Genomic DNA, 57,020 nt, shown 5'->3' with positions numbered 1-57,020 from the left:
CCGGGACGCTGAAGGTGCCTTTCGATCCATGCGCCTGATGTCCCTACTCAGACCGGAGTGGAAGCGTCCGGCGTAGCGGATCGGCTCCGGTTCTTGACGTCATCCACGCCATCTTCACGCGGCGCCGGCAATCACGCCTTGCGCGCGCGTCGGATCTCTCGCCGCCCGCCGATGCCGCGCGGGGCCTTGGAGGAGACCGCGCGCGGCCCGGCAGACACTCTCCGTTTGCGCGCTCTGAAGGTGACGGATACCTCGATATCTTCGTCGAGCTTACCGAGAATCGCGATCATTCGGTCGAGCGTGAAGCGACCGAGCTGGGTATTGCGGATGCGGGAAAACTCCGAATAGGGGACGCCCGTCAGTTTTTCCGCGTCTCGCATCGAGAGCTTGCGTTCGTCGATAATACGGATGATCTTCGCGGCAGTAACCGCCCTAGCCTGCTCGAGACCGGCGTTGGGTCTTCCAAAATCGCGATACACGTTGCCGCTGCCGCGCACCAGTTCCAGATCGTCTTTTTTCATTTCAGCGCCTCCTTCAGGCGTTTTAGCCGATCGTGAATAAGGTCAACCTCCATCCGCGGAGTCTTGATTCCAGATTTCGACTTTTTCTGGAAGGCGTGAAGCACCCAGATATCGGCGTCAATCTTGACAGCATAGAGTACACGAAAAGCATCGCCGCGATATCGCGCGGCAATTTCGAAGACACCGCCGTCGATGCCATGGAACGGCTATGCCTTCTCCGATTTTCTGCCCTCAGCGGCAACGGTGAGCGCGTCGAGCATGTCACTCTGGACGTCCTTCGGGAATTCCTCGAAGTCCCTGCGCGCAGCCTTGATCCAGGAGATTTTCCTCGTATCTCGCATTCCGCATAATGTTAGCAAATTTGCTAACACCTCGCAAGGTGCGAGCGAAGCGACCTCAAGGATGTGCGGCCCGTGATCGTCGCCCTTCGAAGGCCCTGCTGCGCACGGCCACCCCATGGAGACGGATCACCTCATTCAAGCTTGCTTCACGATGCATTAGGCGGATTTCTGCCTTGCACTATCCGAGCTTCGCAAAAGCGGCGGCATGTTCAATGATGCCCGCATCTGTCGGAAGTTCGTTTCCTCCAAGCGGCAGCGCCATCAGATGCGATCCGGCATAGGGCGAGACAAAACCGCTCGCCTTGTCGACATCGAATCCAAAACGCTGATAGAAGGCGGGATCGCCGAGGACGAAAATTCCGAGCCAGCCGGCGGCTTCGCCGCGCGCGATTCCCTGGCGGGTCAGCCGGCTGCCAAAACCCGTCCGCTGGTATTCATGCAGTACCGCGACAGGACCGAGCGCCAGCGCAGGAAACGGCGCTTTCATCCTTGAGAACAGGACATGGCCAACGACCGTGTTGTCATCAACGGCGACCAGCGAGAAAACTGAGTCGCCTGCAGCACGCAGATCATCGACCAATCGGGCTTCGGCCGACCGGCCAAACGCTACTTCTTCAACAATGCGGATGGCCGCAACGTCGCCGGGCGCTTCAGGTCGGATAATCATCCCGTTACACCAGCATCGACTTGACCGAGGCGGCCGCCTCGCGCAATCGCGGCAGGAAGCGTTCGACCATCTCGGCTGACGACACGCGGTCGACATGCGCGCCCATATTGATGGCGGCGACGATTCCGCCGTCATAGCGGCGGACCGGCACCGAGATGGAGCGGAATCCCGGCTCGGCTTCGCGATCGACCAGCGAATAGCCCTGGGCGCGATCCGCGATAACAGTCTTTTGCAGCAGCTTCTTGTCGGTGACGGTGAACGGCGTCAGCGGCGCGAGGTCCATTTTGTCGAGCGCCGCGGCCAGTTCGTCGTCGGGCAGCCGCGACAGCAGCACGCGGCCGACCGAGGTGCAGAAGGCCGGCAGGCGGTAGCCGATATCGATGCCTGCGGAAAATATCCGCGTCGGGCTGGCGCGGGCGATAAAGACGACGTCGTTGCCGTCGAGGATCGCCATCGACGAAATTTCCTGCGCCTCGCCTGAGAGCTTATCGAGTGCAGGCTGCAGCACCGAGACAACATGGTTGGAAGCGAGATAGCTTGAAGCCAGCACCAGCACGCGCGGCATCAGCCGGAACAGCTTGCCGTCGGTGGCGACGAAGCCGGCGCGTTCGAGCGTGAAGAGAATCCGCCGCGCGGTCGCGCGCGGCAGGTCGGCGGCCTTGGCGAGGTCGCTCAACGTCATGGGCTGCCGGCTCCCGCCGAACACCTCCAGCACGCGCAGGCCGCGATCGAGGCTTTCGATGAAATCGGTCGCGCCGCGGTTGTCTGCGTCCCCCACGCGCTTAAGCTTCGGCATCGCTGCCTCCATAATCCGCTTGCCTAACGCCAAGTCTACGTTAAAATCGCACAGAAGTTCAATAGTCGAACAAATCTGATACGCGGAGATCCTCGCCATGATGAGCCAGGAAGCGAACGACCTGATTACCCGCACCGGGCGCAAGGACCCCTGCGGCAAGCTGATGCGGATGTACTGGCAGCCGGCGGCGCTGGTGGATGAGTTGCAGGGACCGCGGCCGGTCAGGGCCATCAAACTGCTCGGCGAGAACCTCGTTCTGTTTCGCGACGAGGAAGGCCGCTACGGCCTGATCGATCGTCACTGCGCCCATCGCGGCGCCGACCTCGCATTCGGCCGGCTTGAGAACGGCGGGCTGCGTTGCGCCTTCCATGGCTGGCTGTTCGATTTATCAGGCCAATGTCTGGAAACGCCCGCCGAGCCGAAGGACTCCAAGCTGTGTCAGGGCATCAAGCAGCGCTCGTATCCCGTGGTCGAAAAGAGCGGCATCCTCTGGGCCTATCTGGGCGAAGGTGAACCGCCGGCGTTTCCGGAGATCGACTGTTTCGTCGCGCCGGACAGCCATACCTTTGCGTTCAAGGGCCACATCAATTGCAACTGGCTGCAGGCGCTGGAAGTCGGCATCGATCCGGCGCACGCCTCGTTCCTGCATCGCTTCTTCGAGGACGAAGATACTTCCACTGCCTACGGCAAGCAGTTCCGTGGCGCTTCCGCCGGAAGCGATATGCCGATGACCAAGATTTTGCGCGAATACGACAACCCGATCATCAATGTCGAGCATACCGAATACGGGCTGCGCCTGATCGCGCTGCGTGAGATCGACGAGGAACGCACGCATGTGCGCGTCACCAATCAGCTTTTCCCGCACGGCTTCGTGATTCCGATGAGCCAGGAGATGACGATCACGCAGTGGCATGTGCCTGTTGATGACGAGAACTGCTACTGGTACGCGATCTTCACCAGCTACACGGCGCCGGTCGACAAGAAGAAGATGCGCGACCAGCGGCTCGAATTGTACGAGCTGCCGGATTACAAGTCGCGCAAGAACAAGAGCAACGATTACGGTTTCGATCCGCACGAACAGGCGACCGAGACCTATACCGGCATGGGAGCCGACATCAACGTCCACGACCAGTGGGCGGTAGAATCGATGGGCGCGATCCAGGATCGCACCAACGAGCATCTCGGCACGTCAGACAAGGCGATCGTGCAGTATCGCCGCCTGCTGCGGCAGGAGATCGAAAAGGTTGCCGGCGGCGAGAAACCATTCATGTTCCTGGACGCCGCGCGTGCCCGCAGCATCCAGGGCCCGGCGACGATGGACGGCATCGGGCCGACGCGCGGCTGGGAAATCTACTGGATGGAAGTCGACGTAAAACGCCGCCGCGGCGCGCCGTGGGCGGCGCCGGTGCCGACGGAGATCGCCGGCAAGATCCGGCATTTGTCGGCGGCGGAGTGAGATTTGTGGCACCGTCATTCCGGGATGGTCCGAAGGACCAGACCCGGAATCTCGAGATTCCGGGTTCGATGCTGCGCATCGCCCCGGAATGACGGAAGATGGGGGATTGGCGTTGAGTTTCGTGGAACGTCACGGGCTGTGGTCTGGAGAACAGCAGGAAGCGGCCAGCCGCCTGCGCAAGATCGTCGAGGAGCAGAAGCTCGAAGTCGTCAGGCTATCGTTTCCCGACCAGCACGGTATCTTGCGCGGCAAGACGCTGGTCGCATCCGAAGCGATTGCGTCGCTGGAAAGCGGCTGCTCCATCACCACTACGATGCTGGCCAAGGACACCTCGCACAAAACGGTGTTCCCGGTGTTCACGGCCGGCGGCGGTTTTGGCATGAAGGAGATGGAAGGCGCCGCCGATGTGTTGATGGTAGCTGACCCAACAACGTTTCGCATGCTGCCATGGGCACCGACCACCGGCTGGCTGCTGTGCGACCTCTATTTCAGCGACGGCCGCCCGGTGCCGTTCGCCACGCGGCACCTCTATCGCAAGGTGCTCGATCAACTGGAAAGCCGTGGTTACGATTTCGTCGCGGGGCTCGAAGTCGAATTCCATCTCTTCAAGCTCGACGACGCGCATATGGCCCCTGAAGATGCCGGCCAGCCGGGGCGGCCTCCTTCAGTGAGCCTGCTGTCGCACGGCTATCAATATCTGACCGAGCAGCGCTACGACCAGATGGAGCCGGCGCTGGAAATCATCCGCCGCGACGTGCTGGCGCTCGGCCTGCCCTTGCGGTCGGTCGAGGTCGAGTTCGGCCCGAGCCAGTGCGAATTCACCTTCCAGCCGACCAAAGGGCTGACGCCCGCCGATAACATGGTGCTGTTTCGATCCGCCGTGAAGCAGATCGCCCGCCGCCACGGCTATCACGCTACGTTCATGTGCCGGCCGAAACTGCCGAACGTATTCGCGTCCGGCTGGCACCTGCATCAATCGCTGGTCTCGCGCGCGAACGGCGAGAATGCGTTCATGGCCAGCGACAACGGAGAGGCGCTGAGCGAATTCGGCCGCGCCTATCTCGCAGGCCTGCTGGAGCATGCGCGTGCGTCAACCGTGTTCACGACACCCACCGTCAACGGCTACAAGCGCTACCGTTCCTACTCGCTGGCGCCGGACCGCGCGATCTGGGGCCGCGACAACCGCGGCGTCATGATCCGCGTGCTCGGCGGCCCGAGCGACGCTGCTACGCGGCTGGAAAACCGCATCGGCGAGCCGGCGGCCAATCCCTATCTCTACATGGCCTCGCAGATTCTATCCGGCCTCGACGGCGTCGACCGCAAACTAGATCCGGGACCGTCGGCGGATACGCCATATGAGACCAAGGCCGCGCTGCTGCCGAAGAGTCTTCGCGAGGCAGTGTTCGCGCTGCAGGACGATCCGTTTTTCCGGCAGGCGCTGGGGGCGGAGTTCGTGGACTACTACGTCCACATCAAGAACGCAGAGATCGAGCGGTTTCAGGCCGAGGTCTCGGACTGGGAGCACCGCGAATATTTCGAGATGTTTTGAGCGGGTACGAAGCTTCTCCCCGTCATTGCGAGGAGCGAAGCGACGAAGCAATCCATCTCTCCCCGTGAGGATAGATGGATTGCTTCGCTGCGCTCGCAATGACGTGGTGAGGTTTCCCGCGCCCTCGCCACTCGTCATGCCCGGGGCTTGACCCGGGCATCCACGCTCTTGGCGTGGTGACGAAATTCTATCGGCCTTTCGATTGATGGAGCAATTCAAGGAGGCCCAACTCGTCGGAGCCGGAACCCTCCCACTCCGTATAAGCCAATATCAATTCCTCGGTTTCGGCTCGAATCCCGTGCTTGTTAATGATCTCAATGACGGCCCCGCCCATGTGGACTTCATGCCCGGGATCCCACAAACGCAATAGTCGTGTATAATAAGGCACGAATTCAACGTCGAAAAGCGCCATATGAGTTGCCAGCGGCTCGCCAAATTGAGTTTCATCATGCTCCCAGAGACTAGCCGTTGAGCGGGAATGGGTTTCTGCCAATTTTAATGTCTTCTCAAGACGCACGATCCAATCCTTCACGCGCTGACGCAAATGTGGAACGGCGCTGGCTTTCGTCCAAAACGGTGGACAAAAAACTTCCCAGGGACTGCGAGGACCTAAACCATACTCTCCCGGTTCGTAAGGAACGCCCTCGCCTGGACCTGAGGGCACACCTTCTGCCTCGATGTTTATAAGAAAAAAGAATATTGGCGACGACTTGTTGAGGTCGTCGTCGAGGTTTTCCTCAATTTTGCCCAGCGCCGTATCGAGATCGCCAAAAGTATTTTCGATTTCTCTATCAGACGATAGATCTTTGCAAAAAACATGCACGACCAATTGACAGGCGCTTTCATCGTACTCGACTCGGACTGTCATTATTTCTCCCCAAGTCTCGGTCAAAACTTGTCCGGCCATGACGACGGTCTATCAACGTCATTGCGAGCCAACGGGTTGCAATGACGGCTGAGAGAGCGCGGCCTAAATCCCCAAATACTTGTGCTGCAGATCCGGCTCCGCAATCAACTGCTCGCTCGTCCCGCTCCACACCGTGCGCCCGCGCTCGATGATGTAGTGGCGGTCGGCGATGCGGGAGAGGTTGGCGACGTTCTTGTCGATCACCAGCACCGACTGCCCGCGGCCTTTCAGCATCGACAGGCAGTTCCAGATTTCTTCGCGGATCAGGGGCGCGAGGCCTTCGGTGGCCTCGTCGAGGATCAGAAGCTTCGGATTGGTCATCAGCGCGCGGCCGATCGCCAGCATCTGCTGCTCGCCGCCGGACAGGGTCACGCCCATGTTGCTGCTGCGCTCGGCGAGCCGCGGAAACAGCGCGTGGATTTTGTCGATGGTCCAGGGATCGGGATTGCCCTGACGGTTGCCCGAGGCCGCGACCAGATTTTCGTACACCGTCAGATTCGGAAAAATCTGACGGCCTTCCGGCACCAGGCCGATGCCGAGCTTTGCGATTCTGTACGACGGCAGGCTGCGAACCTTCTCGCCCGCGAAGCGGATGGTGCCTGATCGGGCCGGCGTCATGCCCATGATGGAACGGATGGTCGTGGTCTTGCCCATGCCGTTGCGGCCCATCAGGGCGACCATCTCGCCGGATTGAACCTTCAGCGACAGGCCGAACAGCACCTGGCTGAGGCCGTAGCAGGTCTCGATGCCATCGATTTCCAGCAAGGTTTCAGCCATGACCGACCACCACATGCTGGTCGCCGAGATAGGCGCGCTTCACTTCCTCATTGCTTCTGATCGCATCGGGATCGCCTGAGGCGATCACGCGGCCATAGACCAGCACCGTGATGCGGTCGGCGAGCGCGAACACCGCTTCCATATCGTGTTCGACCAGCACGATCGTCACTTCCTTCCGCAATTCCTTCAGCAACGCCACCATGCGCGCGGATTCGGTGACGCCGAGGCCGGCCATCGGCTCGTCGAGCAGCAGCAGTTGCGGTTTGGTGGCGAGCGCCACTGCCAGCTCCAGCTCGCGCTGTTCGCCGTGGCTCAATTCGGACACCGGCACATCGGCGCGTTTCGCAAGCCCTACCCGCGTTAGCGCCGCCTGCGCCGCGTCGCGGAGATGCCTCTCCTTGCGCGCGTTGCCCCAGAATCGGAACGAGTGCCCGTCATGCGCCTGGGCTGCGAGCGCAACATTGTCGGCGGCCGTGAAATCCGGCAGCAGCGAGGTGATCTGGAACGAGCGCGCCAGGCCGAGCCGACTACGTTGATAGGACGGCAGCCGGGTGACGTCGCGGCCGGCAAAATGAACCGTGCCGGAATTCGGCATCAACTGCCCGGTCAACTGGCTGATCAGCGTGGTCTTGCCGGCGCCGTTGGGACCGATGATGGCGTGGAGTTCGCCCGGCACGACGTCAAGCGACAGATTGTCGGTGGCGAGGATGCCGCCGAAGCGGCGGACCAGGTTTTCGACGCGAAGCAAGGGATCAGCCAAAGAATCAGCCACGGCTAAACCTCCCGAGCACGCCCATGATGCCGCCGCGCGCGAACAGCACGATCAGCAGCAACAGCGGGCCCATGATCAACGCCCAGTATTCGGTGAATTGCGACAGGACTTCTTCCAGCAGGAGGAACACGATGGTGCCCAGGACGGGACCGAACAGCGAGCCCATGCCGCCGAAGACCACCATCACCATGAGTTCGCCGGAGCGGGTCCAATACATCCCGGCCGGGCTGATGAAGTCGGTATTGTTGGCCAGAAGTGCGCCGGCGAGGCCGCAGATCGTGCCTGAGATGACGAAGCAAACCAGCCGGTAGCGGTTGGCATGAAAGCCGATCGCCTGCATGCGCTGCTCGTTGGAACGAACGCCCTGCACCACCATGCCGAAGCGCGAATTGATGATGCGCCAGATCAGATAGACGCCGCCGAACAGGCAGCCGAGGCAGAGGTAATAGAACTGCACGCGGTTCGACAGGTCGATCAGGCCGCCGAAAGTGCTGCGCTTGTAGATGGTGAGGCCGTCGTCGCCGCCATAGCGCGAAAGACCCGAGGCGATGTAATAGGCCATCTGCGCGAAGGCGAGCGTGATCATGATGAAATAGACGCCGCGGGTGCGCAAGGACAGCGCGCCGATCACGAGCGCATAAAGCGCCGACAGCGCCAGCGCGACCGGCCACTGGATGAAGCCGGAGCCGATGCCTTCATGGGCGAGGATGCCCACCGCATAACCGCCGATGCCAAGATAGGCGGCGTGGCCAAAGCTCATCATGCCGCCATAGCCCATGATGAGGTTGAGGCTGGCGGCGGCGAGCGCGAAGATGACGATGCGGGTGAACAGCGTCAGGATGAAGATGTTGCCGGTCAGCGCGGAATAGACCGGCAGCAGCGTGAGGCCAAGCACGACGAGCGCCACGACGACGTTGCGGACGTTGATGTGAGATTTCATCGCTTGGCGGCCGGAAACAGCCCCTCCGGCCGCACCACCAGGACGATGGCCATCAGCAGATAGATCAGCATCGAGGACAATGCGGGCGCCGCGGTGGAGGCTGCAGCAGAACTCAGCACCATGCGCAGCAGATCCGGCAGGAAGGCGCGGCCGAGCGTATCGATCATGCCGACGAAGATCGCGGCCAGGAAGGCGCCGCGGATCGAGCCGATGCCGCCAATCACGATGATGACGAAGGCAAGAATCAGGATGTTCTCGCCCATGCCGATCTGCACCGTGAGGATTGGCGCCTGCATCAGCCCGGCAAGGCCGGCGAGCGCGGCGCCAAGCCCGAACACCAGCGTGAACAACAGTTTGATGTTGATGCCGAGCGCGCCGATCATTTCGCGGTTCGAGGCGCCGGCGCGGATCAGCATGCCGATGCGGGTCCGCATGACCACGACATAAAGCAGGGCTGCGACCGCCAGCGCGACCACGATGATCGACAGCCGGTAGGCCGGATAGAACACGCCGGGGACGATCTGCACCGGCACGGTCAGCCAGGCCGGCAGCGGCAGCGACAGGCCGGCCGGTCCCCAGATCAGCCGCACCGCATCGTTGAAGAAAAGAATCAGCCCGAAGGTCGCCAGCACCTGATCGAGGTGGTCGCGGCCGTAGAGATGCCGGAGCGCGATGAATTCGAGCGCGATGCCGAGCAGCAACGTGGCGCCGAGCGCGAGCAAGATGCCGAGCACAAAACTGTTCGTCCACGCCACGAAGGTGGCCGCGAAGTACGCGCCCATCATGTAGAGCGAGCCGTGCGCCAGATTGACGAAATCCATGATGCCGAACACCAGCGTCAAGCCGGCTGCCAGCAAGAACAGCAGGAGGCCGAACTGCAGGCCGTTCAGCGATTGTTCTACGAGGACGAGCATGAATCCCTATACTCAAGACCTAACAAAACAGCGGCAGCACATCTGCGCCGCCGCCATTTTTCTTGTTGGGCGGATGATCTGTCGCAAACCGCCCCCGGGTCAAGCCCGAGGGCGTATCCGCGAGATCATGCACCGGCCATGCCAACCATCACTTCTTCATCGGACATTTGTCGGCGAAGCGGTCCTGGTCGTCCTTGACGATGGTGGCCACCGTCTTGAGGGCGAGCTGACCGTCGGCGTCCTTGACCACGTCCTGCAGGTAGAAATTCTGGATCGGGATGTGGTTGTTGCCGTACTTGAACGGACCGCGCACCGATTTGAAGTTGGCCTTCTCCATCTCGGCCTTCATCTCGTCCTTCTTCGAGGTATCGCCCTTTACGGCGATAACCGCGCTGTTGATCAGGTTCGCGGCATCATAGGACTGCGCGCCGTAGAAGGTCGGACGCAGGCCGGTGTACTTCTTGCGATAGTCCTCCACGAACTTCTTGTTCTCGGCATTCGGCAAGTCGTTGACCCACTGCTGGGCGCCGGGAACGCCGAGCGCATTTTCCTTCTGCAAGGGCAGCGACAATTCGTCGATGGTGAAGGCGGTATAGAGCGGGATCTGCGCCTTGATGCCGGCCTGCGCATATTGATTGAGGAACTGGACGCCGGCCGCGCCGGGATAGAACACGAAGATCGATTCGGCCTTGGAATTCTTGGCCTTGGTGAGTTCGGCGGAGAAGTCGAGCTGGCTCGGCCACACCGTATATTCCTCGCCGACGACCTGGCCCTTGAACGTGCTCTTCACGCCGGCCAGCATGTCCTTGCCCGCCGCATAGTTCGGGCCGATCAGGAACACCGACTTGACGCCCTTCTGGTTCATGTAGGTGCCGACCGCCTGCGGGGTCTGATCGTTCTGCCAGGAGGTCGAGAACACGTAAGGCGAACAGAGTTCGCCGGCGAGCTGCGAGGGCCCGGCATTGGCCGAGATCAGGAAGGTTTTTGAATCGACCGCGGTCTTGAGCGAGGCCAGTAGCACGTTCGACCAGATATAGCCGGCGATGAAATCGACCTTGTCGGACTGGATCAGCTTTTCGGTCTTCTGCTTGCCCACATCAGGCTTCTGGCCGTCGTCCTCATAAATCACTTCGACCGGCTTGCCGCCCATCTTGCGGCCGAGATGGTCCAGCGCCAGCTCGAACGAGTTGCGCATGTCGTTGCCGATTACAGCGGTCGGGCCACTGAAGGTCGAGACAAAGCCGATTTTGATAGTGTCGCCTGCGGATGCGGGCTGTGCCAGCGCCAGAATCGCCGCGCCCGCCAGCCAGAATGCCTTTTTCATAATCACTCCCCTCCTCGTTATCGTACCAGACCCGGTCGACCGGGCGACCGGGCTTGTCCCGCACGCCTCATTATCAGGTGAGGTATTTTGTGCGCGAAATCGTCGGTCTGCGGCAAGCATGAACCGCTGGCCCCGCTTTGGACCTTCGGCTCATACCCCAATGGCCTGCACCATAATTCGTAGATGGCGGGGATGGCAAGAACTATAGTGCCGGTTGCCAAGGCAACAATTGTCGCACCCGCCCGGCAATCCATTCGGATTTTAGGGATTCCCTAAAACGGTGGGAAACCGACCTCCGCTTGTACCCTGCGCGGTTCACAGCTCGGAAAGCTATCTGTGGCCAAGTGCACCCGAAAAGGGGTGGGTGCGATGCTGGGTTTCCTGTTCGGCTTCAATGCGCGTCTCGGCCGATTGCATTTTTTCCTCGCCACGATAGCGGTCGCGGTCCTGATGACAGCGATCTGCTTCGCCATCGCCGGACATGCGTTCCAAAACGCCTCGAAGGGAATGATCCCAAGCCTGAGCTCGTGGCAGGCCATCGCCGCCGCGATCCTGTTCATCTGGCTGAGCTTTACGCTGCAGTCGATGCGGATCAGGGATATCGGATGGGATCCGGTTTGCGTGATTCCGGGATGGATCGCGGTTACGATCATCGATGGGCTCCTTGCCGGCAAGATCCCGGCTATTTCGCTCGGAGCTGGGCAGCACGGAACGATCGTCGGCGCGCTCGTCAACCTCGCGCTCTTTCTCGCCTTGCTGTTTTGGCCGAGCAGCGGGCAGGACAATTCAGCGCCGACATCAGGCGACCCGTTTCGGATGCCCGATCTGCCGTCGCGCAGTCCTGCCGCGACCGCGTCACGTGTTGCGCGGGTTGCCAATGGCGAATTCGGCCGCCGCGCGGTTTAGGCACGTTGCCACTCAGACCAGATATTCCGCGCCATCGATGACATAAGGCGCGTGGCGGAAATCCCGGATGGTTGCGACCTTGCCGGACGACCAGCCCAGCAGCACGAAATATTTCGGGCCCTTATCAGGTTCGTTCGGATCGAACACCAGGATGGCGGGATGTCCCTCCACCAGGCCCGGGACCAGGCGCCAGTCGCTGACCTTCGAATAGTTGCCGAAATAGCTGAAAACTTCGGCCTTGCCACGCATGCGGGTCCTGCTGACGAGATCGAGCCGCACGTCGTCCGAAATCATGGCACGGATCGCGTCGAAGTCGCGCGCGTTGAAGTGGGCGACATAGGCGCTGAGGCGCTCGCGATCGGCATCCGATAATCGCTGTTGCGGCGTGTCCTCCGGCTCATCGGCGATTTCCCGCAACTGCGTGCGCCCGCGATGCAGCGCGGCCTTGGCCGCCGGCAGGCTGCACTCCATGACTTCGCAGATTTCCTTGAGCGAACAGCCGAGCACATCCATCAGGATCACGGTTGAGCGCTGCGCCACCGGCAGGCGCATGAAGGTGCGCAACGAGGTGGCGGCGATCTGGCGGCTCTCCACGGCATCGAGCTGGTCGACCATCATGTCCACCTCCGCTAGTCCCCGGAGCGCCTCCTGCCGGTTGCGCCGGCGCAGGAAATCCAGCGCGGTGTTGTGCGCGATCCGGAACAGCCAGCCTTCGGGATTGCCGATTGCGCCGGCGGCGGCCTGCGCCTCCACCGCCTTGATCAGCGCGTCCTGCAGCACGTCCTCGCCGTCGATGACCGAGCCGACCATGCGCGCGCAATAGCGATGCAGCCTTGGCCGCATCGCGACCAGCAGGCGTTCGATGTCGAAGGCGGCGGACGTCTCGGACACCACGCTCATTCTGCCTCCAGCAAGCGGGTTCAGTTCTCTTCCAGCATGCGATAGTTGCCGACGACGGCAGCGCCTTTAGGTAGCGGCGGCTCGACGCAACGCTCCCGAATGCCGTTCTGGAACGCAGCGAACGTCGGCAGCTTCGGCAACGGGCTCGAGCCGTCATCAGCCGCGGTCTCGACGAAGTGGATGAAGATGTCGTCCTCCAGCCGCAGCGACATATAACGCAGGCCCTCCGGCTTCACTGCCTTCAGTTCCGCAAACACCGCCGCGACCAGTTCGGCATTCCTGTCGGCCATATCAGGCTTTGTCCTGTACCTTATCACGGTCCGTCGCATTGGCTTCTCCTCGTTGGCGGCTGCGAAGGCAGCGCGCGTCGATCCCAAGGACGTTTGGAACCAGCCAAAGGATGCGGTGTTGCAGAAAAATATTTTTCCCGTCGTCCCTGCCTGGTGCGCAATTGCGCACGGGCGCAGGGACCCATAACCACAGGACGTTGTTGCTGCGCCGTGCTGCGGCTCCAGCCTTCTCAACAACAAGCTCCTGTGGTTATGGGTCCCGGCGCAAGGCCGGGACGACAGCACCATACGCATTCGCTATCGACCGATTAGCAATCGCGCCTTGGACCGGAGAGAAAAATGGCTACATAATCCAATGTGTTGAAATCCAATGTGTTGAATGATCTGAAACCGGGGTTGCATGCCCATGACGACAACGCCGAAACAGCCCCATCACGTGGTGATCGTCGGCGCCGGTTTTGGCGGCCTGGAGACCGCCTTCGGCCTCGCCGGTGCGCCGGTCAGGATCACGCTGATCGACCGCCGCAACCATCATCTGTTCCAGCCGCTGCTCTACCAGGTCGCAACCGCTTCGCTGGCGACGTCGGAAATTGCCTGGCCGATCCGCTACCTGCTGCGCGGACGCAAGGAGGTAACAACGCTCTTCGCAAATGTCAGCGGCGTCGATGCTGCTGAAAAGCGCGTGCTGCTCGAAGACGGCGAGGCGCTGCCTTATGACACGCTGGTGCTTGCCACCGGCGCCCGCCACGCCTATTTCGGCCACGATGAATGGGAGCCGTTCGCGCCGGGCCTGAAGACGCTGGAGGACGCCACCACGCTTAGACGTCGCATTCTCGTCGCCTTCGAGCGCGCCGAACGCGAGACCGATCCAGTGCGGCGCGCGGCGCTGCTGACCTTTGTCATCATCGGCGCCGGCCCCACCGGCGTCGAAATGGCCGGAACCATCGCCGACCTTGCCAAGGACACGCTGCCGCCGGATTTTCGCAACATCGACACCCACAAGACCCGCGTCGTCCTGGTCGAGGCCGGCCCGCGCGTGCTGGCAGGTTTTCCCGAGGACCTCTCCGCCTACGCGCAGCGCTCGCTGGAGGAGATCGGCGTCGAGGTGGTTCTGGGGCAGCCCGTCACCGAATGTGCCATCGATGGCGTCGTCTATGGCGGCAACAGACTGGAGGCCCGAACCATCGTCTGGGCCGCCGGCGTGCGCGCCTCGCGCGCGGCGGAATGGCTGAACGCGCCCGCCGACCGCGCCTACCGTTTGAAGGTCGAGCAAGACCTTACCGTGCCCGGCCATCCCGACATCTTTGCCGTTGGCGATACCGTGACGATTGCCGGCCCCGACGGCAATCCCGTGCCGGGCATCGCGCCGGCGGCCAAACAGCAGGGGCGCTACGTGGCCGCGCTCATCAAGGCGCGCCTCGGCGGCGGCACGCTGCCGCCGTTCCGCTACAAGCATGCCGGCAGCCTCGCGCAGATCGGCAAGAAAAAGGCGGTGATCGATTTCGGCCGGATCAAGCTGCGCGGCAATCTCGCCTGGTGGATCTGGGGCATCGCCCACATCTACTTCCTGATCGGCCTGCGCAACCGGCTCAGCGTCGCGCTGAGCTGGCTGTGGATCCACGCCCGCGACCAGCGCGCCGCGCGGCTGATCACGCAGGGCTCGAGCAAGGTCACGGGATAAACTCTTCCATCGAGCCGCGGGGCAGTCAGGCTGGCGTCCCACCGCTCATTTGGGTTGACGTCCGTGCCGTACCCGCCATTCTAGCATGACCGCGAGATCAACGCGGGCACAGGGCGGGGGGAAGACGATGCGAGAGCTCAAGATCAATTTGCGCGCGGGCACTTGCCTGGCTTCGCTGATCGCTGCGATTTCATTAAGCGCAGTCGAGGCGATGGCTGCAAAAATGACCGGCGATCCGGCCGCGACCTGCAGCGATCTTATCCGCCCCACCGATAATGCCGTCCGAATCGACGCCGCCTCCATGATCGCGCCTACCCCACTCGCAGTCGCCGAAAGGGGACCGACGCCGGCGGCACGCGTCACGCCGGCCAATCCGGAATTCTGCAAGGTGCTCGGCCAGATCGCGCCATCAGATCCCAATGCGCCGCCGATCAAATTTCAGGTGAACCTCCCGGTCGAGTGGAACGGCCGCTCGCTGCAATATGGCGGCGGCGGCTTCAACGGCGTGCTGATCACCGGTCTCGCTTTGCCGACGGCCTCTCCCTTCGGCACGCCTTCGCCGCTGGCGCGGGGATTCGTCACCTATGGCACGGATTCCGGCCACGAGACCAAGCCGGGCGAGCCGCCGCAGGTCTTTGCACTCAACGACGAAGCCTTCGAGAATTTTGCGCATCGATCCTACAAGCGCGTGCGCGACGCCGCCGTCGCCCTGATCGTGCGCGCCTACGGCAACCCGCCGTCCAAGCTGTATTTCATGGGATCATCGGAAGGCGGCCGCGAAGGCCTGACGATGGCGCAGCGTTACCCGGAAGATTTTGACGGCATCTTCGCGCGCGTGCCCGTCATCAACTGGGTCGGACTACAGCACGCCGGAACGCGAGCGGGCCTGGCGACAATGGGCGAAGGCTGGATCCGTCCCGCTCAAGTCGAACTCGTCGCGAAAGCGGTCCTGCACGCTTGCGACAAGGCCGACGGTTCCGAAGATTCGCTGGTTCAGGACCCGGTCGGCTGCAAGGCGAAATTCCAGCCGGAATCGCTGCGTTGCGCAGCAGAACAAAACGGCGACCAGTGTCTGAGCGATGCACAGATCACGGCGATCAAGACGCTTCATTCGACCTACAAATTTCCCTTTGCCCTGGAGAACGGGCTCGATGACTATCCGGGCTGGGGTGTGTCCGGCGAAAACACCCCTGCCTTCGGTCCGACCGGCGGCTGGATCTCGTGGTGGCTCGGCAAGGCGGCCCCGGCGCAGCCGCCGGTGCCGGCCAACGGCATTGCCTGGATCTATGGCGCAGGTGGCATTCAATACGTCTTCGCGCGCAACCCGAAGCTCGATGTCACCACGTACAAGCCCGAAGACCACAAGGAGCGCCTGCTTCAGGTATCCAAGCTGATGGACTCGACCAATCCCGACTTGAGCCGCTTTGGCGCACGCGGCGGCAAGCTCGTCATCCTCGAGCACATGGCCGACTACGCCCAGAGCCCCTATGCGGGAATCCGCTACTTCGAAAACGTGCAGCGCACGCTCGGCAAGGAGAAGACCTCGGAATTCGCTCGCCTCTACACCGCGCCCGGCGTCGATCATGTCGGCTCAGGCGCGCCCGCCAATGTCGATATGCTGGGCGTGCTCGTCGACTGGGTCGAGAACGGCAAGGCGCCGCATGATCTCGAGGTGACCGAGCAGAAGGTCGAGGCACCGGCGTTCGAGACGACACGCTCACTGCCGTTGTGCCAGTGGCCGGCATGGCCGCACTACAAGTCGGGATCGACCAATCTTGCGGCGAGCTTTTACTGCGCGCCGTGATATAGGGCGCTGACTCACCAGCACGCAGCCAATGCGGATGGATGCGAGCTTGACGAAGGCTAGATGGTCGGCTGCGAGCTTGTCATATCGGGTCGCGACACGACGGCACTGCTTGACCTTGTCGAAGAACCGTTCGATCAAGTTGCGCGCGCGATGCAGATACGGGCTGAAGCAGAGAAGAAACGACCTGATGGCAGCCCATTCAAAGTCCGTGAGTTCACACCGCATGCTTCGGGGTCCCGCTTTGGGCGCTTGAATCACGTCCAAACCGATGCCTTCAATCGGCAAAACGGACAATCGGCATTTCCGAGATTAATCCCTAACCGGACATGCTGGGACATGCCAAAATCGACGAGAATGACCCCGAGCCGCCATTCAGAGGCGGGCGGCCGGCTAGATCCACACGCGACTTGGCCTGCCATGTTCGTATGCAGAATCAACTGCGGGCATTTGGGATCGGGTTCTTCGGCTCGATGCCGGCAGTGGTCTCTCGAAGTATTGCGCTGGCAGCCTGTAGATCCGGTGTCCCAAAGCCCTCGGTAAACTGGCTATAGAGCGGGGTGAGCAGGTCGTGAGCCTCGCCGCGCCGACCCTGTTCTCTCCACAATCGTGCAAGGCGCGTCGCCGAGCGCAACTCCCACAGCTTGGCGCCCTGCTGGCGCGCCGTTGCAGCCGCATGCCCGAACTGTGCTTCCGCGGCAGTTGGGTCGGACCCCGGCAGCCGCAGCATCAGCTCGCCCATCATCCGATGGAGTTCGGCCTCAAACCACCGCTCGCCGGTTTCTTCCACTCGGTCCAGCGCCTTTGCAACCAGATCCAAACCTTCCTCCACAGCGCCAGAACGGCCGAGCGCCTCGGCCTGGAGACCGAGGAAATACGGCTCATAGAGCCTGGCCCCGGTGGCGCGCCAGGCCGGAAGCCCTTGCCGAAGCTGCGCGAGCCCTGTCTCCAGCTCAGCCGACTCAGTCAGAGCCCATCCCCGGATCATCGTCGCCGCCGCGAGGAAATGCGGAAAATCCTGCTCGGTCGAGAGCTCAACCAGTGCCCCGGTTCGGTTCTGGGCTTCGTGCCCCGCCCCACGGAACTGTTCGAAGAAACATGCGAACAACAGGCCGTAGGCGAGCGTGTTGGGGTGAGCCAGTTCGCGGGCTGCGTCGAGTGCCTCGCGGCTCCGCGCCCGAGCCTGCTCCGGATAGCCCAGCGCAAATAACGTCCATGATAACGCCGACAGCGCCGCGACCCGCGGATCCTGCACATAGAGAAAGGCGAGTGAGCGATGCCGCTCCGGGTCATAGAGGGCGAGCGTCGGCTCCAGATGGGTACGGGCGACAGCCACCTCACCGCGCCAGAAGGCACCAGTGCCACTGATGCGCTGAGCCACCACGGTTGCGGAAGCCTCCTGATGTTCCTGCGCCCGGCGCAGAAACTCGTCTGCCACTTCGCGCGCCGCGTTGTGCTCGGCGCGCACGCCGTGGAACACCCATTGACCGTAGAGCACGGGCCACAGCTGGGCGGTGGCCCCGATCTGCTCGCAAAGTTCGCGGGCGCGGGCGTTGGCCCTCCCCGCTTCCGGCGCCGCCCAGCCTTGCGTGGCCATCAGTGCCACGCCCAACGCCACCTGGAGGTCGAGTTCTCGCCGCCTCCGATCGGCCTCCGGCAGGCCCGCGAGCAGGTCCAACCCGTTCCGCAACTGCGCAAGCGCTTCGGCCATAGCCGAGCGGGCGATGGCTCGCTGTCCAGCCCTCAGCCAATAGTCGATCGCCGGTTCGGCCAGCGCCGCCTCCCTGTAATGGTGGGCGAGAAGTTCGGGCTGCACCTGCACTGTCTCCGGAGAATGCTGCTCGATCGCGGCGGCGATCCGGGCGTGCAAGCGCTGCCGCTTTGCGCGCACCAGGGTCGCATAGGCCGCGTCCTGCACGAGCGCATGCTTGAAGCTGTAGGTCGCCTGAGGCGGTGTCCCGCGCCGAAACACCAGGCCCGCGCCGACGAGATCGTCCAACGCCGCCTGCAGTTCGCTCTCCGGCACCGCCGTCGTCATCGCGAGCAACTCGTGAGAGAATTCCCGGCCAATCGCGGCCGCGACCTGGGCTACCTCACGGGCCGGGGCCAGCCGGTCGAGCCGGGCCAGCAGCGACTCCTGGAGCGTGGTTGGGATTCCCATGGGCGGCAGCGGTCCCGCGAGCGCGTACTGGTCGCCCTCATCCCGGAGCAGATTGGTCTCGAGCACGGCCCGTGTCAGCTCCTCGACGAACAGGGGTACGCCGTCCGTCTTGGCGACGATCTGGTCGAGCACCGCAGGAGGTAGCGCCTTGCCGCCGCTGAGCCGCGCCACCATGGCCGCACCCTGCCGGCGGCTCAACCGGCTGAGGGTCAGCGCGGTGACATGGGCAGAGCGCGTCCAGGGCGGCTCGAACTCGGGCCGGAAGGTGATGAGGACGAGCGCGGGGGCGCCCTGCACCCGGTCGACCATGAGATCGAGCAGCTCCAGCGAGGTCGGATCCGCCCAGTGCATGTCCTCGTACAAGGCAAGGACGGGCCGGCGCGTTGCGAGGCCCAAGACTTGATCGACCAGCACCTCAAGCGTCCGCTCCTTCTGCCGATGCGGGCTCATGTCGAGCGGCGGGTAGCGCGCGTCCGTTTCCAGCGACAACAATGCCGCGAGCAGCGGGGCCACCGCGCTGACATCATCGGTCGATAGCGCAAGCAGCGCCTCGAGCTTGTCGAGTCTCGTTGCGGCGGGATCGTCCGCGGCGAAGCCCGCCGCCCGCTTCAGCAGGCCGATCACCGGATGAAGCGGGCTGGTCTGATGGTGCGGCGAGCAGTAGTGGCTTAGGGCCGTATGCGGCTCATTCTCAAGTCGCTCGCGCAGTGCCCGCACGAGGCGCGACTTGCCGATGCCAGGCTCGCCTGCCAGCAGCACCACCTGGCCCTCACCCTCCTTGGCTCGCTCCCAGTGCTCGAGCAGCAGGCCGATCTCATTCTCGCGACCGACGAGCGGCGTCAGGCCTGCCCCGTGCAATGCCTCGAACCGGCTCTCGGCGGCGCCTTCGCCGATCACGCGCCAAGCCCGCACCGGTACGGGAAATCCCTTCAAGATCTGCAGGCCGAGCTCGGCGAGCTCGAACAGTCCGCCAATGAGCTCCCGTGTGCGAGCGGAGATCACCACCGTGCCCGGTTCGGCCAGGGTTTGCAGCCGCGCCGCGAGGTTCGGCGTATCGCCGACCACCGTCTCCTCGCGCGCCGCGCCTTCGCCGATCAACTCACCGACAACCACCGCGCCGGTCGCGATGCCGACACGGGCCGCCAGCGTCTCGCCATGCGCCGATCCCAGGCTGCGCACCGCCGCCACCGCGGCGAGGCCGGCCCGCACCGCACGTTCGGCCTCATCCTCGTGGGCGCGCGGATAGCCGAAATAGGCCAGCACACCATCCCCCATGTACTTCGCCACGTGCCCTTCGAACCGCACGATCGCGCCCGCCACTGCGCTCTGATAGCTCCGCAAGACTTCGGCCATTTCCTCTGGATCGAGCCGCGCCGCGAGCGCGGTCGAGTCGACCAGATCGACAAACATCACGGTGAGCTGGCGGCGCTCGGGTGCAACCGAGGCCTTCCTGGAGTCGGCGGTGGGTGCGGCTGTGGCAGGGGTGGTCGCCCACATTGAGCCGGCGCGCAGGGCGGCAATGGCAGCGAGCAGCTTGCGGCGATGGCCGATCGAGGCGACGCCGAGCCCGATCAGATCCTCGGCCGTGAGGTCCATGAGGACCTCGGCGTCGATGTCGTTCTCCCGGAACGCCTGTTCGTACTGTCCCAGCCCCAGACCACACAGCCAGGCCGCGACGTCCATGGCTCTCCTCCCGGCTCTCGTCTTCAGAGCACCAGGCGCTCGAGCCTACTGCAAAATGGCCGAGAGAGCACGGGGAAACACCGCGAGTTGACTGCAAGTGAGGGGCTGCTTCTGGCACTTTTCGGGCCTCATGCGATGTCCGACCTGAGTCCGGAATGCGCACCAAAGTGGACGTCGGCCAACCACTCTGAATTTATTGGTTCACGCCCCAGGCAGCCAGACGCGCCTCGCTCGACGAAGCCTTATTCCAGCACAACCGGCAGGTTGAGCAGGCCGCGGAACGCCCATCCGACCACGCGGACCGGCTCGTTCTCGACGAGACGCAGATTCGGAAACCGCCCGAAGATGGTCGGCAGCGCGACATCGGCCACCATCGCCCGCGAAGCCCAGGCGCCGGCGCAAAAATGCGGCCCCGCGCCGAAGGCGATGCTCTTGCTGGCATCGCGGCGAACATCGAAGCATTCAGGGCTTTCAAAATACTTCTCGTCGCGATTGGCGGACCCGAACATCAGGAAGACGCGCTCATCGGTCTCGAAGGCAATGTCGCGGACCTTCCACGGCCGGGCGATGCGGCGCGGCGACATGCCGATCGGCGAGATCCAGCGGGCATATTCCTCGAACACCTGCAGACAGGGGATTTTGCCGCCGCGCACCAGCTCAAGCTGATCGGGATGGGTGAGCAGCGCCCATACCGTCCCCGCAATGGCATCGCGCGGTTCGTTCTGACCGCCGCTGATCGCGAGCTTGATATTGGCGCGCACGCTCTCCATCGGCATGCCGGCTGCGAGCATCACGCCGAGCAGGCTCAAATCCGGATTTTTGCCCAGCACCGGGGCCATGTCGTCGATCGCGGCATCGATGCCGGCGGTCGCGGCATGACAGCGTGCCTGCACCGCGGGATCGCCGGCATAGTTGGCGATGCCGTCGATCATCCCTTGCGACCAGGCATTCATGTCCTGGAAACGCATGTTGGTCAGCCCGGTGATCGACTTCAGGCACTCGGCCGAGAACGGCAGGGCGAACTCCTGCACGAAATCGACGGCGCCTCCCGGCTCAAGCGCATCGATGATGCGATCGGCATGCGCCTGGAACTGTGCGGTCCAGTGCGATTTGACCGTTTTGGGCGAGATCGCGGGAAAGATCGCCTTGCGCTCCACCATGTGCGCGTCGCCGTCCTTGCGCATCATGTTGTGGCCCATCAGCTTGTTCATCAGGCCTTCGGGTTGGTGCGAGCTGAATACATCGATCTGCTTTTCGGAGACGAAGATATCGTCGCGGCTGCAGAACAATGTGCTGCCGAGCTGCGGCACGAAGGCGATCGGCGCGTCCCTGCGCAGCCTTGCAAGCGTTGGATAGGGATCCTGCCAGAATGCGGCAAGTTCGATGTCAATGCGGGGCGCAGTGCTCACGATCGGTCTCCCGGTTCGGAAGGCCGGATGCTAATCCCGCAGGAGAAGGCTGTATGTCCCTACAGCTTGGGACAGACGGCTGCCGCGCCGGTGACGACGATCGGGAAGCATTGCGTCAGTTCATGCTGCGTGCCGCGAGTAGCCGCAGCGCAATCGCAAATAATTCGTTCTGCGACGAGATGCCGAGTTTCTCATAGGCTCGCTTGCGGTAGGTCAGCGTCGAATGCAGTCCGATGTCGAGATCGGCAGAGATCGCTTCCGAACTGAGGCCGGAAACGATGCGCAGGCATACCTGCTTCTCGCGGCCGGTCAGGCACGCGAATGGCGCGCTTGACGCAAACAGCGCTTTAAGCGTGCCGGCCGGATCGTCCTTCGGCGACAATTCGTGCTGGAAGTGACGCGCCACCGCCGCGCTGACGGCCGGTGCAGCCGCCCGCAATCGCCGGGCCGCGTCGCTGGCGAAACGCCCCTGCGACGTGGTCCGGTAGAAGTTCACATAGAAACAGGTCTGACCGACCCAGATCGCAGTCGCCAATTTGTCGACGATCCCGGAATCCTCGAAGAAGATCTTGCGGTACTCGCCTCCGTACATGCGGCGAGCGAAGGCCGACAGCACGATCGGCGTGCCGATGGCCTGCTCCCGAAAGATGGCCTCCCGGTTCGGATCAGCGACATGAAAGTGCTCCGAATAAGCGGCGCCGAGCTCGCCGCCGATCGGAATGTTGCCAATGTCGAGCAGGCAGCGCGCAGAGCGTTCTCCCGCAAACGAAAACACCATGCAGTGACCGACATCCGCCACGCGACGCAACGTTGCGATCAGCGTTTGCGCAAACTCAGGCCGGCCGATCGCAAGCACGGCCGGCGTAATATCGCTCGTCGCGGGAGGCGCGAAAGCCGCACCAGCTTTCATGATTCCCTCCTTTGTTCCCTTCCGCTTTCGCGCCACACTATCAATATGGCCCGCTCGGCGGAAGCGGCGCCGTGACCGTTCGCCTGCCCTGGTCTCGGAACTCGCCCGTCACTTCACCAGTGAGCAGCCGCCGTCGGCGAGCGGGCGGAACGCCTGGTCGGCGGGCACTGTCGAGACCAGCTTGTAGTAGTCGTAAGGATATTTCGACTCTTCCGGCTTCTTCACCTCGAACAGGTACATCGGGTGAATGACGCGGCCGTCCTGGCGGATGGTGACGTCGCCGAACAACTTGTCCTTGCCCTTGAACTTCTTCATCTGCGGCACCGCATCCTTGGCGTGGTCGCTGCCGGCCGCCGCTACCGCGTTGAGATAGGCCAGCGTGGAAGCGTAGACGCCGGCCTGGTTGCCGCTCGGCATCTTGCCGTTCACGCCCGGCCGCGCCGCAAAGCGTTTTGCAAACGCGCGGGTGTCCTCATCCATGTCCCAGTAAAACGCCTCGAACAATTGCAGGCCCTGGCCGACCTTCAGCCCCATGCCGTGGACGTCGTTGATGAACAGCAGGAACGCCACCATGGTCTGACCGCCTTGCTGAAGACCGAACTCGGCCGCCTGCTTCACGGCGTTGACGGTATCGCCGCCGGCATTGGCAAGCCCGATCACCTTGGCCTTGGAATTCTGCGCCTGCGGCAGAAGCGAAGCGAAATCCGCCGTGTTGAGCGGATGCTTGGCCGAGCCCAGCACCTTGCCGCCGTGCTTCTCGATGTAGTTGGTCGCCTCGGCCTCGATGCCCTGGCCGAGCGCGAAATTCACCGTGATGAAGTACCATTCCTTGCCGCCGCGCGCCATCATCGCCGCCGCCGTGGAGTTGCCGGTCGCCCAGGCATCGTTGACCCACTGGATGGTATTCGGCGAGCAGGCTTTGCCGGTCAGGTCGGAACTCGCGGTGGATGACGCGAGAAACGTCATGCGCGAGTCGCGCAGCAGCGAATTGATGGTGAGGCCGACGGCGGAATTCGGTACGTCGACCACGGCATCGACGCCATCGACATCGAGCCATTTGCGCACGATTGCCGAACCCACGTCAGCCTTGTTCTGGTGATCGGCGTAGACGATTTCGACCTTGATGTTCTTGCCGCCGCCATTGAAATCTTCCGCCGCCATCCGCGCGGCTTCCACCGAACCCATGCCGTTGGTGTCCTGGAAGATCCCGGAGATGTCGTTGAGCACGCCGACGCGGACGACATTATCGGAAATTTCCGCACGCGCCCCGCTCCACGTCGCGCATGACAAGGCGAGCGCCACCAGACCTAACCTGCAAACCTTCATTGTTTTCTCCCTCCGGAATTCGATTTTGAGATTTCCGGACTTCGCCGGGTTTGATTTCGTCGCGCGATATCGGGCGATGACGCCGTCACAATTGCCGGTCCGGCAGGCTGAGGACCAAGCCATCGAGATCGGCGGCGAACTTGATCTGGCAGGACAGGCGGCTGTTGGTCCGCCGTTCGGCGGCGGCGCCATCCAGCAGCGCGTCCTCGTCGCCGCCCATGACCGGCAGACGGGCGAGCCAGGCCTCGTCGACATAGACATGACAGGTGGCGCACATGGCGTTGCCGCCGCATTCCGCCAGGATTCCGTTGATGTCCTGCCGCGTCGCGGCCTGCATGGCGCTTTCGCCCGCGCTTGCCTCGATGTTCTGCCGGCGGCCGTCGGGATGGATGAAGGTGATGCTTGGCATAAGCGGTCCGTCAGGCCGGAGAAATCGTAATGGGGAGACTTTCGAGGCCGCGCAGCGTGTTGTTGTAGCGGCGCTTCACCGGGCCGGTGATCTCGATTGAACCAACCTTGCGTGCGATCGCCGCCAGCATCACCTCGCCTTCGACGCGCGCGAGGAGCTGGCCGACGCACATATGGATGCCCGAGCCAAACCCGACATGGCCCGAGGTGCGGCGGGTCACGTCGTAGCTGTCAGGATTGTCCCAGCGACGCGGATCGCGGTTGGCGGCGCCGAGGAACATCAGCACCTTCTCGCCCTCGCCGATGCGATGGCCCGCAAGTTCGACTTCCCGCGTCGTGGTGCGGAAGAAGGTCTGCACCGGGCTTTCGAAACGGATCGCCTCTTCGAACGCATTGCGTGCCAAGGTCGGATCGCTGCGCAGCCGCGCGAGCTGATCGGGGAAGCGCGCCAGGCAATAGACCGCGGCGCCGATGCCGTTGACTGTCGTGTCGAGGCCTGCCGAAAGCAGCGAACGCACCAATAGCGGCGCCTCTTCCGGCGTGATGTCGCCCGCATCGGCGCGGGCATGGACGCAGGCGCCGAAACCGCCGGGCGCGAGGTTTTCGCGCTGGCACTGCGCGGCGACATAGGCCTGATGCGGCGCCGAGCGTTCGATCGCCTCCTGTCGCAACTGGTTTGGCGGCCCGAAGGAGTTGAAGACGAGACTGGCATAGGGCAGCAGGTTCTCGCGCCCCTCCTGCTTCAGGCCCATCGCATCGGGAAACACCGAGAGCGGATAGGCCTCCGCGAGATCGGCAACCGCGTCAAAACTTCCGCGCGCCAGTAACTCGTCGACCTTGGCGGCGGCCATCGCCGTGAAATGTTCGCGGACCCCTTTCATCGCCGTCGGCGACAGTACCTGGGCGAGCACCGTGCGCGTCCTGGTATGCGCCGGCGGGTCCGCCTCGAGGATGATGCTTTGCGGGCGCCACGGCTTTTCCTTGGCGAAATCGCTCAGGCCCACGCCGCGGCTCGAACAGAAGGTCAGGGGATCGTTGAGAACGGCGTGCACCTCGGCATAGCGCGCCACGCCATAGACGCCCCATTTGTCGAGCCATACCAGCGGCCCGGCCTCGCGGAGGGTGTCGTGGATCGCGTGCGGATCCTCGAAAAACTCGTTCGAGAACGGGTCTACGTCCAGGCTTGGCACACCGGCCGGCGCACCCCGCGCCGGGGTTACCGAATCTGTGCCGGAGGTCGCGCTCATGTGGGTCTCCTGCATATTGTTCTTGCGGAACGGTATGCCCTGTCTCTATGTCTGGAACGCTGGAGCGGTTTCGGAAGAGCATGAGCAGGAACAGACAGGCGCGCGTCCCTCGCGCGGGCACGGCAGGCAGAAGCCGACGCGCCGAACAGGTGCTCGACCTCGACCGTTATGTCCCGGCGCTCATCACCTTCATTGCCAACAAATTGTCGCGCAGCGCGACCGTGGTCTATCAGAAGCGCTTTGGCGTCAACGTCACGGAATGGCGGATCCTGTCGCTGCTCGCGATCGAGCCGGAAATTTCGGCGGCCCGCATCTGCCATGTCATCGGCTTCGACAAGGGACCGGTCAGCCGGACGCTGGCAGGTATGGAGGAGCGCGGCCTGGTCAGCATCAGGGCCGACCGGCAGGACGGACGCACCCATTCGATCTCGCTGACCGCGAAGGGCTTTACCACCCACGACCAGGTGATCGCGGTCGCGCTTGAGCGCGAACGCCGCCTGCTGTCCTGCCTGAGCAAGCCGGAACGCGAAACCTTGATCGCCCTGCTGCTGCGGGTCCACGGCAATCTCGACGCCGTAAAAGGCGCGGGCGAAGTCGACAGTCGGGACTGAGCGGAACGCGTTCGCCGCGCCGCGTTGAACGACGCCGCCGCCATCGCGTTGCGTACGCAGTGCCGCATTGTGTCGTGACGAGCCGACACGCCCAAACATCCGTTTCTCCCTGCGCGGCCCGGCAATCTCTGTGCTCTGCGATCGGCCGCTTGTCGAAAACAGGCTCGCACAAATTAGTTGCCTTGGCAACATATACGACAAGCCTCGAAGACCGATTTTCGGCGGCGGCCGGTTCCCTCCGACCGCCGTCAGTCAGTTCATTTCTTGACCAGCGGGCAGTTGCCCTCGCTCTCGGGCCGAAAAGCCTGATCACCCGGGATCGTCGCGACGACCTTCAACAGGTCCCACTTCGAACTGGACTCCTCGGGCTTCTTGACCTCGAGCAGATAGAACGGGTGAATCTTGCGTCCGTCGCTGCGGATGGTTCCCTTGCCGAACAACGGATCATCGGTCGGCATCGCCTTCATCGCTGACACCACGGCCTTGCCGTCGGCGGCGCCGCCGGCCTTGTCGACAGCCTTCAGGTAATGCAGCACGGATGCGTAGACGCCGGCCTGCATGTCGTTCGGATAATTCTTCTGCGGATGGCGTTCGGCGAACCGCTTGGCGAAGGCGCGCGTGCCGTCGTTGAGATCCCAGTAGAACGGATTCATGATCTGCGCACCTTGCGCCGCCTTCAGGCCGAGCGCGGGAATGCCGTTCATGCCGAGGATCAGCCCGACCAGCTTCTGCTTCCGCGTCAGCCCGAACTCCGCCGCCTGCTTGATCGAGGTGATGGTGTCGTCGCCTGCATTGGCCACGCCGACGATATCGGCGCCCGAGGCCTGCGCCTGTAGCAGGAACGAAGCATAGTCGGCGGTGCCGAGCGGATGACGCACGGCGCCGAGCACTTCGCCGCCGGATGCCTTGACGCCTTCCATCGCCTGCCTCTCCAGATCGTGGCCGAAGGCATAATCGGCGGTCAGGAAGAACCATTTCTTGCCGCCCTGCGCGACCACGGCTTTGCCGAGACCGCGGCCATAGGCGTACGTGTCGTAGGTCCAGTGCACGGTATTCGGCGTGCACTTTTCGCCGGTGAGAAGCGCGGTGCCAGCGCCGGAGCCGATAAAGACCTTGTTCTTCTGCTCGCTCATGTTGGCGACCGCGAGCGCGATTGCCGAGTTCGGCAGGTCGAAAATGGCGTCGATGTTTTCGGTGTCATACCAGCGCCGCGCGATGCCGACGCCGACGTCGGTCTTGTTCTGGTGATCGGCGGTAATGACGTCGACGGGCTTGCCGGCGGCCTTGCCGCCATAATCCTCCACCGCCATTTGCGCGGCAATGACCGAGCCTACGCCCTGGTAGGTCGAAAACACGCCCGACTGGTCGTTGAGCACGCCGATCCGGACGCGGTCCTGGGCTTGAGCTTGGCCTTGGGCTGCGCCGGCAAACATGCCGCCGAGCGCGGCAACGAGCATTCCTGAGCGAAAAAACTGTCGCATGCATTCCCTCCTGAATGGAAAAGGCGGCCTTCGCGACCACTTCGAAATTACTTATAACTTATAAGCATTTTGAGGATTGTCAATTCAGGTGATGCCGTGCGAGCTATTGCCATGGGAAAAATCGCCAAAGTTTCGACGCGCAAGGCCAACGGGGGAGCCAGACCGGCCGAGCCGGACGCGGGCCGGGAACTCGATCTCGCCGCGCTACGGCAGACCCCGGGATTCATGATCCGGATCCTGCAGTTGCAGAATTTCGAGGCGTTTTATCCGTATTTCGAAGCGCTAAAACTTTCGCCGCTCGAATACGCCATCCTGGTCGCTGTGCGCGACAACAAGACGGTGACGCAGAGCGAGTTGGCCGGCGTGCTGAAAATGCAATTGCCCAACCTGGTGAAGATCCTGTCGCGGATGGAGGAGACCGGAATTCTCAAGCGGAAGCGATCCACGCGGGACAAGCGGGCGGTCGAACTCAGCCTCAGCGTGGCGGGCGAGAGGCGCGCCGACGAAGCCAGCCGGCTGGGCGAGCGTTTCAATGCGCAGACGCTTTCCGCGCTCAGCAAGCCCGAGCAAACCGCCTTTCTCCAGATGCTGGTGCGGCTGGTCGAAGCCCACAAGAACGGGTTTTAAGGCGCGAACAGCTCTCAGCCGGCGCAGCCGATCCATTCGGCCGACGAATCGTCGTCCAGCGTTGCCACCGCGCCCGCGCGCCGCGTCAGCACCGCGCGCTGGTTGATGTAGCCCTTGTCGGTGATCTCGCCGTCGTCCACGGACGCGATCTCGGCCAAAAGCAGCGCCCGCGTGGCGTGCCCCGACGAGTTGCCGCTCTGCGCCTTCAGCTTTGCAAGGCCTTGCCTAATCGCACTGCGAACCTTGTCGTGGCCGATCACGTCTTTCACATCGGTATTGTCTGATAGACCGGCATGCGCTCTGCAGGCCGCGATGTTCGGAAATACGAGGAAGCGGACTTCATCGCTGCTATGGCCGGTGACAACGATATCCTGCGCCAGCGGCGCCAGCGCGGCGATTCCCGCCACGCGCAAGGTGCCGACGTTGACCCAGGTGCCGGAATTGAGCTTGAAGTCCTCGGCGACGCGGCCGTCGAAAAACAGACCGAGTTCGGGACGCGCCGGATCGGCAAAAGTCACGGCGTCGCCGATCAGATAGAAGCCTTCCGCATCGAACGCCTGCGCGGTCAGTTCCGGCGCCTTCCAGTAGCCGGGCGTGACGTTCGGGCCGCGCACGCGCACCTCCAGCTTGTCGCCCGACGGCACCAGCTTCAATTCGGTGCCCGGGATCGGCACGCCGATATTGCCGGAACGCCTGGCCTGGAAGTGGCAATCAGTCGCCAGCGGCGACGTCTCGGTCGAGCCCCAGGCCGACACCATCGGCAGCGCGCGGCCGACCGTCTTGATCGAGAGTTCTTCCAGCGCATCCCAGAGATTCTGCGGCAGCGCAGCGCCCGCGTAGAAAGCGAATTTCACCTCGCTGAAGAATTTTTGCCGCAACTCGTCATCGCCGCGCAGCGCCGCGATCAGCATGTCAAAACCGCGCGGCACGTTGAAATAGACCGTCGGCATCACGCTGCGCAGATTGGCGAGCGAGGTCGCAAACAGCCCCGGCGCCGGCTTGCCGCCGTCGACATAGAGCGTGCCGCCGTTGCGCAGCACCAGGTTGAAATTGTGGTTGGCGCCGAAGGTGTGGCTCCACGGCAGCCAGTCGAGGATCACCAGCTTCTCGCCGATATCATCGAGGAACGTCCAGGTCTGCGCCTTGGCCTGCTGGCTCGAGGTCAGCATGCGCTGGGTGTTGATGACGGCCTTTGGCGTGCCGGTCGAACCCGATGTGAACAGGAACTTTGCGATCGTGTCGGGCGTGATCGCCGCGAAGGCTTTGCCAACGTCGGGCGTTTCCGGCGTGGCCGCGATGTTGCGAAACGAGATGGCGTCGGTGTCCCCGGCGCTGCCGCTGACGGTCGCAGCCGAATGCAGCGGCTGGATCGCCGCCAGCGCCGCCGCGAACGGCTTTGTGGCGGAAACATAGATCGCGCCGGGCTCGAGCAGCGTAATCATGCTCCTGAGCTTGTCGAAGTCTTTCGACATCAGCGAATAGGCCGGCGAGATCGCGGCCGACGGTACGCCGATATGCTGGGCCGCGAGCGCGAACAGTGCGTGCTCGACGCTGTTGTCGGACAGGATCACCAGCGGTCGCTCGGCGCTCAGCCCTTGCGCGAGGATCCACGCCGCCGCCGAGCGCACCTGCTTCAACGCGTCCTTGTAGGTGACCGTCGACCACGGCGCATCGGCGCTGGAGCGATCGGCGACAAAAACCCGCTCCGGCGCCTGCCGTGCCCAATGCTCCAGCCAGTCGCCGATGCAACGCGCACCCGGCTGAAGCGGCACGGTCGACTTCACCAGGATACTGCCGTCGGCGCGGCGATCGGCGGCAATCGCAGGCGTCGCGAACAGATTGCTGGAATTGTCACCGCTTGCGGCGGCGATGGTCATGGCTTCCTCCTGTCCCGGCTGTTTCAGGGTTGCCGCGCGGCATGCCGGCGTGCGGCTCGAAGGGCCGCTTGCCCCTATTGTTGAGCACAACAATTGTTGTCGTCAACAACAATCTTCCCTTGAAGTCCGCGAAGCGCTAGAAGCAGAGGCGATGGCGGGAAACAGTCAAATGCCCAGAACGGCCAAATCGCGCGCGAGCGCGCGACCGCGTTCCGGCCGGACGCAAGGTCGAAACGGCAGCGTGCAAGGCGATGTCATGGATGATGCGATCGCCCTCGACGCGCTGGCCGGCCACGCCGGCTATGCGGTGCGGCGCTTCCAGATCTGGATTTTTCAGGATTTTATCCGCACGCTCGGTGCCGTCGACATCAGGCCGACGCAGTATTCCGTGATGACGGTGATCGGTGCGAACCCGGGCCTGAGCCAGATGGCGGTCGCCAAGCGGCTCGGGATCGAGCGCGCCAGGCTGGTGCACCTGCTGGACAGCCTCGAAAAGCGCGAACTGGTCAGCCGCCTCAGATCGGCCACCGACCGGCGCTCCCACGCCTTGCACCTGACCGCGCGCGGCAGGACCGCACTGGCGCAGTTCAGGCGGCTCGCCGCCGAACATGAGCGCCATGTGGCCGATAAAATCGGCAAGGAAAACCGGGAGCGGCTTCTGCAAATCCTTTCCGCGTTCACCTGATCGCGGCCGTCGCCTCGCCACGGGCCTTCTCGCCTATATATTAGGCAACTACTCGCCTGCGCCAGGCGCGAAGAGCGGGTACACTTGCACCCTAAATACCTGATACTGCGTACCTATCCTTTGATACCGGCTCCATCCAACCGTTGTACACAATGGCACATCGCTTGCTTCACTCCCGGTAACCTTTGCTCGCTGGAGTTTTGCTCGCCATGCAGTCTGACGCGCCTGAAACCGTTGCCGCCATCGTCGCCGCGCACCGCGCCGCGACCATGACCCCGGCGCAAACCATCGCGCGCAGCTATCAGCGCATCCGCGCCCACAACGATCCGGCCGTGTTCATCTCGCTCCGCGATGAAAAGGACGCGCTGGCGGAAGCGGAAGGCCTGACGAAAAAAGACGCTGCGCAGCTTCCGCTCTACGGTGTCCCGGTCGCCGTAAAAGACAATATCGACGCGCAGGGCATGCCAACCACCGCCGCCTGCCCGGCATTCTCCTATTCGCCCGCGCAGGATTCGACGGCCGTGGCAAAACTGCGGGCGGCCGGCGCCATCATCATCGGCAAGACCAATCTCGACCAGTTCGCGACCGGTCTGGTCGGCGTCCGCTCGCCCTACGGCATTCCCGTCAATCCGATCCGTGCCGATCTCGTTCCGGGCGGATCGAGTTCGGGATCGGCCGTCGCGGTTTCCGCCGGTCTCGTGCCGCTGGCGCTCGGCACCGACACCGCGGGCAGTGGCCGCGTGCCGGCGATGCTGAACAACATTATCGGATTGAAACCGAGCCTCGGGCTGATCTCCAACGCTGGCCTGGTGCCGGCGTGCCGGACGCTCGACTGCATCTCGGTGTTCTCGCTGACCGTCGACGACGCGATGACCGCGCTGGCGGCGATGGCCGGGCTCGATGGCGCCGATCCGTATTCGCGCGACCGGCCGCTGGGAGCGGTGACCGCATTTCCCGAAAAACTCCGGCTCGGCGTGCCGCGCAACGGCCAATTGATCTTCTTCGGCGACCGCGCCGCGGAGAAAGCCTATGGCGAGGCGCTTGCGCGCTGGACATCGCTCGGCGCCACGCTGGTCGAATTCGATCTGGAGCCGTTTTATGAGACCGCGCGGCTGCTCTATGAGGGCCCGTGGGTCGCCGAACGTTATCTCGTCATCCGCGACCTGCTGGCCTCCGCGCCGGATTCGATCCATCCGGTGACGCGCGAGATCACGGCCGCCGGCGCACGGCTGACCGCCGCCGACACCTTTGCCGCGCTCTATCGGCTGCAGGCGCTGCGGCGTGCCGCTGAGCACAGCTTCGCCAATTTCGATGCGATGGTGCTACCGACGGCGCCGACCGCTTATTCGACTGCGCAGGTGCTGGCCAATCCGGTCGAGCTCAACTCGAGGCTCGGCACCTACACCAATTTTGTGAATCTGCTCGACCTCTGCGGCCTCGCACTGCCGGCCGCGATGCATGCCGACGGCATTCCGTTCGGCATCACGCTGCTGGCACCTGCGGGGCATGACGCCGCGCTCGCCAGTATCGGGCGCGTGTTTCACGCCGACACCAAACTGAAGATGGGAGCCAAGGGGCTGATGCAGCCCGCGCTCGCCCCATTGCCGTCCGGCGCCGCCGGCGACGAAATCACCATCGCCGTGGTCGGGGCGCATCTCTCCGGCATGGCGCTCAACGGCGAATTGCAGGCGCTCCGCGCACGCCTGCTCGAGGCGGCCATGACGGCGCCAGACTACAGACTCTATGCGCTCGACACCACGCCGCCGAAGCCCGGCATGCTGCGCGTGGACGCCGGCGCGGGGCATTCGATCAAGCTGGAGCTATGGGCGCTGTCGGCGGCAGCCTTCGGCAAGTTCGTCGCCGCGATCCCGCCGCCGCTCGGGATCGGCACGATCCGGCTGGCTGACGGAAGAGGCGTGAAGGGTTTTATGGTGGAGCCCGTGGCGGTCGAGGGCGCGCGCGATATTTCAGGCTACGGCGGCTGGCGCGCGTTCATGGCTGAGAAGGTGTGAACCGTCATTCCGGGGCGCGCAAAAGCGCGAGCCCGGAATCCATCCCTCCACCAGCGTGATCTCGATATAGGGCTAACCAGCCAACGGCCGTCAATGTGGATGAATGGATTCCGGGCTCGCCGCGTTGCGGCGCCCCGGAATGACGGGGGACTACACCGACACCGCGTAGAGTTCGTATTCCCCGCGCACCAGCTCAATATGCGCGCGCATCGCGGCGGCAGCGCCGGCCTTGTCGCCGCGCATGATCGCGACCACGACGCGGTCGTGTTCGGCGTGCGATTTCGCCAGACGCCCGAGATTGCGGAACTGGGCGCGGCGGAACGGTTGCACCCGCACCCGCGTCGCCAGCGTCATCTCGGCGATGTAGCCGTTCTGCGAGCCGGCATAGATCGCGTTATGGAAGCGTTCGTTGACCTCGTGAAAGCGTTCGGGATTGCCGGCGTGGCTCAGCACGCGCAATTCTTCGTGGATCGCTTCGAGCTTCTGGCGATCGGCCGGCGGCATGCGTTCGGCGGCCAGCCCGGCGCACAACGCTTCCAGCTCCGCCATCGCCTCGAACATTTCAGTTAAACGATCCAGCGACGGCTGCGCCACCACGGCACCGCGATGGGCGCGGGCTTCGACCAAACCGCTCGCCACGAGCTGGCGCAGCGCCTCGCGGACCGGGGTACGCGACACCGAAAAGCGCCGCGCGATGTCAGTCTCATCGAGCGCCGATCCCGGCGGCAGCACGCCGCGCACGATCTCGTCGGCCAACTGCAGCCGCAGTTCCTCCGCGCGCGTGACCTTGTCGCGTTGCGATGAAGGGCGATCGACGCGGCGGACCGTGGTTTCCGGCAGATCCTCCAGACTCATGTCTTTTGATCCGTTTGCTTGGAAGATTCGGGTTCGTCGATGATGCTGACGTGCGCCGCGACGATCTTCCAACCCTCGGGAAATCGTATCCAGGTCTGCATCTGGCGCCCCACCCTGCCCTTCGCGCCCTCGCGGTAGAACAACGTGGAGGCGACGGCGGTATCACGGCCATAGGTCGTGATCACAGTCTTGTCGGTCCGCCGCATCAGCCCGACCGGCGAGCGCGCGGCGCGGAACGCCATGATCGCGTCATAGCCGTAGAGATTTTCACCAATGCCGTAGCGCAGCGTGCGGGAATCGTTGCGGAACAATTCGTCGAGCACAGCCACGTCGTTCGACACCAGCGCCTTTTCATAGCGCGCAAACTGTGCGGTGACTTCGGCCAGCACGTCGGGAAGATCGATCTCCATCAATATGATCCTCTCGGCGGCGGCGCTGCGGCAACGCCCATCTGTTCCAGCGCATGCGCGACCCGCAGCGCGATATCTTCCCGCCAGGGCGCGGCGATGATCTGGACACCGATCGGCATTGGCTCCAGCGGCACCGGCACCGCGACGACAGGCAGACCGATGAACGAAATCGGCTGGGTGTGGATGCCGATGTTGGCGCGCACCGGCAGTTCGACGCCGTCGAGCACGAAGTTCACTTGCCCAAGCTTCGGCGCGACGCAGGGCGTGGCCGGCGCGATAATCACGTCCACCGACTTGAACAGCTCCAGCACCTTTGCGCGGTACCAACGCCGGAATTTTTGCGCGCGATCGACCAGCGGCGCCGGAACCATGGCTCCGGCAATCAGGCGGTCGCGCACCGCCGGATCGAAATCGTTCGGACGCTTGCGCAGGCGATCGAGATGCAGCGAAGCGCCTTCGGTCGTCGTGATCACATAAGCCGCGGCGCGGGCGCGCGCGGCCTCGGGAATCTCGACCGTTGTCGCGGCATCGAGCGCCTTGGCGACACGCGCGACAGCCTCGACCGCTTCGGGAAAGACGTTCTTCTGGAAATAACCGCCGGCCACCGCGACCCGCAGGCCCGAGACACCCTGCGCCAGCAGCGGCGTGACCGGTTCGACCGGCCGCGTCGTGCAGGCCGCATCGGCAGCATCCGGCCCCTGCATGGCGTCATAGGCCAGCGCGAGATCGGCGACACTGCGCGCGAACGGGCCGAGATGATCGAAGCTTGCGACAAAGGGGAAGGATCGCGCGCGCGACAGCCGGCCGTAGGTCGGCTTCAGGCCAAAGACGCCGCAGAACGACGACGGCACGCGGATCGAGCCATTGGTATCGGATCCCAACGCGATCGGAACCAGTGCGCCACCGACCGCGCTGCCCGAGCCACCCGACGAGCCGCCGGTCATCCGCGTCGGATCGTGCGGATTACGTGACGGGCCGTCATGCACATTCTCGCCGGTGAAATCGTAGGCGTATTCGCCCATGTTGAGCGCGCCGACCAGCACGGCGCCCTGCGCCTCCATGCGCTCGATCAGCGTGGCATCGCGCGGCGATGGCGCGAGGTCGCGGTTGATCTTCGACCCGGCGCGGGTGGCGAGACCTTTTACATCGAAAAGATTCTTCACCGCGAACGGTACGCCCGCAAGCGGCCCGGCCTTCTGGCCGGCGGCAATCGCGGCGTCGACCGCGCGCGCCTTGGCGCGTGCGCGATCCGCGGTGACGTCGGTAAAGGAATTCAGCACGGAATCGTGTTTGGCGATCCGCGCCAGCGCGGCTTCGGTCGCATCAAGCGCAGACAGCTTGCGGTCCGTTACGGCTTGCGCGATTTGTTGGGCCGACAGCCCGTCTGATTTCACGGTCATGGCGCGGTCACGCTGTGTAGACACTGGCCGGCTCGGTTTCGTCCGGGAGCGGGAATTCATCGACCAGCCGCGCCAGCCTCAGCGACACTTCGAGGTTCGCTCGCACGGCAGGCCGCCAGGCTTCCTCGACCGGCAGCGCCAGCGCCTTTGCGACGGCATCGATGTAATTGTCCAGGGATTCGGCAGCCATTTCACTCCCACTCAGCTTTCTTGATGAGCCGGCAACGGCGGATGCGGAATCGCCGTCAGCAATTCCTTTGTGTAGGCGTCCTGCGGATCGCCGAGCACGCGCTCGGACGAGCCCTGCTCGACGATTCGTCCCGCACGCATCACGATGACACGATCGCACAGCAAACGCACCACATTCAGATCATGCGACACGAACAAATAGCTCATGCCCATCGATTGCTTGAGATCCTGCAGCAGATTGAGCACGACGGCCTGCACGGAGACGTCTAGGGCGGCGGTCGGCTCGTCGAGGATCACGAGTTTTGGATGCAGCGCGATCGCACGTGCGATGCCGACGCGGGCCTTCTGGCCGCCGGATAATTGGTGCGGGAAACGATCGAGCAGGTTGACCGGAAGGCCGACCAGGCCGGCGAGCTCCTCGCAGCGGGCGCGCAGCGCGTCGCGTCCTCGGATGTCGCCAAGCTGCATGATCGGATCGGCGATGGCGCGCGCGGCGGTAAAGCGCGGGTTGAGGCTGTCGGTCGGATCCTGGAACACCATCTGGATGCTCTTGCGCAGCGGCAGCCGCGCAAACGCCTGCGGCAGGATGGCACCGATCTCCTCGCCGTCGAACAGGATGCGGCCGGAAGTCTGGTCGAGGAGCCGCATCACCATCATCGACGTCGTCGACTTGCCACAGCCGGATTCACCGACAAGACCGACGCTCTCACCGTGGCCAACGGTGAAGCTGATGCCGTCAACCGCGCGGAACAGTTCGGCCTCGACCGGCGGCTTGCGGGAAAACAGCTTTGACAGCACGGCGGTGGCGCCCTGGCGGGGATATTCCTTGACGAGCTTTTCGACGAGGAGGAGTGGTTTTGCGGAGTCGTCGACCGCAGGCGTTGGCGCAGCGGCAGGTGCCGCCGCGCCCTCTTCCTCCGGAAGCAAATCCCGCAACGACACGCCGAGCCGCGGCGTCGCGCGCATCAGCTTCTTGGTGTAGGCGTGCTCGGGCCTGGCAAAGATATCGGCGGACTTCGCGGTCTCGACCACGCGGCCCTTCTCCATCACTACCACGCGGTCGCAATAGGCGGCAGCCAACCCCAGATCATGCGTGATCAGGATGGTCGACATATTCCGGCGCTTGGTCAGCTCCACGATCAAATCCATCACCGCCTTCTGCGTGGTGACGTCGAGTCCCGTGCTCGGCTCGTCCGCTATCAGGAGCTGCGGGTTGCAGGCCAGCGCCAGTGCGATCACGACGCGCTGGCACATGCCTCCCGAAAGTTCGAACGGATAGGCGTGATAGCGCTCGCGCGGACGGGCGATCTTGACCTGCTCCAGCGCCTCGATCGCCTTTTCGCCGCGGTCGCTGGCCGCGCTCTGCACGTGCTGGCGCAGCACGTCCTCGATCTGGTCGCCGACTTTGCGGATCGGATTCAGCGCCGCGCGCGGATTCTGGAAAATCATCGAGATTTCGCGGCCGCGCAGATCGCGCATCTCGTTTTCGCTCGCGGCCTTGACGTCGATGCCGGAAAACATCACCGAGCCCTCGGCGATCCTGCCGGCGCGGTCGAGAATCCGCATCACGGCGTATGACGTCACCGACTTGCCGGAGCCGGACTCGCCGACGATGCCGAGCGTCTCGCCCTTGCCGACGGAGATGCTGACATGCTGCACCGCCTTGACGATGCCGCGCCGGGTGGAGAATTCGACGGTGAGGTCGTGGACATCGAGAAGAGGCTGGGCCGTCATGATGGCCTCCGCAAAAATCTCGAAAACAACCCCATGCAAAGTAGAACGGCCAGGACTCCTGTCGTATTTCCTCCGGTCATGCGGAGGCGGAGACCAGCAAAGCTTGAATCGGCCATCACGTCCTCCGCTGCGGATCGACGATGTCGCGCAGGCCGTCGCCGAGCAGGTTGAAGCAGAACACCGCAAGCATCAGCGCAAGCCCCGGGAACAGCGCGATCCACCATTCGCCCGAGACCATGAACCCCGCCCCTTCCGCGACCATGATGCCCCATTCCGCGGTCGGCGGCCGCACGCCGAGACCGATAAAGGACAAGCCCGCGGCGTTCAGAATTGCATAGCCCATGGTCAGCGACATCTGCACGATCATGATCGGCATGATGTTGGGCAGGATGTGCACCAGCAGAATTCGCATTTCGCCGTTGCCCGACAGCCGCGCCGCCTGCACGAAGCCGGCATTGCGGCGCACGTTCGCCTCGGCCCGAGCGACGCGCGCATAGAGCGGAAAATTCACGATCGCGGTCGCGATGATGATGTTCTGCACGGTATTGCCAAGGGCTGCGACGATACCCATTGCCAGCACGAACAGCGGAAACGCCATGATGGTGTCGGCGACGCGCCCGACGATGCGATCGGTCCAGCCGCCGAAATAGCCGGCGGCGATACCTGCAAGGCCGCCCATCAGGAACACCAGCGCCACCGACGCCACCGCGATGAAGGTGTCGAGCCTGGTGGCGACGACGACGCGGCTGAAGATATCGCGGCCCAACTGGTCGGTGCCGAACCAGTGCGCCGCGGACGGCGGCTTCAGGGCTGATGCGGTATCGCTGGCGAGCGGATCGTAGGGAACGATGTACGGGCCGAAGATCGCGGCGAACAGGATGATGACCAGGAGGCCGAAGGCAAACGCCGTGACGCGGTTCTCGCCGAGCACGTAACGGGTATGCTCGAAGATGGCTGATAGTCCCGAGGTACGGGCGGGTCCGACGGGTTCAGCGGCAGGCGCAACGCTACTCATCTACCAACCTCACCCTTCCAGCCGCACGCGCGGATCGATCACGCCGTAGAGAATGTCGATGACCAGATTGAGCAGCACGTACATGACCGCCATGGTCAGCACGAAGCCTTGCACGGGCGCGAAGTCAGAGGAGATCAGCGCTTCGACGGCGTAGGAGCCGATGCCGGGCCAGGCGAACACTTTTTCGACCAGCACATTGGCCCCCAGCAGGAACGAAAACACCATGCTGAGCGTGGTGATGACGGGCAGCATGGCGTTGCGAAACGCGTAGGTGACGATCACGGTCGACGGCGACAGCCCGCTGGCGCGCGCGGTGCGGACGAAGTCGGAGGTCAGCACCGCCAGCATCGACGCCCGCGTCATGCGCGCGATCGGCGCCAGCGAGAAGATCGCCAGCGTTGCCGCCGGCAGGATCAACTGGCTCAGCGCCGAACGAAACGTTTCTAAATCGCGCGCAATCAGGGCGTCGATCAGATAAAGGCCGGTCACGGTCGGCGGCGCACTGTAGAACACGTCGAGCCGCCCGAGCGGCGCCGGCGACCAGCCGAGCCTGAAATAGAAGACGTAGACCAGCACCAGTCCCGTAAAGAACACCGGCAGCGACACGCCGGCGGTCGTGGTGATGCGACAGAGATGGTCGATCCACGAACCCGGGCGGGTCGCCGCCAGCACGCCGAGCGGGATCGCGATCATGACCGAAACGACGAGGCCAAGCAGCGTCAGTTCGGCGGACGCCGGCAGGCGGTTGCGGATTTCGGTGGCGACCGGCTGGCCCGTGGTCAGCGAGTTGCCGAAATCGCCATGCGCGAGATCGTTGGTGTAGCGGAAGAACTGCTCGATCAGCGGCTTGTCGAAGCCGAGTTTCTTGCGGATCTGCTCGATGGCTTCCTTGTTCGCCGCGGGACCTGCGAAATAGGCCGCGGGATCGCCAGGCAGCGCGCGCGTCAGCAGGAACGTGACGATCACGACCCCGATCAGCGACGGGATCGCAAACATCAGCCGCTTGCCGATCATGGTCAGCATGACGCTCGCCTCTTATGCTTTCACGAGCGCGCGATAATCCAGGCGGCGGTGGAACCAGTATTGATAGCCCGACACGTTCTTCTGCATCGCGACGTTGACGTAGGGCTGGTACAGCGGGATGCGCGGGATGTCCTTGAAGGCGAGATCGACGAAACCCTTTACGTCGGTATCGTACTTGGCGGTGTTGCCGATCGCCGCGGCGTCGACGGCGCCGTGGATGAATTCGTCCATCGGCTTCGACTGGTAGCTCATGGTGTTGAAGATCGAATTCTTGCCGTCATAGCACCAGATGAAGAAGTACTCGGGATAGTCGAGCCAGCCGGAGAACACGTTGGTGTAGAGCGGCAGCACCTTCTTGTTGAGTTCGGTGCGCCAGTTGGCGCCGGGAATCTTGTTGATGGTGGTCTTGATGCCGATCTGCGCGAGGCTCTCCTGCACCAGCACGCAGAGCGGCTCGTTGACGCCGGCGAAACCGAGGTCGAACGACAGCGTGGTCTCGAAGCCGTTGGGATGGCCGGCTTCCGCCAGCAATGCCTTGGCCTTGGCTATGTCAGTGACGTATTTGGTCGGCTGCGGCCAGGCCACCTCGGTGGCCTTGTCGGCAGCGGCGCCGAACATCGGCTTGGCCAGGCCGAACAGCACCGCGTCCATGATCTTCTGGTAGGGGATCGCGCAGGCGACCGCCTCGCGAACCTTGGGGTTGTCGAACGGCGGGATCTTGACGTTCATGCCGATGTACTGGACGCCGTTGGAGTAAGGCACCGAAACAATGTTGAGCTTGCCGCTGTCCTTCAGCTCGACGAAATCCTTGTTCGGCAGATCGTAGGAGATGTCGGCGTCGCCGCGCTCCAGCAGCGCGCGGCGGTTGCCCGCCTGCGGCACCATGCGCCAGATCACGCGCTTGACCTTGGGCAAGGGACCGCCGACCCAGGCGTCGTTGCGCTCCATGACTACTTCGGTGCCGGCCGTCCACTTTGTGACCTTGTAGGCCCCGGAGCCTGCGGTCTGCTGCTTGGTGTATTCGAGACCCCACGGATCCTTCTCGCTGGCGTTCTTCTTCACCAGCTCCGAGTTGACGACGCAGGGTACAATGACCGCGAGGTCCGGGATGGTGAGGCGGTCCTTCTTGGCGAAATCGATCCGCACCGTGTTGTCGTCGACGACGACGAACTGCTCGGTCTTGGTCAGGGAGCCCGCGCCCATCTGGAACGTCGGAAAGCCGCCGACGCTCACCGCGCGATCGAGCGACCACTTGACGTCCTTCGCCGTGACCGGCGCACCGTCGTGGAATTTGGCGTTCTTCTTCAGCTTGAAGGTGACCGACATGTCGCCGACATTCATGTCCTCGGCGAGCTCGGGCTTGAACTTGTCGCGGTCGTAATACGGCACGCCGCCGGGACCGCTCTTCATCTCGTGGCTGATCAGGCGGTCGTAGCAATTCCACGACACCTCATAGCCGGGCACGTTGGTGCCGACGCCATGAATGTCGAGATTGTTGGGGCCGCTTTCCGAGACGATCAATAGCGTCTCCGACCGCGCATCAGCCTTGGCCGCAGACCAGATCGCCGGCGCCGGCACCATCGCGCCCGCAGCAACGCCGGTGACGGATTTCAGGAAATCGCGACGCTTCATGGGTGATGCTCCAAACGCCTGAGGGGAAACGGCTTTGGAACTGGAATCGCAAGGTTTGTGCCAATCCTTAAAGGAAAGCTAACTCTCGCCTAAGTCACTGAATTATCGGCAGATAGGTGCCAAACGGGGATTCTTGACTGGGGCGCATCGAACCTCTGATTGCATACAAAGAAGCATATTTGCCTACTTTTAGTGCAGATATTTGGCTCGCTCCTTTGCTGTGCGGCCTCCGGGCTTCCTTCAAACCGGCCAGAGCAAATCCTGCAACTCGAACAGGTTGCCGGCCCTCTCCTGCCAACCCTCTATACAGATCTGCCTGGCGGGATCGCTAAACCGATGAAGCAGCGTCAGCGCCATCAGCCGCCGTTTCAGGTCTGGATTGATATCCGCACTCGAATATCCGTATCCCTCAAACAGGCTCCGCACGCGGCGCGGCATCCCGGCGGTCATGAAGCCGCTCGGACCCAGCAGGTCGTATTCGCACCATCCGGTCATCACGTCGCCGAAGTCGATCAACCCGGACAAGCGCCAGCCGGCGCTGTCACGGCTCAGCAGAAAATTCTCCGGGATGTACTCGCCGGTGAGAATCACCGGCCGCTGATCCAGGGGAATAAGCCTTTCCGCATCGCGCAGCAGTTCGTCCAGCCCATCGAGAAATTTGCGCGGCAGACCGAGGCGCTCGTGCCGGGCGCGGCATCCCGCAATTTGCGCTGACAGGAACCGGTCCCAACGCGGCTCGATATTCGCAAGATCTCCAAGCGGGACACGCTGGACCTCCGCGATGATCTGCCCGATCTCAACGAGGACGCGCTCCTTCTCGCTTTCGGAGAGTGTCGGCCATGCCTCGCTGCCGAGAACACCCGGCAGCCGCGTGAAGACGAGATATGGCCATCCGTCGCGCTCGCCTTCGACGACGGTTTCGGGGATCGCGATCCGAAGCTGGCCGCGAAGTTGGGCGAGCGAGCCACGTTCCGAGACGAATTTGGAACGAAGAAAGGGCGGGAAAATCTTCAGGATGAGTTTCTCATCAAGCGCCATGACGACGTTGGTGCCGGTGGCGAAGGCGTGCGGCGCCGCGCAGGTCAGGCCGTGGCTGCGGGCGATATCGAGCGCGATCGGCCGCCACTGCGCCGGATCGGCGCGCCAGACTCGGAAGGGCTCGTAGTCTGTGAAGCTCGGCAGCGATGCAGTCATGGTGGCGCTGAACCTTGTTTGTCGTCATTGCGAGCGCAGCGAATCAATCCATCTCGCCGAGCAATGAAAGAATGGATTGCTTCGCTTCGCTCGCAAAGACGGAATTAGCGGTCCGGATTGGCCCGCTCGAACTGGCGCAGCAGGCGGTTGCCGCGCTCGACGGCGACGTCGAGGGCTGCCTGCGCGGACTGCTTGCCGCTGAAAACCTGCTCGAGTTCTTCGTCGATCACGCCGCGGATCAGCACAAAGGACCCCAGCCGGATTCCCTTCGAATTCTCGGTCGGCGGCTTCAAGGTCATCTGCTCGATACCGATCGCAGCACCGGGATTGCGATCGTAGAAGCCCTGCGCGCGGGTGAGGTCGAAGGCGGCGCGGGTGATCGGCAGATAGCCGGTGTTCTGGTGCCAGGCAGCCTGAACTTCCGGCTTCGAGAGATAGGCGAAGAACCGCGCGACGCCGGCGTATTCGGCGCGCGGCCGATCGCGCAGCACCCATAGCGTGGCGCCGCCGATGATGGAGTTTTGCGGGGCGCCGGCGATTTCGGGCCGGTGCGGGATCATGCCGTAACCGACCTCAAACTTCGAATTGGCCTTGATGTCCGCACGCGTCCCGGACGAGCCGATGAAGATGGCGCATTCGCCCTTCTGAAAGCGCGGCTCGGCCGATTGCCCGCGACCGCTATAGTCGAAAACTTTCGTCGCCTGCCATTCCGCCAGTTGCGCGATGTGCCGCACCACGTCCGGATTGTTGAAGGTCAGCTCCGCGTCGAGCCCCCCGAAGCCATTGGCCCGGGTCGCCAGCGGCAGATTGTGGAACGCGGAAAAATTCTCGACGTGAACCCAGGAAGGCCAGGATGTGGTGAGCCCGCAAGGCGAGCCGGCCGCGCGCAGGCGCTTTGCCGCTGCGCCGACCTCGGCCCAGGTGTTCGGCGCCACCTCCGGATCGAGGCCCGCGGCGCGGAACAGATCCTTGTTGTAGTAAAGGATCGGCGTCGAGACATTGAACGGGAACGACAGCATGTTGCCGGCGACATCGGAATAATAACCGGTCACGGCCGGCAGATACGCCTCCGGCGAGAACGGCTCCGACTGATCGCGCATCAAGTCGAACACCGGATAGATCGCGCCCTTTGCCGCCATCATGGTCGCAGTCGCGATCTCGTTGACCTGGACGATGGCGGGCTGGCTTCGCGAACGGAATGCGAAGATCGCTGCCGTCACCGTCTCGGTGTAGTTGCCCTTGTATGTCGGCACGATCCGATAGTCGGACTGCGACGCATTGAAATCGGCCGCCAGCTTTTCGAGCTGCTTGCCGAGCTCCCCCGACATCGCATGCCACCACATGATTTCGGTGGCTGCCTGCGCCGGAGACGCAAGCGCCGTGGCGGCGAGGGCTGCAAATTGCAAGAATCTCAAGGCCAATTTCACTGGTGATTTCCTTGCTCTGCCGCGCCTTCGATAAATGGGTTCCCAAGCCCTCATAAATCGCTGCGGCTGCGGTTTCAATCCGCCCGGCATCGCCGCAGCGCACAACACAATTTAAGATTGTAGCAAGATTATCAGGATTACTGGCGGAAAACCGCCTGCCGGCCCAGCCGCCAATAGCCAAGCATCGGTAAATTCTGCTAAAAATGCATTGAACCTTTTCTCCCCCGCCGCAGACTCAATCTCTAAGGGGATTTGTCGCCTGTGTATCGCCGCGCCGACCTTTCGCGGACCTTCGTGCTTGTTGGTGCGCTGTTGCTTACGGCGGTCTCAACGGGCGCTGTTGCGCGCGAGTTTGGTATGCCCGATCCCCAGAACGAGAGGCATTTGATCGACGCGTTCCATTCCCGCCGGCTCGGCGCGGAGGAAGCCCTCGAACATATCAAGACCGGCGCGGCCGGCCTCAACCGTACCATCGTTGCATTGATCGGGGCGACGACGCCGCTATTGATCACCCGTCTTCGTGGAGTGGAATGAATTTGACCGGCGCACGGCAACAACAGCGAGCAGCGGAACGGCAGGCGAGCTTCGCCGCGCGCGGCCGTTTTCGCGTCGTGCAGTGGCTGCGCGCAGTGCCGATCCGCTGGCGCATCCTGTCGATCGCGGGATTGAACTCCGCCGTCGTCGTGGTGCTCGCCGTATTGATCTGGAACGGCGCCAAGGTGCTGGGCTCGGCCTGGGACGACGTCCGGCAGGTGCGCGAGTCCGACAAGATCCTGGCGCTGCTGGAAAGCGAAACCAGCCGGCTGCAGAACCTGATCCATCGCTACATCAACCAGCCGAGCCCCGACCTGTTCGCCGAGATCCTGCTGCTGCGGGAAGCGGTGCTCGGCACGCTGACCACGCGCGCCGCGAACGACCCTATGCTGTCAGGATCGGTCGAGCGGCTCGAACACGTCACCGACCGTTTCCTCAACGGCTTCGGCGAATTGCGCGCCGTGCAGGCCACCATCACCAAGACCTATGAGCAGCAGGTGCTGGGGCCGGCCCGGGAGATGGCCGGGCTGTATTCGATCATCGAGGGCGCCACCGGGCATCGCGATGCGCAGATCTGGCCGGCACTCGGGAAATCCCGCGAGGCGTTCACGGCCATGCTGGTCGCCACCAACGCCTATTATCTGTCGCGCGCCTCGACCTCCGCCGAGGACGCCCGCAGGAACACCGAGACGATCGAGAACACCATCCCCGCGATGGCTGACCTCGCCGACAACGACCTGCAACGCATGGCGCTGACGCGGCTGAAGGCACGAACGGTGGCGCTGCGCGAGGGAATGGCCAAGCTGACCGAGCAGCTCACGATCCGGACCGAGCTGTTGCGCAACACCATCGATGCCAGCCAGGCCGAGGCCATCGGCGTCATCGACGAGTTGTCGGTCAAGATGCGCCAGCGCGAGCAGAAGGCGCAGGAGACATTCGACAAGACGTTGTCGGGCATCTCGCGCCGGGTGCTGTCGATCGCCGTGATGTTCCTCGGCATCATCCTGTCCGCCGGCGTCCTGATCGCGCTCTCGATCCGCCTGCCGCTGCAGCAGATCCTGCGGGCGATGCATGCGATCACCTCGGGCAATTACGATCGCCGGGTGCAGGGCACCACCGCCCGGGACGAGGTCGGCGCCATGGCGCGCGCGGTGGACGTCTTCCGCGAAAACGCCATCGCCAAGCGCAAGACCGAGGACGAGCTGCGCGCCTCGAAGGAAAGGGCCGAAAGCGCGCTGATCGAGCTCAACACCGCGCAGCAGAACCTGATCGACGCCGAACGGCTGGCGGCGCTCGGCGGACTGGTCGCCGGCGTCGCCCATGAGGTGAACAACCCGATCGGCATCAGCCTGACGGTGGCGTCGAGCTTTGCGCGCCGGGCTGAAACGTTCGAGCAGGAATTGCGCACCGAGCCGCTGCGCCGCTCCAAGCTCGACGAATTCGTCAAGTCCTCGCGCGACGCGGCAGGGCAACTGGTGGCGAACCTGCACCGCGCCGGCGAGCTGATCCAGTCGTTCAAGCAGGTGGCGGTGGACCGCTCGCACGCCGAGCGCCGGCAATTCAACCTCAGCGAGGCCACCGACCAGATCGTCGCCAGCCTGAAACCGGTGCTGAAGAAGGCCGCGATCACGCTGTCGGTCGACGTGCCGGAAGGGCTTTTCATCGACGGCTATCCCGGCTCCTACGGCCAGATATTAACCAATCTTTTCCTCAACGCCGCCAATCATGCCTTTGCCGACGGCCGGTCCGGGGCGATCACGATCTCGGCGCGGGCGCGCGGCAGCGACGATGTCGAGATCATTTTTGCCGACAACGGGGCCGGAATGACGCCGGACGTACAGCGGCAGGCATTCGACCCCTTCTTTACGACGCGCCGCAACGAAGGCGGTACCGGGCTGGGCTTGCATATCGTCTATAATCTTGTCACTCAACAGCTCGGCGGCAGGATGATGCTGGAGTCAAGGCTGGGACAAGGCACCACATTTCGCATTATCATGCCCAAAGTCGCCCGGGGCGAACCCACGATTTCAGACCAGACAGCAGCCGACGGAACTCCTCAATGGCCGAACAGGACGATGTCCTCCACCTGATCGACGATACCGGGACCGTTCCGGAGGACTCGTCCGCGCGCAAATGGAAGATCGCGGTCATCGACGACGATGCCGCGGTGCACGAGGGCACCCGCTTTGCGCTGAGCGACTACAATCTCCACGGCGCGACGCTGGAAATCCTGTCGGCCTATTCCGCGGCCGAAGGCCGCACCTTGATGCGCAACAATCCCGACGTCGCAGCCGTGCTGCTCGACGTCATCATGGAAACCGACGTCGCGGGCCTCGACCTCGTCGAGTACATCCGCAACGAGCTCAAGAACGAAACCGTCCGCATCATCCTGCGCACCGGCCAGCCGGGACAAGCGCCCGAGCGCCGCGTCATCGTCCAGTACGACATCAACGACTACAAGGCCAAGACGGAGCTCACGGCCGACAAGCTGTTCACCTCGCTCACCGCCGCGCTGCGCAGCTACCAGCAGCTCGAGCGCATGGTGCAGACCAGGCGCGGACTTGAAATCATCATCGACGCCGCCTCGACGCTCTACGACTTCAAATCGATGCAGCGGCTTGCGGAAGGCGTGCTGACGCAGCTCGCCTCGCTGCTCAACGTCGACTGCGCCGGCATCCTGGTGCTGCGCGACGACGGCGCCGCGGGGAGCGAATTCTCGGTGCTGGCGGGGTCGGGCTGCTACAGCCGTTTCATCGGGACGACAAGCTCCAAGGCGCTCGATCCGGATTTGCGGCAAATGGTGGAAGCCGCCTTCCAGCGCCGCAAGAACGAATTCGCCGATCATCGCAGCGTGCTTTATCTGCGCACCGGCTCTGGCCGCGAAGTGGTGGTGTTGCTGCAGGCCGAGCGCCAGCTCTCCGACACCGACCGCGCGCTGGTCGAGATTTTCTCCAGCCGGCTGTCGATCGCGTTCGACAACGTCATCCTCTACCGGCAACTGCACGAAGCCAATACCCAGCTCGAGGACCGCGTCGCCCAGCGCACCCGCGCGCTGATGCAGGCCAACCGACGGCTGTCGGCGCAGTGGCTGCGGCTGCAGCGCGCCAATGGCTTCAAGAACGAGATTCTCGGCACCGTTGCGCACGATTTGAAGAATCCGCTCGGCGTGATCCTGGGCCGCACCGAAATGCTAACCGAACTGATCGGCGCCGGCTCGCCCAAGGAGAACGTCACCGCCCAGGTCGAGCATATCAGGGACGCCACCAAGCGCCTGACCTCGATGGTCGACCATTTGATTTCGGATGCGATGGCGGACGCCTTCGACATCACGATCCGCCGCGAACCGGTCGATATCGCGGCGCTCGTTGCCGAGGTCACCGATTCGAACCTGCCTTCGGCGATCAACAAGCAGCAGTCCATCGCCGTGTCGGCGCCGCCGAACTTCGTCACCATGTGCGACGCCGACCGGATTCGCGAGGCGATCGACAACCTCGTCAGCAACGCCATCAAATATTCCCCGATCGGCGGCAAGATCACGGTAGGCGTCACCCATGGCAGCGACACCGTCATCCGTATTACCGATCAGGGCGCCGGATTGTCTCCGGAAGATCTCGGCCGGCTGTTCGGCCGGTTCCAGCGGCTCTCGGCCAAGCCGACGGCCGGGGAAAGCTCGACCGGCCTCGGCCTGTCGATCGTCAAACGTATCATCGACATGCATGGCGGCCATGTGACCGCGGAAAGCGCCGGCCCCGGACAGGGATCGACATTTACCGTTACACTGCCTGCGACAGAGACGACATGACCCAGAGCCCGCACATCATCATCGTCGACGACGAGGCACCGGCCCGCGAGATGGTCGGTGATTACCTCAAGATGCACGGTTTTGGCGTCACGCTGTGCGACGGCGGCAAAAGTCTGCGCAGCGTGATCGAGACCAACGTGCCCGACCTCGTCGTGCTCGACCTCAACATGCCCGAGGAAGACGGGCTTTCGATCATTCGCGACCTGAAGAGCCGCATCAACGTTCCCGTCATCATGCTGACGGCGACGGCGAGCCCGATCGACCGCGTCGTCGGCCTCGAACTCGGCGCCGACGACTACATCGCAAAGCCCTGCGAGCTGCGCGAGCTGATGGCGCGTATCCGTTCAGTGCTTCGCCGCAGCACGCCGGCCAAGGCGGCGGCAGCACCAGCGGCTGCGGCTGCGGCTGCCAAGGCAGAGAAAGAACAGCTGGTGCGGTTCGGCACCAAATGGCTCGACCTCGAAGCCCAGGCGCTGCGCGACGACGAAGGCAACGAGCATCCGCTGACGGCGTCCGAATTCGGCCTGTTGAAAGTGTTCGCGGCGAATCCGAAGCGGGTGCTGTCGCGCGAGCGGCTGCTGGAGCTGGCCAATGCGCGCGACGCCGAAGCGTTCGACCGCGCCGTCGATCTGCGCATCATGCGCATCCGGCGCAAGATCGAGATCGACCCGACCAAGCCCGCGGTGATCCGCACCATCCGAGGCGGCGGCTATCTGTTCTCGCCAACGGGCGAGAAGGGTTAGATCTTCGCCGTCGTCCCTGCCTAGTGCGCAATTGCGCACGGGCGCAGGGACCCATACGCCGCGGCTGTCATATTGACACGCTGTGGTAGACGTCCCTTCCAGACAACAACGTGCTGTGGTTATGGGTCCTTGCGTTCGCAGGGACGACAACACGTTTGTGCGCACGCGGAACGAATCCGCATCTGAAACCATCCAATTTTCCGCATATTGAAATTACTGGCCTTTTGGTCCCGAATGTTTCGTCGCAGGCCCTGCGACGAAACAATTCTCTTCTGCACGAAACCATTTTACCCCTTTGGAGCAGACATCCCGAAACCGAGCCTAATTAACAATCCTCCCAACGAAACGCCTGTTGGCGTCGGAATTGGGAGCCTGTCATGTCGAACGTCATCGCCATCAACGCCGCAGCCAAGAAGTCGATTGCCGACGCCAGGGCGACATCCGACGAAATGCTGCTGCAGAGTATTGCCAAGGGCGACCGCACGGCGATGCATGTGCTTTATTCCCGCCATAACGTCCGGGTTTACCGCTTCGTGCTGCGCATGGTGCGCGATACCACGATGGCCGAAGACCTCGTCAGCCAGGTGTTCCTCGACGTGTGGCGGACCGCCAGCCAGTTCGAGGGCCGCTCGCAGGTTTCGACCTGGCTGCTGTCGATTGCCCGCTTCAAGGCGCTGACCGCGCTGCGTCAGCGCAAGCATGAGGACATCGAGCAGGAAGACGTGCTGGAAATCGCCGATGAGGCCGATACCCCGGAAGCCTCGCTCGACCGCAGCAACACCAGCGCGATCCTGCGCGCCTGCGTCGCCAAGCTGTCGCCGGCCCATCGCGAGATCATCAATCTGGTCTACTACCACGAGAAGTCGGTGGAAGAGGCCGGCGCGATCATCGGTATTCCCCAAAGCACGGTGAAGACCCGGATGTTCTACGCCCGTAAACAATTGGCCGAGTTGCTTAAGGGCGCCGGCGTAGACAGCCTCGCGGCATAAAGCGACGTTAATTCAATGAGTTGAACTGGTATCGGGAACGAAAAACGGGTTGATTTCGACGGACAAAGATTACCTCCGACGAAACAAATGAAACAATCGGCGACATCACCCGGAAAAACTCAGCCCCTATACCTTTGCTCAACAACGCAACGCCAACGCCGAACAGGAGAGCGAACATGCTGAAGCCGTCCTTCCGCCTTTTCATCGTCCCGCTCGGCGCCGTCGCGACGCTCGCCACCCTGTCGGCCCAGAACGTCCAGCCCCGCGCCCAGCGCGACAGCGGTTCGACATTCGTGCGTGAACAGGTGGTGGACTGCGGCACCAAGAGTCCCAAGGAGGTCTGCGTGATCTCCTACGACAGCGAGACCCCCCGCTGAATTTCTACATCTAACCTCCCAAGTGACCTCCAACGACCCGGCCGGGATGCCCCCCAGCCGGGTCGCTCTGCTTTTGGGAGTTTTCGAATGCAATCTTGCCGAGAGTTACCGGCCGCGAATAGTCTGCCGTCATGGATGGCAACCATGTCGAGCAACCGGAAATACAATTGGAAGAGGAGAAGCCAGATTGGGCTCGGCTGCTCTTGATGGCTGGCAGCATCGCATTTCTCGTCTGGGAAACTGCCGACCTGATTGCAAAAGGCTACCCGCCGGCGACAGGCGATAGCGCCCGATTTTTGATCGTTCTCTTCGTCTGCGGCTTTCTGGTTCTATCCAGTCTCTTTGAAAGCAATCTACGCTGGATCATTCGAAGCCATGAAATACAGATCGATGAAAGCTGGATCTACGACCGCCATCAGGTCCAGTGGATACGACCTGGAGATATAGCCAAAATCACAATTGCGAGCGTGTCGGATGAAGGCCCCGACCTCTTCTACATCCGGATATGGCTGACCTCGGGGCAAGATGTGCAGTCTCCATGCCTGCGTGATGGCCAGCGGGCGAACGAACTGAAGGTTGAAATTGCAAGACGACTGGGCGTTGCGAACGCGTGACCTTTTCGGCAAACTTTTAACGGGCAGCCTGAAATCAGACTACTCTCGCTTGCCGTAATTCAGCCGCACGCTTTGCTGCTTGACGTGACCAAGCCGGTCGTGATGTTTGCCGCTGACAATGGATGTTGCGGCAAACGAGAATGAAGTCAGGTTACGCGGGGGTACCTCGCGCAACGAGCGGCTCGTTTACGCGGGTTTTGCTGTATTTCTGTGTTTGTTCGCCATACCAGGCCTTGTGGCCTTGGCGGATGGTAAATGGCCGGGCATCGCCGCACTCTTTGCGCTGCTAATCGGATGCCTCATGCTTGGCGCCGCCGTTCTTGGCCGCAACGTCGTCTGGATTGTTACGCCAGACGGAATCCTGATCGGCGAACAGCGTCCGTTCGGGCAATTGCACAGTAGATTGATCAGAAACGACGAAATATCGGAGATGCATCTCCGAAAGGATAGTGCCAATCCAACCAAGTTCAGCGTTGCGTTCAAGATCGGATCGGAAGATGTAGTCATCTCGCCGCCTCTGCCGGACATCACCAAGGTGCACGAAACCACCGTCCGAATTGCCCGGTTGCTTCAACTTCCCGATCCCGAACCAGCCGACAACCCGCTCGACGCCATCAATGCCGAGATACGATTGGGTGAGCCGGTCCATCCCAGAAGGGGTCGAGGACACAGGGTTCTCGTCGTGCTGCTCGCCTGCGTACTGAGTTTTCCGTTCGTCCACGCTCTCTGGAACGGAGAATTGTCTGCCCTCGGGGTCTCGGTCTGGTCGCTCGGCGTGATCGTGGCCGTTGTACTGTTCAGATATGCCCCCCGAATGGGCGGTACATTCTGGATCGTCCACGATGGCGGAATCCGGGTTGAACGGCTTTCATTGAATAACGCGGTAGAGGTGCACACGATCGGTGGTCGTGATGTCGAGGCGATCGACATCGAGGACGGCTCTGAAGACGGCTCCGACGTCATCGCGATCAGGCTTCACACCGGGACCAAAATCCGAAGCCCGAGACTGGCTGGCAAGGATCAGGCCCAAGCGCTGCGGGCCGAGATCATCCGCCGGCTGCGATTGAATCCATCCAGTGCCGGATAGCTTGCCGCATTTCAGCCGTACACTTTGCCACTTGATGTGACCGCAGCAGTCGTGATGCTTGCCGCCGGCGATGGATGCTGTGTCAAACGAGAATGAAGTCAGGTTACGCAAGGGCACGTCGCTCAATGAGCGGCTCGTTCTCGCAGGCATTGCCGCAATTTTGTGTTTGATCGCCCTGCCAGGCCTCGCTCACCTTGCAAACGACCAATGGCTCGGCATCGCCGCCCTGTTTGCGTTGCTGTTCGGGTGCCTGCTGCTGAGCGCCGCGCTCTTTGATCGCAACGTCGTCTGGATCATTACGCCAGGCGAAATCCTGATCGGCGAACAGCGTCCATTCGGGAAATTGCACCGAAGATTGATCAGGGACGACGAAATAGCCGGGATGCGTCTGCGAAAGAGCATCGGCAAATCAGTGGAGTTCGCCCTCGTAGTCGAGACCGAATCGGGGGATACGCTCACCTCACCTCCGCTGCCTGATGTCACCCAGGTGCAAAAAACCACTTTGCAAATCGCCTGGCTGCTTCAGTTGGCTGCTCCCGAATTAGCCGAGAACCCGCTCGACGCCGCCAATCCCCGGATACGACTGGGTAAGCCGATCAGTTCCAAGCGCGTCCGGGCCTACAGGGCTCTCGTCGTGCTGTTCGCCTGCTCGCTGAGCCTTCCATTCATCTATGCGCTCTGGAGCGGCAAATTGTCCACCCTTGGAATTGCCGTCTGGTCGCTCGGCGCGATCATGGCCTTCGTGCTGATCAGGTATCTCTATCGGACCAGTGCATTCTGGATTGTCCGCGACGGCGCCATCAGGTTTGAACGGCTGTCGTTGAAGGGTACTATAGAGACGGATACGGTCGGCGGTGACGATGTCGAGCGCATCGACATCGGAAGCGGCGGCCGGAGGGGCAGCCACTACGTCATCGCGATCCGGCTCCGCACCGGGAGGAAGATCCGCAGTCCAGTGCTGGTCGGCAAGGAGCAGACCCGAGCCGTGCGGGCAGAGATCGCCCGGCGACTGGCACTGAATCCATCGGCTGCCGGATAGGGTTGCACGTCTGTTCCGCGCGGCACGCAGGTATAATCGTCGCATCGGGCGTGGTAAGGTACACGCCTGGTTCGGGCGCAATTTTCGAAAACTCTGGTTCGGTTTTTCGAGATTGCGCCCGACGAAACTGCGACAGGTGGTGCCGATGTTCGAAGGCTGGGATGCGGTCGTATTGGCCCGGGCGCAGTTTGCTTTCACGATGTCGTTCCACATCATATTCCCCGCCTTTTCGATCGGGCTCGCCAGCTATCTCGCCGTGCTCGAAGCACTCTGGCTGTGGACCGGGCGCGAGGTCTTCATCAACCTGTTCAACTACTGGCTAAAAATCTTTGCCGTCGCCTTCGGCATGGGCGTGGTGTCGGGTATCGTGATGTCCTACCAGTTCGGCACCAACTGGTCGGCCTTTTCCGACAAGACCGGCCCGGTGATCGGCCCGTTGATGGCCTATGAGGTTTTGACCGCGTTCTTCCTCGAGGCAGGCTTCCTCGGCGTGATGCTGTTCGGCCTGCAGCGCGTCGGGCCAAAGCTGCATTTTCTGGCGACGCTGATGGTCGCGATCGGCACGTTGATTTCGGCGTTCTGGATTCTGTCCGCCAATTCCTGGATGCAGACGCCGACGGGCCACGCCGTCAATGCCGACGGGCAGTTCATCGCCGCCGACTGGCTCAAAGTGATCTTCAACCCGTCATTCCCCTACCGTCTCGTGCACATGGTGCTGGCGGCCTATCTGACCACCGCGCTGGTGGTCGGCGCGGTCGGCGCATATCACCTGCTGCGCGACCGCCATCTTGCGGGGCCCCGCGTGATGTTTTCGATGGCAATGTGGATGGCCACGTTAGTGGCGCCGATCCAGATCCTCGCCGGTGACCAGCACGGGCTCAACACGCTGGAGCATCAGCCGGTGAAGATCATGGCGATGGAAGGCCATTTCCAGAGCCATAAGGACGGCGCGCCCCTGATCCTGTTCGGCCTGCCCAACCAGAGCGCCGGCAGGGTCGACTATGCGATCGAAGTGCCGAAGCTGGGATCGGTGATCCTCAAGCACTCGCCGGACGCGCCGATGGCCGGCCTCGACACGGTGCCGCGTGAAAACTGGCCGCCGGTGGCGATCACGTTCTGGTCGTTCCGGATCATGGTCGGCATGGGATTGCTCATGCTGGCGCTCGGCCTGTTCAGCCTGCTGATGCGCGTGCAGGGCAAGCTCTACGATTCCCGGCTGCTGCACATGTTCGCGGTCGCGATGGCGCCCTCAGGCTTCATCGCCGTGCTCGCGGGCTGGATCACCACCGAGACCGGACGCCAGCCGTTCACGGTTTATGGATTGCTGCGCACAGTTGACTCGGCCTCGCCGCTGGCAGCGCCCGCGGTCGCCTCCTCGCTGATCGCCTTCATCATCGTCTACTTCGCCGTCTTCACAGCCGGCGTGATCTATCTGCTGCGCCTGATGGCGGCCCCGCCGCATCCCGGCGAAGAGGGACCCTCGCACGACGTCCCGATCCGCTCGGCGGGCATTACGCCCGCGGCAGGCGCGGCTGCCGAGGGAGTCGCCCGATGATCCCGATCGATCTTCCCATCATCTGGGCCTTCATCATCGCCTTTGCCGTGTTCGTCTACGTCGTGATGGACGGCTTCGATCTCGGTCTCGGCATCCTGTTCCCGCTCTTCCCCGAGAAAAGAGATCGCGACGTCATCATGAACAGCGTCGCCCCGGTCTGGGACGGCAACGAAACCTGGCTCGTTCTTGGCGGCGGCGGCCTGATGGCCGCGTTCCCGCTGGCCTATGCGGTGCTGATGCCGGCGCTCTACACGCCGATGATCGCGATGCTTCTCGGGCTGGTGTTCCGCGGCGTCGCCTTCGAATTCCGTTGGCGCACGACGGCCCAGCGTAACCGCTGGGACATCGCCTTTTTCGGCGGATCGCTTTTGGCGACGCTGGCGCAGGGAATCGCACTCGGCGCCATCCTGCAAGGCGTGCATGTCGAAGGCCGAAGCTATGCCGGCGGCTGGTGGGACTGGCTGACGCCGTTCAGCATCCTGACCGGTGTGTCGCTGGTGGTTGGCTATGCGCTGTTAGGCGCGACATGGCTTGTCATGAAGACGGAAGGCGAGTTGCGCGACCGCGCCTATCACCTGAGCTGGGTCCTGTTGCTCGCGATGCTCGGGACCATCGCCGCGGTCAGCATCGCGACGCCGTTCCTCCATATACAGTACACCGAGCGCTGGTTCGCCTGGCCGAACGTCCTCATGACGGCACAGGTACCGATTTCGGTTGCTGTAGTCACCGCCCTGCTGCTGCGCAGCCTTGCCAGGAAATACGACTACCAGCCGTTCTTCCTGACACTGGCGCTGTTCGCGCTGTCCTATGCCGGGCTCGGCATCAGCATGTATCCCTATATCGTGCCGCAGAGCATCACGATCTGGCAGGCGGCGGCGCCGGCAAACAGCCAGATCTTCATGCTGTTCGGCGTCGCCGGGCTGATCCCGCTGATCCTTGGCTATACCGCCTGGGCCTATTGGGTGTTTCGCGGCAAGGTCAAGCCTGAGAGCGGATACCATTGATGCCGACGGAGCCGAAGCCTCGCCCGCTGCCGCAGCGCCTGCTGTGGTTCGTCGCACTTTGGATGGGCGGCGTCGGCACTGTGGCGCTGATTTCGTTTTGCCTGCGGCTGTGGATCGCGCCGAAATAAGGCAGCCGGGACATCCCATGAATTGGGCAATGGACGGAAACAGAAGATATTTCAATCACCTATTCGCCCCACTCGCCCTAAACTTGCCATCAAGCTGGCCCTGAGATTTGATGGTTCCCGAGCGCGATCAGCAAAAGTGGGAACCGGTTTTGCGTCCGATCGCGCTCTGACTTAAAAGTGGCGCATGATCTTGTCGCCAAACCGCTCACACTTTGGCGGATCATGCGCATTTTGGCCAAAGCGCCGCGAGGAGAGCTCTGCGATGACGAAATTTCGGCACCTGACCTGGGTGATGATCGCTGCAAGCGGTCTGGTTCTTTCGGTCCCGCAGAGCCAGGCGCAGACGCGACAGCCCGATGTCGGCGACCAGCCGGGGCTTATCGCTGACGATTCCGTCGAACTCGATCCGCAGTTCAAGAAGACCGCGGTGCTCTATCGCACCAACGAAGCGCCGGGCACCATCATCGTCGTCACGGCCGAACGCCATCTCTATCTCATTCAGGGCAACGGCCGCGCGCTGCGCTACGGCATCGGCGTGGGCCGCGAGGGATTTCAGTGGCAGGGGCTCGTGAACATCACGCGCAAGGCGGAGTGGCCGGACTGGACACCGCCGCCCGAAATGATCGCGCGCCAGCCCTATCTGCCGCGCTTCATGGCCGGCGGGCCCGGCAACCCGCTCGGCGCCCGCGCGATGTATCTCGGCACCACCGTCTACCGCATCCATGGCACCAACCGGCCTGACACCATCGGCACCGCCGTCTCTTCCGGCTGCTTCCGCCTGGTCAACGCCGACGTCGCCGATCTCTACGAGCGTGTGCCTGTGGGCACCAAGGTCATCATCCGGCAAAAGCCGGAACTGTAATTACAACGCGGTTCCTCCAGCCGATCCATTTCCCTGAAATTGTGAGTTAGAAAATGCTACGGACATTTCGAGGCGGCCTCCTGATCGGGCTGGCGGCCGCAATCGCGGTCGCGGCTATCGCAATCACCTATGAACGTTACGACACCAAGACCCTGAAGCGGACGATCCGCCGCGGCGACGTGCTGTGCGGCGTCAACAAGGGCCTGCCCGGGTTCTCGATCCCCGACGACAAGGGCGACTGGACCGGCTTCGACGTGGATTTCTGCCGCGCGGTGGCCGCGGCGATCTTCGACGATCCCAAGAAGGCGAAATTCGTGCCGCTCGACGCCAGCGAACGCTTCAAGGAATTGCAGAGCCGAAAGGTCGACATTCTCTCCCGCAACACGACCTGGAGCATGTCGCGCGAGAGCAACTACGCCCTCTAT

At 63.1% G+C, this 57,020-nt stretch carries 54 protein-coding genes and 1 pseudogene (2 of these 55 running past the window's edge); 25 read left to right on the top strand and 30 right to left on the bottom strand.

Annotation, left to right across the window (positions count from 1 at the left end; translation table 11 throughout):
• On the top strand, positions 1-76 hold the end of the coding sequence (locus IVB05_RS02640; protein ID WP_247782891.1) for a GNAT family protein. Its footprint begins 407 nt before the window's first position; the window shows 76 of its 483 coding nt (coding positions 408-483); its start codon lies off the left edge, out of view; its stop codon occupies positions 74-76.
• A 55-nt stretch (positions 77-131) separates the two neighbouring features.
• On the opposite strand, the gene IVB05_RS02635 is transcribed toward IVB05_RS02640, so the two are convergent.
• Positions 132-521 carry a helix-turn-helix transcriptional regulator gene (locus IVB05_RS02635; protein WP_247782890.1) on the bottom strand — a complete coding sequence of 130 codons (390 nt, stop codon included), beginning with the start codon at positions 519-521 and terminating at the stop codon, positions 132-134.
• A 32-nt stretch (positions 522-553) separates the two neighbouring features.
• Between IVB05_RS02635 and IVB05_RS02630 the strand changes: the two genes are divergently transcribed.
• Complete coding sequence (locus tag IVB05_RS02630; RefSeq protein WP_247782889.1) at positions 554-871, top strand: hypothetical protein; 318 nt, start codon at positions 554-556, stop codon at positions 869-871.
• Positions 872-1,040: 169 nt separating this feature from the next.
• Here IVB05_RS02630 and IVB05_RS02625 read toward each other — a convergent pair whose 3' ends face one another.
• Together IVB05_RS02625 and IVB05_RS02620 are read right to left on the bottom strand one after the other, a co-directional pair.
• Positions 1,041-1,529 carry an N-acetyltransferase gene (locus IVB05_RS02625; RefSeq protein ID WP_247782888.1) on the bottom strand — a complete coding sequence of 163 codons (489 nt, stop codon included), beginning with the start codon at positions 1,527-1,529 and terminating at the stop codon, positions 1,041-1,043.
• A 4-nt stretch (positions 1,530-1,533) separates the two neighbouring features.
• The gene (locus IVB05_RS02620; protein WP_247782887.1) at positions 1,534-2,325 is read right to left on the bottom strand and encodes an IclR family transcriptional regulator C-terminal domain-containing protein; all 792 of its coding nucleotides are present in this window, start codon (positions 2,323-2,325) and stop codon (positions 1,534-1,536) included.
• Positions 2,326-2,422: 97 nt separating this feature from the next.
• Between IVB05_RS02620 and IVB05_RS02615 the strand changes: the two genes are divergently transcribed.
• Positions 2,423-3,781: an aromatic ring-hydroxylating dioxygenase subunit alpha gene (locus IVB05_RS02615; protein WP_247782886.1), complete on the top strand. Its 1,359-nt coding sequence runs from the start codon at positions 2,423-2,425 to the stop codon at positions 3,779-3,781.
• A gap of 112 nt (positions 3,782-3,893) precedes the next feature.
• A complete protein-coding gene (locus tag IVB05_RS02610; protein ID WP_247782885.1) occupies positions 3,894-5,330 on the top strand; it encodes a glutamine synthetase family protein in 1,437 nt (478 codons plus the stop codon).
• A gap of 187 nt (positions 5,331-5,517) precedes the next feature.
• Here the strand turns inward: IVB05_RS02610 and IVB05_RS02605 are convergent, their stop codons facing one another.
• From IVB05_RS02605 to IVB05_RS02580, 6 genes are all read right to left on the bottom strand, one after another.
• Entirely contained in the window at positions 5,518-6,198 is a 681-nt protein-coding gene (locus IVB05_RS02605) for a hypothetical protein (RefSeq protein WP_247782884.1), read from the bottom strand.
• A gap of 102 nt (positions 6,199-6,300) precedes the next feature.
• A complete protein-coding gene (locus IVB05_RS02600) occupies positions 6,301-7,014 on the bottom strand; it encodes an ABC transporter ATP-binding protein (RefSeq protein ID WP_247782883.1) in 714 nt (237 codons plus the stop codon).
• A complete protein-coding gene (locus IVB05_RS02595) occupies positions 7,007-7,774 on the bottom strand; it encodes an ABC transporter ATP-binding protein (protein WP_247786562.1) in 768 nt (255 codons plus the stop codon). The genes IVB05_RS02600 and IVB05_RS02595 overlap by 8 nt, the downstream gene beginning before the upstream one ends.
• Before the next feature lie 4 nt (positions 7,775-7,778).
• Complete coding sequence (locus tag IVB05_RS02590) at positions 7,779-8,726, bottom strand: branched-chain amino acid ABC transporter permease (protein WP_247782882.1); 948 nt, start codon at positions 8,724-8,726, stop codon at positions 7,779-7,781.
• On the bottom strand, positions 8,723-9,640 hold the full coding sequence (locus IVB05_RS02585; protein WP_247782881.1) for a branched-chain amino acid ABC transporter permease: 918 nt from the start codon (positions 9,638-9,640) through the stop codon (positions 8,723-8,725). The genes IVB05_RS02590 and IVB05_RS02585 overlap by 4 nt, the downstream gene beginning before the upstream one ends.
• Before the next feature lie 148 nt (positions 9,641-9,788).
• Complete coding sequence (locus IVB05_RS02580) at positions 9,789-10,964, bottom strand: ABC transporter substrate-binding protein (RefSeq protein WP_247782880.1); 1,176 nt, start codon at positions 10,962-10,964, stop codon at positions 9,789-9,791.
• Between the two features lie 369 nt (positions 10,965-11,333).
• On the opposite strand from IVB05_RS02580, the gene IVB05_RS02575 reads away from it, so the two are divergent.
• Positions 11,334-11,870: a DUF805 domain-containing protein gene (locus tag IVB05_RS02575; protein ID WP_247782879.1), complete on the top strand. Its 537-nt coding sequence runs from the start codon at positions 11,334-11,336 to the stop codon at positions 11,868-11,870.
• A 12-nt stretch (positions 11,871-11,882) separates the two neighbouring features.
• On the opposite strand, the gene IVB05_RS02570 is transcribed toward IVB05_RS02575, so the two are convergent.
• Together IVB05_RS02570 and IVB05_RS02565 are read right to left on the bottom strand one after the other, a co-directional pair.
• Positions 11,883-12,770 carry a sigma-70 family RNA polymerase sigma factor gene (locus IVB05_RS02570; RefSeq protein WP_247782878.1) on the bottom strand — a complete coding sequence of 296 codons (888 nt, stop codon included), beginning with the start codon at positions 12,768-12,770 and terminating at the stop codon, positions 11,883-11,885.
• A gap of 20 nt (positions 12,771-12,790) precedes the next feature.
• Positions 12,791-13,099, bottom strand: coding sequence for a hypothetical protein (locus IVB05_RS02565; protein ID WP_247782877.1), 309 nt, complete (start codon positions 13,097-13,099; stop codon positions 12,791-12,793).
• 367 nt (positions 13,100-13,466) lie between these two features.
• Between IVB05_RS02565 and IVB05_RS02560 the strand changes: the two genes are divergently transcribed.
• Positions 13,467-14,741: an NAD(P)/FAD-dependent oxidoreductase gene (locus tag IVB05_RS02560; protein WP_247786561.1), complete on the top strand. Its 1,275-nt coding sequence runs from the start codon at positions 13,467-13,469 to the stop codon at positions 14,739-14,741.
• Between the two features lie 223 nt (positions 14,742-14,964).
• Positions 14,965-16,545, top strand: coding sequence for a tannase/feruloyl esterase family alpha/beta hydrolase (locus IVB05_RS02555; RefSeq protein WP_247786560.1), 1,581 nt, complete (start codon positions 14,965-14,967; stop codon positions 16,543-16,545).
• Positions 16,546-16,575: 30 nt separating this feature from the next.
• Here IVB05_RS02555 and IVB05_RS02550 read toward each other — a convergent pair.
• From IVB05_RS02550 to IVB05_RS02520, 7 genes and pseudogenes are all read right to left on the bottom strand, one after another.
• Positions 16,576-16,704 (bottom strand): annotated as a pseudogene (locus IVB05_RS02550) (transposase); the annotation flags it as partial.
• Between the two features lie 277 nt (positions 16,705-16,981).
• Positions 16,982-20,389, bottom strand: coding sequence for an adenylate/guanylate cyclase domain-containing protein (locus IVB05_RS02545; RefSeq protein ID WP_247782876.1), 3,408 nt, complete (start codon positions 20,387-20,389; stop codon positions 16,982-16,984).
• A 242-nt stretch (positions 20,390-20,631) separates the two neighbouring features.
• Entirely contained in the window at positions 20,632-21,798 is a 1,167-nt protein-coding gene (locus IVB05_RS02540) for a cytochrome P450 (RefSeq protein ID WP_247782875.1), read from the bottom strand.
• A 115-nt stretch (positions 21,799-21,913) separates the two neighbouring features.
• Positions 21,914-22,708, bottom strand: coding sequence for a helix-turn-helix transcriptional regulator (locus IVB05_RS02535; RefSeq protein WP_247782874.1), 795 nt, complete (start codon positions 22,706-22,708; stop codon positions 21,914-21,916).
• A 108-nt stretch (positions 22,709-22,816) separates the two neighbouring features.
• Positions 22,817-24,034, bottom strand: a complete 1,218-nt coding sequence (locus IVB05_RS02530; protein ID WP_247782873.1) for an ABC transporter substrate-binding protein — start codon at positions 24,032-24,034, stop codon at positions 22,817-22,819.
• Positions 24,035-24,119: 85 nt separating this feature from the next.
• Positions 24,120-24,443: a 2Fe-2S iron-sulfur cluster-binding protein gene (locus tag IVB05_RS02525; protein ID WP_247782872.1), complete on the bottom strand. Its 324-nt coding sequence runs from the start codon at positions 24,441-24,443 to the stop codon at positions 24,120-24,122.
• A 10-nt stretch (positions 24,444-24,453) separates the two neighbouring features.
• Complete coding sequence (locus IVB05_RS02520; RefSeq protein WP_247782871.1) at positions 24,454-25,689, bottom strand: cytochrome P450; 1,236 nt, start codon at positions 25,687-25,689, stop codon at positions 24,454-24,456.
• 80 nt (positions 25,690-25,769) lie between these two features.
• Between IVB05_RS02520 and IVB05_RS02515 the strand changes: the two genes are divergently transcribed.
• Positions 25,770-26,300: a MarR family transcriptional regulator gene (locus tag IVB05_RS02515; RefSeq protein WP_247782870.1), complete on the top strand. Its 531-nt coding sequence runs from the start codon at positions 25,770-25,772 to the stop codon at positions 26,298-26,300.
• 257 nt (positions 26,301-26,557) lie between these two features.
• On the opposite strand, the gene IVB05_RS02510 is transcribed toward IVB05_RS02515, so the two are convergent.
• The gene (locus tag IVB05_RS02510; RefSeq protein WP_247786559.1) at positions 26,558-27,757 is read right to left on the bottom strand and encodes an ABC transporter substrate-binding protein; all 1,200 of its coding nucleotides are present in this window, start codon (positions 27,755-27,757) and stop codon (positions 26,558-26,560) included.
• A 135-nt stretch (positions 27,758-27,892) separates the two neighbouring features.
• On the opposite strand from IVB05_RS02510, the gene IVB05_RS02505 reads away from it, so the two are divergent.
• Positions 27,893-28,408 (top strand): MarR family transcriptional regulator, encoded by a 516-nt coding sequence (locus IVB05_RS02505; protein WP_247782869.1) that lies wholly within the window; start codon positions 27,893-27,895, stop codon positions 28,406-28,408.
• Between the two features lie 14 nt (positions 28,409-28,422).
• Here IVB05_RS02505 and IVB05_RS02500 read toward each other — a convergent pair whose 3' ends face one another.
• Positions 28,423-30,285 carry a feruloyl-CoA synthase gene (locus IVB05_RS02500; protein ID WP_247782868.1) on the bottom strand — a complete coding sequence of 621 codons (1,863 nt, stop codon included), beginning with the start codon at positions 30,283-30,285 and terminating at the stop codon, positions 28,423-28,425.
• Between the two features lie 169 nt (positions 30,286-30,454).
• Between IVB05_RS02500 and IVB05_RS02495 the strand changes: the two genes are divergently transcribed.
• Both IVB05_RS02495 and atzF read left to right on the top strand, forming a co-directional pair.
• Complete coding sequence (locus IVB05_RS02495; RefSeq protein WP_346771873.1) at positions 30,455-30,970, top strand: MarR family transcriptional regulator; 516 nt, start codon at positions 30,455-30,457, stop codon at positions 30,968-30,970.
• A 209-nt stretch (positions 30,971-31,179) separates the two neighbouring features.
• Positions 31,180-32,982 (top strand): allophanate hydrolase, encoded by a 1,803-nt coding sequence (gene atzF, locus IVB05_RS02490; RefSeq protein WP_247782866.1) that lies wholly within the window; start codon positions 31,180-31,182, stop codon positions 32,980-32,982.
• Between the two features lie 150 nt (positions 32,983-33,132).
• Here the strand turns inward: atzF and IVB05_RS02485 are convergent, their stop codons facing one another.
• The 10 genes from IVB05_RS02485 to ugpB all read right to left on the bottom strand — a co-directional run bounded on the left by IVB05_RS02485 (position 33,133) and on the right by ugpB (position 43,915).
• Entirely contained in the window at positions 33,133-33,837 is a 705-nt protein-coding gene (locus tag IVB05_RS02485) for a GntR family transcriptional regulator (protein WP_247782865.1), read from the bottom strand.
• The gene (hpxZ, locus tag IVB05_RS02480) at positions 33,834-34,247 is read right to left on the bottom strand and encodes an oxalurate catabolism protein HpxZ (RefSeq protein ID WP_247782864.1); all 414 of its coding nucleotides are present in this window, start codon (positions 34,245-34,247) and stop codon (positions 33,834-33,836) included. The genes IVB05_RS02485 and hpxZ overlap by 4 nt, the downstream gene beginning before the upstream one ends.
• A complete protein-coding gene (locus IVB05_RS02475; protein WP_247782863.1) occupies positions 34,247-35,647 on the bottom strand; it encodes an AtzE family amidohydrolase in 1,401 nt (466 codons plus the stop codon). Before IVB05_RS02475 ends, hpxZ begins: the two co-directional genes overlap by 1 nt.
• Before the next feature lie 7 nt (positions 35,648-35,654).
• Complete coding sequence (locus IVB05_RS02470; RefSeq protein ID WP_247782862.1) at positions 35,655-35,837, bottom strand: DUF4089 domain-containing protein; 183 nt, start codon at positions 35,835-35,837, stop codon at positions 35,655-35,657.
• 11 nt (positions 35,838-35,848) lie between these two features.
• The gene (locus tag IVB05_RS02465) at positions 35,849-37,570 is read right to left on the bottom strand and encodes an ABC transporter ATP-binding protein (protein ID WP_247782861.1); all 1,722 of its coding nucleotides are present in this window, start codon (positions 37,568-37,570) and stop codon (positions 35,849-35,851) included.
• A 115-nt stretch (positions 37,571-37,685) separates the two neighbouring features.
• Complete coding sequence (locus IVB05_RS02460; RefSeq protein WP_247782860.1) at positions 37,686-38,585, bottom strand: ABC transporter permease; 900 nt, start codon at positions 38,583-38,585, stop codon at positions 37,686-37,688.
• Positions 38,586-38,594: 9 nt separating this feature from the next.
• Positions 38,595-39,608 carry an ABC transporter permease gene (locus IVB05_RS02455; RefSeq protein ID WP_247782859.1) on the bottom strand — a complete coding sequence of 338 codons (1,014 nt, stop codon included), beginning with the start codon at positions 39,606-39,608 and terminating at the stop codon, positions 38,595-38,597.
• Positions 39,609-39,620: 12 nt separating this feature from the next.
• On the bottom strand, positions 39,621-41,240 hold the full coding sequence (locus IVB05_RS02450; RefSeq protein ID WP_247782858.1) for an ABC transporter substrate-binding protein: 1,620 nt from the start codon (positions 41,238-41,240) through the stop codon (positions 39,621-39,623).
• A gap of 240 nt (positions 41,241-41,480) precedes the next feature.
• Positions 41,481-42,434: an aminoglycoside 3'-phosphotransferase/choline kinase family protein gene (locus IVB05_RS02445; protein WP_247782857.1), complete on the bottom strand. Its 954-nt coding sequence runs from the start codon at positions 42,432-42,434 to the stop codon at positions 41,481-41,483.
• A 104-nt stretch (positions 42,435-42,538) separates the two neighbouring features.
• A complete protein-coding gene (gene ugpB, locus IVB05_RS02440; RefSeq protein WP_247782856.1) occupies positions 42,539-43,915 on the bottom strand; it encodes a sn-glycerol-3-phosphate ABC transporter substrate-binding protein UgpB in 1,377 nt (458 codons plus the stop codon).
• Positions 43,916-44,218: 303 nt separating this feature from the next.
• Between ugpB and IVB05_RS02435 the strand changes: the two genes are divergently transcribed.
• The 14 genes from IVB05_RS02435 to IVB05_RS02370 all read left to right on the top strand — a co-directional run.
• Positions 44,219-44,395, top strand: coding sequence for a hypothetical protein (locus tag IVB05_RS02435; protein ID WP_247782855.1), 177 nt, complete (start codon positions 44,219-44,221; stop codon positions 44,393-44,395).
• The gene (locus tag IVB05_RS02430; protein ID WP_247782854.1) at positions 44,392-46,485 is read left to right on the top strand and encodes an ATP-binding protein; all 2,094 of its coding nucleotides are present in this window, start codon (positions 44,392-44,394) and stop codon (positions 46,483-46,485) included. Before IVB05_RS02435 ends, IVB05_RS02430 begins: the two co-directional genes overlap by 4 nt.
• Positions 46,455-48,197, top strand: a complete 1,743-nt coding sequence (locus tag IVB05_RS02425; RefSeq protein WP_247782853.1) for a DUF3369 domain-containing protein — start codon at positions 46,455-46,457, stop codon at positions 48,195-48,197. The genes IVB05_RS02430 and IVB05_RS02425 overlap by 31 nt, the downstream gene beginning before the upstream one ends.
• The gene (locus IVB05_RS02420; RefSeq protein ID WP_247782852.1) at positions 48,194-48,940 is read left to right on the top strand and encodes a response regulator; all 747 of its coding nucleotides are present in this window, start codon (positions 48,194-48,196) and stop codon (positions 48,938-48,940) included. The genes IVB05_RS02425 and IVB05_RS02420 overlap by 4 nt, the downstream gene beginning before the upstream one ends.
• A 377-nt stretch (positions 48,941-49,317) precedes the next feature.
• Positions 49,318-49,929, top strand: a complete 612-nt coding sequence (locus IVB05_RS02415) for a sigma-70 family RNA polymerase sigma factor (RefSeq protein ID WP_247782851.1) — start codon at positions 49,318-49,320, stop codon at positions 49,927-49,929.
• Positions 49,930-50,105: 176 nt separating this feature from the next.
• Positions 50,106-50,306: a hypothetical protein gene (locus tag IVB05_RS02410; protein WP_247782850.1), complete on the top strand. Its 201-nt coding sequence runs from the start codon at positions 50,106-50,108 to the stop codon at positions 50,304-50,306.
• Positions 50,307-50,437: 131 nt separating this feature from the next.
• Complete coding sequence (locus IVB05_RS02405) at positions 50,438-50,920, top strand: hypothetical protein (protein ID WP_247782849.1); 483 nt, start codon at positions 50,438-50,440, stop codon at positions 50,918-50,920.
• Positions 50,921-51,038: 118 nt separating this feature from the next.
• Positions 51,039-52,007, top strand: coding sequence for a hypothetical protein (locus IVB05_RS02400; protein WP_247782848.1), 969 nt, complete (start codon positions 51,039-51,041; stop codon positions 52,005-52,007).
• A 58-nt stretch (positions 52,008-52,065) separates the two neighbouring features.
• Entirely contained in the window at positions 52,066-53,046 is a 981-nt protein-coding gene (locus IVB05_RS02395; RefSeq protein WP_247782847.1) for a hypothetical protein, read from the top strand.
• 145 nt (positions 53,047-53,191) lie between these two features.
• Positions 53,192-54,601 carry a cytochrome ubiquinol oxidase subunit I gene (locus IVB05_RS02390; protein ID WP_247782846.1) on the top strand — a complete coding sequence of 470 codons (1,410 nt, stop codon included), beginning with the start codon at positions 53,192-53,194 and terminating at the stop codon, positions 54,599-54,601.
• Complete coding sequence (gene cydB / locus IVB05_RS02385; RefSeq protein ID WP_276578738.1) at positions 54,598-55,605, top strand: cytochrome d ubiquinol oxidase subunit II; 1,008 nt, start codon at positions 54,598-54,600, stop codon at positions 55,603-55,605. The genes IVB05_RS02390 and cydB overlap by 4 nt, the downstream gene beginning before the upstream one ends.
• Positions 55,605-55,733 carry a DUF2474 domain-containing protein gene (locus IVB05_RS02380; protein WP_247782845.1) on the top strand — a complete coding sequence of 43 codons (129 nt, stop codon included), beginning with the start codon at positions 55,605-55,607 and terminating at the stop codon, positions 55,731-55,733. The genes cydB and IVB05_RS02380 overlap by 1 nt, the downstream gene beginning before the upstream one ends.
• A 262-nt stretch (positions 55,734-55,995) precedes the next feature.
• Positions 55,996-56,595: a L,D-transpeptidase gene (locus tag IVB05_RS02375; protein WP_247782844.1), complete on the top strand. Its 600-nt coding sequence runs from the start codon at positions 55,996-55,998 to the stop codon at positions 56,593-56,595.
• Positions 56,596-56,648: 53 nt separating this feature from the next.
• Positions 56,649-57,020, top strand: the beginning of a protein-coding gene (locus IVB05_RS02370; RefSeq protein ID WP_247782843.1) for an amino acid ABC transporter substrate-binding protein. Its footprint extends 669 nt past the window's final position; the window shows 372 of its 1,041 coding nt (coding positions 1-372); it begins with the start codon at positions 56,649-56,651; its stop codon lies beyond the right edge, outside the window.

This window comes from Bradyrhizobium sp. 170 (genome assembly GCF_023101085.1).
Classification (GTDB): Bacteria; Pseudomonadota; Alphaproteobacteria; order Rhizobiales; family Xanthobacteraceae; genus Bradyrhizobium.
Note: the sequence above shows the minus strand (reverse complement) of the source record. Positions and strands in the feature narration are given on the sequence as shown.

Coding starts and splice junctions, on each gene's coding strand:
- IVB05_RS02635 (WP_247782890.1), bottom strand. CDS start 521: ATGAAAAAAGACGATCTGGAACTGGTGCGCGGCAGCGGCAACGTGTAT.
- IVB05_RS02625 (WP_247782888.1), bottom strand. CDS start 1,529: ATGATTATCCGACCTGAAGCGCCCGGCGACGTTGCGGCCATCCGCATT.
- IVB05_RS02620 (WP_247782887.1), bottom strand. CDS start 2,325: ATGCCGAAGCTTAAGCGCGTGGGGGACGCAGACAACCGCGGCGCGACC.
- IVB05_RS02615 (WP_247782886.1), top strand. CDS start 2,423: ATGATGAGCCAGGAAGCGAACGACCTGATTACCCGCACCGGGCGCAAG.
- IVB05_RS02605 (WP_247782884.1), bottom strand. CDS start 6,198: ATGACAGTCCGAGTCGAGTACGATGAAAGCGCCTGTCAATTGGTCGTG.
- IVB05_RS02600 (WP_247782883.1), bottom strand. CDS start 7,014: ATGGCTGAAACCTTGCTGGAAATCGATGGCATCGAGACCTGCTACGGC.
- IVB05_RS02590 (WP_247782882.1), bottom strand. CDS start 8,726: ATGAAATCTCACATCAACGTCCGCAACGTCGTCGTGGCGCTCGTCGTG.
- IVB05_RS02585 (WP_247782881.1), bottom strand. CDS start 9,640: ATGCTCGTCCTCGTAGAACAATCGCTGAACGGCCTGCAGTTCGGCCTC.
- IVB05_RS02580 (WP_247782880.1), bottom strand. CDS start 10,964: ATGAAAAAGGCATTCTGGCTGGCGGGCGCGGCGATTCTGGCGCTGGCA.
- IVB05_RS02575 (WP_247782879.1), top strand. CDS start 11,334: ATGCTGGGTTTCCTGTTCGGCTTCAATGCGCGTCTCGGCCGATTGCAT.
- IVB05_RS02570 (WP_247782878.1), bottom strand. CDS start 12,770: ATGAGCGTGGTGTCCGAGACGTCCGCCGCCTTCGACATCGAACGCCTG.
- IVB05_RS02565 (WP_247782877.1), bottom strand. CDS start 13,099: ATGCGACGGACCGTGATAAGGTACAGGACAAAGCCTGATATGGCCGAC.
- IVB05_RS02560 (WP_247786561.1), top strand. CDS start 13,467: ATGACGACAACGCCGAAACAGCCCCATCACGTGGTGATCGTCGGCGCC.
- IVB05_RS02555 (WP_247786560.1), top strand. CDS start 14,965: ATGACCGGCGATCCGGCCGCGACCTGCAGCGATCTTATCCGCCCCACC.
- IVB05_RS02545 (WP_247782876.1), bottom strand. CDS start 20,389: ATGGACGTCGCGGCCTGGCTGTGTGGTCTGGGGCTGGGACAGTACGAA.
- IVB05_RS02535 (WP_247782874.1), bottom strand. CDS start 22,708: ATGAAAGCTGGTGCGGCTTTCGCGCCTCCCGCGACGAGCGATATTACG.
- IVB05_RS02530 (WP_247782873.1), bottom strand. CDS start 24,034: ATGAAGGTTTGCAGGTTAGGTCTGGTGGCGCTCGCCTTGTCATGCGCG.
- IVB05_RS02525 (WP_247782872.1), bottom strand. CDS start 24,443: ATGCCAAGCATCACCTTCATCCATCCCGACGGCCGCCGGCAGAACATC.
- IVB05_RS02520 (WP_247782871.1), bottom strand. CDS start 25,689: ATGAGCGCGACCTCCGGCACAGATTCGGTAACCCCGGCGCGGGGTGCG.
- IVB05_RS02515 (WP_247782870.1), top strand. CDS start 25,770: ATGAGCAGGAACAGACAGGCGCGCGTCCCTCGCGCGGGCACGGCAGGC.
- IVB05_RS02510 (WP_247786559.1), bottom strand. CDS start 27,757: ATGCTCGTTGCCGCGCTCGGCGGCATGTTTGCCGGCGCAGCCCAAGGC.
- IVB05_RS02505 (WP_247782869.1), top strand. CDS start 27,893: ATGGGAAAAATCGCCAAAGTTTCGACGCGCAAGGCCAACGGGGGAGCC.
- IVB05_RS02500 (WP_247782868.1), bottom strand. CDS start 30,285: ATGACCATCGCCGCCGCAAGCGGTGACAATTCCAGCAATCTGTTCGCG.
- IVB05_RS02495 (WP_346771873.1), top strand. CDS start 30,455: ATGCCCAGAACGGCCAAATCGCGCGCGAGCGCGCGACCGCGTTCCGGC.
- atzF (WP_247782866.1), top strand. CDS start 31,180: ATGCAGTCTGACGCGCCTGAAACCGTTGCCGCCATCGTCGCCGCGCAC.
- IVB05_RS02485 (WP_247782865.1), bottom strand. CDS start 33,837: ATGAGTCTGGAGGATCTGCCGGAAACCACGGTCCGCCGCGTCGATCGC.
- hpxZ (WP_247782864.1), bottom strand. CDS start 34,247: ATGGAGATCGATCTTCCCGACGTGCTGGCCGAAGTCACCGCACAGTTT.
- IVB05_RS02475 (WP_247782863.1), bottom strand. CDS start 35,647: ATGACCGTGAAATCAGACGGGCTGTCGGCCCAACAAATCGCGCAAGCC.
- IVB05_RS02470 (WP_247782862.1), bottom strand. CDS start 35,837: ATGGCTGCCGAATCCCTGGACAATTACATCGATGCCGTCGCAAAGGCG.
- IVB05_RS02465 (WP_247782861.1), bottom strand. CDS start 37,570: ATGACGGCCCAGCCTCTTCTCGATGTCCACGACCTCACCGTCGAATTC.
- IVB05_RS02460 (WP_247782860.1), bottom strand. CDS start 38,585: ATGAGTAGCGTTGCGCCTGCCGCTGAACCCGTCGGACCCGCCCGTACC.
- IVB05_RS02455 (WP_247782859.1), bottom strand. CDS start 39,608: ATGCTGACCATGATCGGCAAGCGGCTGATGTTTGCGATCCCGTCGCTG.
- IVB05_RS02450 (WP_247782858.1), bottom strand. CDS start 41,240: ATGAAGCGTCGCGATTTCCTGAAATCCGTCACCGGCGTTGCTGCGGGC.
- IVB05_RS02445 (WP_247782857.1), bottom strand. CDS start 42,434: ATGACTGCATCGCTGCCGAGCTTCACAGACTACGAGCCCTTCCGAGTC.
- ugpB (WP_247782856.1), bottom strand. CDS start 43,915: ATGAGGGCTTGGGAACCCATTTATCGAAGGCGCGGCAGAGCAAGGAAA.
- IVB05_RS02435 (WP_247782855.1), top strand. CDS start 44,219: ATGCCCGATCCCCAGAACGAGAGGCATTTGATCGACGCGTTCCATTCC.
- IVB05_RS02430 (WP_247782854.1), top strand. CDS start 44,392: ATGAATTTGACCGGCGCACGGCAACAACAGCGAGCAGCGGAACGGCAG.
- IVB05_RS02425 (WP_247782853.1), top strand. CDS start 46,455: ATGGCCGAACAGGACGATGTCCTCCACCTGATCGACGATACCGGGACC.
- IVB05_RS02420 (WP_247782852.1), top strand. CDS start 48,194: ATGACCCAGAGCCCGCACATCATCATCGTCGACGACGAGGCACCGGCC.
- IVB05_RS02415 (WP_247782851.1), top strand. CDS start 49,318: ATGTCGAACGTCATCGCCATCAACGCCGCAGCCAAGAAGTCGATTGCC.
- IVB05_RS02410 (WP_247782850.1), top strand. CDS start 50,106: ATGCTGAAGCCGTCCTTCCGCCTTTTCATCGTCCCGCTCGGCGCCGTC.
- IVB05_RS02405 (WP_247782849.1), top strand. CDS start 50,438: ATGGATGGCAACCATGTCGAGCAACCGGAAATACAATTGGAAGAGGAG.
- IVB05_RS02400 (WP_247782848.1), top strand. CDS start 51,039: ATGGATGTTGCGGCAAACGAGAATGAAGTCAGGTTACGCGGGGGTACC.
- IVB05_RS02390 (WP_247782846.1), top strand. CDS start 53,192: ATGTTCGAAGGCTGGGATGCGGTCGTATTGGCCCGGGCGCAGTTTGCT.
- cydB (WP_276578738.1), top strand. CDS start 54,598: ATGATCCCGATCGATCTTCCCATCATCTGGGCCTTCATCATCGCCTTT.
- IVB05_RS02380 (WP_247782845.1), top strand. CDS start 55,605: ATGCCGACGGAGCCGAAGCCTCGCCCGCTGCCGCAGCGCCTGCTGTGG.
- IVB05_RS02375 (WP_247782844.1), top strand. CDS start 55,996: ATGACGAAATTTCGGCACCTGACCTGGGTGATGATCGCTGCAAGCGGT.